The sequence below is a fragment of the Lysinibacillus parviboronicapiens genome (assembly GCF_003049575.1).
Classification (GTDB): Bacteria; Bacillota; Bacilli; order Bacillales_A; family Planococcaceae; genus Lysinibacillus; species Lysinibacillus parviboronicapiens.
Genome location: NZ_PYWI01000031.1, coordinates 1 through 41,102, shown reverse-complemented (window position 1 = coordinate 41,102; position 41,102 = coordinate 1). Strand labels below are relative to the sequence as shown.

At 38.8% G+C, this 41,102-nt stretch carries 39 protein-coding genes and 1 rRNA gene; 12 read left to right on the top strand and 28 right to left on the bottom strand.

Annotated features, from left to right (window positions below; translation table 11 throughout):
- Nucleotides 1–249: 249 nt before the first annotated feature.
- The 7 genes from C9J35_RS19430 to C9J35_RS19400 are packed head-to-tail and all read right to left on the bottom strand — an operon-like array spanning nucleotide 250 to nucleotide 6,016.
- The gene (locus C9J35_RS19430; RefSeq protein WP_054768509.1) at nucleotides 250–609 is read right to left on the bottom strand and encodes a Na+/H+ antiporter subunit G; all 360 of its coding nucleotides are present in this window, start codon (nucleotides 607–609) and stop codon (nucleotides 250–252) included.
- Nucleotides 587–871, bottom strand: a complete 285-nt coding sequence (locus C9J35_RS19425; RefSeq protein WP_054768510.1) for a Na(+)/H(+) antiporter subunit F1 — start codon at nucleotides 869–871, stop codon at nucleotides 587–589. Before C9J35_RS19425 ends, C9J35_RS19430 begins: the two co-directional genes overlap by 23 nt.
- A complete protein-coding gene (locus C9J35_RS19420; protein ID WP_107926073.1) occupies nucleotides 871–1,353 on the bottom strand; it encodes a Na+/H+ antiporter subunit E in 483 nt (160 codons plus the stop codon). Before C9J35_RS19420 ends, C9J35_RS19425 begins: the two co-directional genes overlap by 1 nt.
- A complete protein-coding gene (locus C9J35_RS19415; protein WP_107926071.1) occupies nucleotides 1,353–2,858 on the bottom strand; it encodes a Na+/H+ antiporter subunit D in 1,506 nt (501 codons plus the stop codon). Before C9J35_RS19415 ends, C9J35_RS19420 begins: the two co-directional genes overlap by 1 nt.
- Nucleotides 2,851–3,189 carry a Na(+)/H(+) antiporter subunit C gene (locus tag C9J35_RS19410; protein WP_107926069.1) on the bottom strand — a complete coding sequence of 113 codons (339 nt, stop codon included), beginning with the start codon at nucleotides 3,187–3,189 and terminating at the stop codon, nucleotides 2,851–2,853. Before C9J35_RS19410 ends, C9J35_RS19415 begins: the two co-directional genes overlap by 8 nt.
- Before the next feature lie 3 nt (nucleotides 3,190–3,192).
- The gene (locus C9J35_RS19405) at nucleotides 3,193–3,615 is read right to left on the bottom strand and encodes a Na(+)/H(+) antiporter subunit B (protein WP_107926067.1); all 423 of its coding nucleotides are present in this window, start codon (nucleotides 3,613–3,615) and stop codon (nucleotides 3,193–3,195) included.
- Nucleotides 3,602–6,016, bottom strand: a complete 2,415-nt coding sequence (locus tag C9J35_RS19400; RefSeq protein ID WP_201262090.1) for a Na+/H+ antiporter subunit A — start codon at nucleotides 6,014–6,016, stop codon at nucleotides 3,602–3,604. Before C9J35_RS19400 ends, C9J35_RS19405 begins: the two co-directional genes overlap by 14 nt.
- A gap of 487 nt (nucleotides 6,017–6,503) precedes the next feature.
- On the opposite strand from C9J35_RS19400, the gene C9J35_RS19395 reads away from it, so the two are divergent.
- Nucleotides 6,504–7,190 carry an adenine nucleotide alpha hydrolase family protein gene (locus tag C9J35_RS19395; protein WP_054768511.1) on the top strand — a complete coding sequence of 229 codons (687 nt, stop codon included), beginning with the start codon at nucleotides 6,504–6,506 and terminating at the stop codon, nucleotides 7,188–7,190.
- A 79-nt stretch (nucleotides 7,191–7,269) separates the two neighbouring features.
- Here the strand turns inward: C9J35_RS19395 and C9J35_RS19390 are convergent, their stop codons facing one another.
- Nucleotides 7,270–8,478, bottom strand: coding sequence for an MFS transporter (locus C9J35_RS19390; RefSeq protein ID WP_107926065.1), 1,209 nt, complete (start codon nucleotides 8,476–8,478; stop codon nucleotides 7,270–7,272).
- 108 nt (nucleotides 8,479–8,586) lie between these two features.
- On the opposite strand from C9J35_RS19390, the gene C9J35_RS19385 reads away from it, so the two are divergent.
- A complete protein-coding gene (locus tag C9J35_RS19385) occupies nucleotides 8,587–9,306 on the top strand; it encodes a YetF domain-containing protein (RefSeq protein WP_107926063.1) in 720 nt (239 codons plus the stop codon).
- A gap of 18 nt (nucleotides 9,307–9,324) precedes the next feature.
- On the opposite strand, the gene C9J35_RS19380 is transcribed toward C9J35_RS19385, so the two are convergent.
- The 6 genes from C9J35_RS19380 to C9J35_RS19350 form a co-directional block, all read right to left on the bottom strand.
- The gene (locus tag C9J35_RS19380) at nucleotides 9,325–10,038 is read right to left on the bottom strand and encodes a CBS domain-containing protein (protein WP_235616378.1); all 714 of its coding nucleotides are present in this window, start codon (nucleotides 10,036–10,038) and stop codon (nucleotides 9,325–9,327) included.
- Between the two features lie 652 nt (nucleotides 10,039–10,690).
- Nucleotides 10,691–11,473 carry an ABC transporter permease gene (locus tag C9J35_RS19370; RefSeq protein ID WP_054768513.1) on the bottom strand — a complete coding sequence of 261 codons (783 nt, stop codon included), beginning with the start codon at nucleotides 11,471–11,473 and terminating at the stop codon, nucleotides 10,691–10,693.
- Nucleotides 11,470–12,363 carry an ABC transporter ATP-binding protein gene (locus C9J35_RS19365; protein WP_107926057.1) on the bottom strand — a complete coding sequence of 298 codons (894 nt, stop codon included), beginning with the start codon at nucleotides 12,361–12,363 and terminating at the stop codon, nucleotides 11,470–11,472. Before C9J35_RS19365 ends, C9J35_RS19370 begins: the two co-directional genes overlap by 4 nt.
- Entirely contained in the window at nucleotides 12,360–12,563 is a 204-nt protein-coding gene (locus C9J35_RS19360) for a PLDc N-terminal domain-containing protein (protein WP_107926055.1), read from the bottom strand. Before C9J35_RS19360 ends, C9J35_RS19365 begins: the two co-directional genes overlap by 4 nt.
- Nucleotides 12,564–12,877: 314 nt before the next feature.
- Complete coding sequence (locus C9J35_RS19355; protein ID WP_235616377.1) at nucleotides 12,878–13,312, bottom strand: protein-tyrosine phosphatase family protein; 435 nt, start codon at nucleotides 13,310–13,312, stop codon at nucleotides 12,878–12,880.
- Nucleotides 13,313–13,329: 17 nt separating this feature from the next.
- Nucleotides 13,330–14,277, bottom strand: coding sequence for a carbohydrate kinase family protein (locus C9J35_RS19350; protein ID WP_054768516.1), 948 nt, complete (start codon nucleotides 14,275–14,277; stop codon nucleotides 13,330–13,332).
- Nucleotides 14,278–14,455: 178 nt separating this feature from the next.
- Here C9J35_RS19350 and C9J35_RS19345 point away from each other — a divergent pair, with 178 nt between their 5' ends.
- The 7 genes from C9J35_RS19345 (at nucleotide 14,456) to C9J35_RS19315 (ending at nucleotide 22,726) form a co-directional block, all read left to right on the top strand.
- Nucleotides 14,456–15,019 carry a GNAT family N-acetyltransferase gene (locus tag C9J35_RS19345; RefSeq protein ID WP_107926053.1) on the top strand — a complete coding sequence of 188 codons (564 nt, stop codon included), beginning with the start codon at nucleotides 14,456–14,458 and terminating at the stop codon, nucleotides 15,017–15,019.
- Between the two features lie 18 nt (nucleotides 15,020–15,037).
- Nucleotides 15,038–15,955 carry an EamA family transporter gene (locus C9J35_RS19340; RefSeq protein WP_107926051.1) on the top strand — a complete coding sequence of 306 codons (918 nt, stop codon included), beginning with the start codon at nucleotides 15,038–15,040 and terminating at the stop codon, nucleotides 15,953–15,955.
- A 306-nt stretch (nucleotides 15,956–16,261) separates the two neighbouring features.
- The gene (locus tag C9J35_RS19335) at nucleotides 16,262–17,347 is read left to right on the top strand and encodes an extracellular solute-binding protein (protein ID WP_107926049.1); all 1,086 of its coding nucleotides are present in this window, start codon (nucleotides 16,262–16,264) and stop codon (nucleotides 17,345–17,347) included.
- An 88-nt stretch (nucleotides 17,348–17,435) separates the two neighbouring features.
- Complete coding sequence (locus tag C9J35_RS19330; RefSeq protein ID WP_054768517.1) at nucleotides 17,436–18,506, top strand: ABC transporter ATP-binding protein; 1,071 nt, start codon at nucleotides 17,436–17,438, stop codon at nucleotides 18,504–18,506.
- A gap of 12 nt (nucleotides 18,507–18,518) precedes the next feature.
- Nucleotides 18,519–20,240 (top strand): ABC transporter permease, encoded by a 1,722-nt coding sequence (locus C9J35_RS19325; protein WP_054768518.1) that lies wholly within the window; start codon nucleotides 18,519–18,521, stop codon nucleotides 20,238–20,240.
- A gap of 27 nt (nucleotides 20,241–20,267) precedes the next feature.
- Nucleotides 20,268–21,782, top strand: coding sequence for an argininosuccinate lyase (argH, locus tag C9J35_RS19320; RefSeq protein ID WP_107926047.1), 1,515 nt, complete (start codon nucleotides 20,268–20,270; stop codon nucleotides 21,780–21,782).
- Nucleotides 21,779–22,726, top strand: a complete 948-nt coding sequence (locus C9J35_RS19315) for an N-acetylglucosamine kinase (protein ID WP_107926045.1) — start codon at nucleotides 21,779–21,781, stop codon at nucleotides 22,724–22,726. The genes argH and C9J35_RS19315 overlap by 4 nt, the downstream gene beginning before the upstream one ends.
- Nucleotides 22,727–22,779: 53 nt before the next feature.
- Here the strand turns inward: C9J35_RS19315 and C9J35_RS19310 are convergent, their stop codons facing one another.
- The 4 genes from C9J35_RS19310 to C9J35_RS19295 all read right to left on the bottom strand — a co-directional run bounded on the left by C9J35_RS19310 (nucleotide 22,780) and on the right by C9J35_RS19295 (nucleotide 26,720).
- Entirely contained in the window at nucleotides 22,780–24,087 is a 1,308-nt protein-coding gene (locus tag C9J35_RS19310; protein ID WP_235616379.1) for a transglutaminase domain-containing protein, read from the bottom strand.
- Nucleotides 24,088–24,226: 139 nt separating this feature from the next.
- The gene (locus C9J35_RS19305) at nucleotides 24,227–25,381 is read right to left on the bottom strand and encodes a transglutaminase domain-containing protein (RefSeq protein ID WP_054768519.1); all 1,155 of its coding nucleotides are present in this window, start codon (nucleotides 25,379–25,381) and stop codon (nucleotides 24,227–24,229) included.
- 279 nt (nucleotides 25,382–25,660) lie between these two features.
- Nucleotides 25,661–25,921: a metal-sensitive transcriptional regulator gene (locus tag C9J35_RS19300; protein ID WP_004233098.1), complete on the bottom strand. Its 261-nt coding sequence runs from the start codon at nucleotides 25,919–25,921 to the stop codon at nucleotides 25,661–25,663.
- Between the two features lie 91 nt (nucleotides 25,922–26,012).
- Complete coding sequence (locus C9J35_RS19295; protein WP_107926041.1) at nucleotides 26,013–26,720, bottom strand: glycosyltransferase family 2 protein; 708 nt, start codon at nucleotides 26,718–26,720, stop codon at nucleotides 26,013–26,015.
- A 132-nt stretch (nucleotides 26,721–26,852) separates the two neighbouring features.
- Between C9J35_RS19295 and C9J35_RS19290 the strand changes: the two genes are divergently transcribed.
- A complete protein-coding gene (locus C9J35_RS19290) occupies nucleotides 26,853–28,820 on the top strand; it encodes an SEL1-like repeat protein (protein ID WP_235616376.1) in 1,968 nt (655 codons plus the stop codon).
- 480 nt (nucleotides 28,821–29,300) lie between these two features.
- Here C9J35_RS19290 and C9J35_RS19280 read toward each other — a convergent pair whose 3' ends face one another.
- The 6 genes from C9J35_RS19280 to C9J35_RS19255 all read right to left on the bottom strand — a co-directional run bounded on the left by C9J35_RS19280 (nucleotide 29,301) and on the right by C9J35_RS19255 (nucleotide 34,444).
- Entirely contained in the window at nucleotides 29,301–29,705 is a 405-nt protein-coding gene (locus C9J35_RS19280) for a hypothetical protein (RefSeq protein WP_107926039.1), read from the bottom strand.
- A 77-nt stretch (nucleotides 29,706–29,782) separates the two neighbouring features.
- Nucleotides 29,783–31,156, bottom strand: coding sequence for a HAMP domain-containing sensor histidine kinase (locus C9J35_RS19275; RefSeq protein WP_438941215.1), 1,374 nt, complete (start codon nucleotides 31,154–31,156; stop codon nucleotides 29,783–29,785).
- Nucleotides 31,153–31,824, bottom strand: a complete 672-nt coding sequence (locus C9J35_RS19270; RefSeq protein ID WP_054768520.1) for a response regulator transcription factor — start codon at nucleotides 31,822–31,824, stop codon at nucleotides 31,153–31,155. Before C9J35_RS19270 ends, C9J35_RS19275 begins: the two co-directional genes overlap by 4 nt.
- 56 nt (nucleotides 31,825–31,880) lie before the next feature.
- Entirely contained in the window at nucleotides 31,881–32,978 is a 1,098-nt protein-coding gene (locus C9J35_RS19265) for a DUF1648 domain-containing protein (RefSeq protein WP_054768521.1), read from the bottom strand.
- Nucleotides 32,979–32,982: 4 nt separating this feature from the next.
- Complete coding sequence (locus C9J35_RS19260; protein ID WP_107926037.1) at nucleotides 32,983–33,378, bottom strand: GntR family transcriptional regulator; 396 nt, start codon at nucleotides 33,376–33,378, stop codon at nucleotides 32,983–32,985.
- 172 nt (nucleotides 33,379–33,550) lie between these two features.
- Nucleotides 33,551–34,444, bottom strand: coding sequence for a LysR family transcriptional regulator (locus tag C9J35_RS19255; RefSeq protein WP_107926035.1), 894 nt, complete (start codon nucleotides 34,442–34,444; stop codon nucleotides 33,551–33,553).
- Between the two features lie 120 nt (nucleotides 34,445–34,564).
- On the opposite strand from C9J35_RS19255, the gene C9J35_RS19250 reads away from it, so the two are divergent.
- Entirely contained in the window at nucleotides 34,565–35,227 is a 663-nt protein-coding gene (locus C9J35_RS19250) for an O-methyltransferase (RefSeq protein WP_107926033.1), read from the top strand.
- Nucleotides 35,228–35,337: 110 nt separating this feature from the next.
- Here C9J35_RS19250 and C9J35_RS19245 read toward each other — a convergent pair whose 3' ends face one another.
- The 3 genes from C9J35_RS19245 to aceA form a co-directional block, all read right to left on the bottom strand.
- Nucleotides 35,338–36,507, bottom strand: coding sequence for a pyridoxal-phosphate-dependent aminotransferase family protein (locus C9J35_RS19245; RefSeq protein WP_054768522.1), 1,170 nt, complete (start codon nucleotides 36,505–36,507; stop codon nucleotides 35,338–35,340).
- Between the two features lie 301 nt (nucleotides 36,508–36,808).
- Nucleotides 36,809–38,407, bottom strand: a complete 1,599-nt coding sequence (gene aceB / locus C9J35_RS19240; protein ID WP_107926031.1) for a malate synthase A — start codon at nucleotides 38,405–38,407, stop codon at nucleotides 36,809–36,811.
- 111 nt (nucleotides 38,408–38,518) lie between these two features.
- Nucleotides 38,519–39,802 carry an isocitrate lyase gene (gene aceA, locus C9J35_RS19235; RefSeq protein ID WP_107926029.1) on the bottom strand — a complete coding sequence of 428 codons (1,284 nt, stop codon included), beginning with the start codon at nucleotides 39,800–39,802 and terminating at the stop codon, nucleotides 38,519–38,521.
- Between the two features lie 214 nt (nucleotides 39,803–40,016).
- On the opposite strand from aceA, the gene C9J35_RS19230 reads away from it, so the two are divergent.
- Entirely contained in the window at nucleotides 40,017–40,688 is a 672-nt protein-coding gene (locus tag C9J35_RS19230; protein WP_054768523.1) for a LytR/AlgR family response regulator transcription factor, read from the top strand.
- Between the two features lie 103 nt (nucleotides 40,689–40,791).
- Here the strand turns inward: C9J35_RS19230 and rrf are convergent.
- Nucleotides 40,792–40,907 (bottom strand): 5S ribosomal RNA (gene rrf, locus C9J35_RS19225).
- Nucleotides 40,908–41,102 lie beyond the last annotated feature (195 nt).

Below are 41,102 nucleotides of genomic sequence, written 5' to 3'. Positions count from 1 at the left end.
AAGAGAGCATCTATGCTCGAAGAGTATGTTGGATACGGCAGTAATTTACCAAATATTAAAAATGAAAGAGAAAGAAAAATGACAAAAGCCATCGAGAGTGAACTTCTCGATGGCTTTTGTCTACAGTGTAAGAAACACGGACTTTACAAACGTTCACTTGTGTGAAAATTACAGAAAAAAGTTTCGGGATTGACCAGCATTCCCGAAACCTTTTGACTCCATTTTGAACAGACCCAAATAGGTCTGTGCTTATTTCTCATCTGAAAACAGTTTGGACTTCAGCTCATCCTCACCGGAGCCTTCTGCTAAAGGGACACGCGAGCGATAGGCAGCACGACAGATTAAATGTCCTGCTACAGGAGCCGTTACAAAGACAAACGTAATTCCTAAAATTAGGCGCACACTAACATAACCATCATGTACCCAAAAATATATAAATGTGCCCAAAAGACATGTTAAGACCGATAGTGTCGAACTTTTTGTTGCAGCATGTGAGCGCGTGTAAACATCTGGCAAACGAATCATCCCAAACGCACTAATAACACTAACAATTGAGCCTATCAGAATTAGGATGACCGCTGTCCATTCAATCATTTGATTTACGTTCAACAATCACACCTCTTTCTATATATTTCGTAAAGGCGATTGTGCCTATAAAGGCCAATATGCCTAAAATTAGTATTGCCTCTAAATAAGCCTTCGTTTGTAAGACAATCGAGACGATAGCGATTGACGAAAGAAGGTTGATACCAATCGTATCAAGTGCAATTGCACGGTCTGGCATCGATGGTCCTCGAATGACACGGTATAACGACAGTGCAATCGAAACACTAAATAATGCAAGTGCTAATAGTAAAACATTTTCAATCATTAGCGTGTCACCTCCATTATTGCTTGTTCAAACTTTCCTATTGAACGAATTACTGCGTCCTTAGATTGCTCAATATCCATTGCATGAATATAGAACAAATCACCCTCTTCGGAAACCTCCATTACGACAGATCCAGGTGTCAATGTTAGTAATAAGGCAAGTGCCGTTACTTCCCAGTCTCCTTTGAGCTCCGTTTTATACGTAAAAATACCCGGTGTAATATTCAACTTCGGTGTTGTAATTTGTCTTAACACACTGTAACTCGATAATAACAGCTCCCAATTAAAGAGCCATAATAATTTAATGGTTGAAAACACACGACGCAGATAAAACTGCGTACCATAAAAACGGTGCATCGCATATAAAATACCAATCCCCACAATAAAGCCCATTAAAAAAGTAGTAAATTGCGGTGTAATTTCATCCTGCAACAGCAACCAAAGTGTTGCAATGAACAAGTTCAATATAAATTGCATTGCCATTACTCATTCACCTCGCCTTGCCATTTTGCACCGTCTAGCACTGCATCTATATATATCGAAGGCGTATGTAGCGTTTCAGCTGCATCCGTAATATATGGTGATATCCACTCTGCCCCAATGCCTAAAGCAATTGTACAAAGCGCCAGCAATATAACTGGCAACTCTACTCGCCTCGGCAGTGGTTTTTCATCCTCTAGACTTATAATTGTTTCACCAAAGAATGAACTAAGGAAGATACGTAGTAGTGAATACAAGACAACTAAGCTCGATAAGAAACCAAGACCTAGCAGGACAAAGTTACCACCCTCAATAGCTCCTTGTCCAATTAATACCTTCCCTAAAAAACCACTTAATGGCGGAATTCCGGCTAGCGAACACATTACTATAAAGAACATCCAACCAAAGACGGGATAATTTCGAATGAGTCCACTCATTTTATCTATAACGGTCTCACCAGTAAGATATATCATCATGCCAACCGCTAAAAATAACATTGCCTTTGCCACCATATCGTGCATTAAATAGTACGTTACACCCTGTAATGCCGATTCCGTTCCAATGGCAAGTCCGGCTACTATAAAACCAACCCCAATAAGGACATTATAGGAAGCAATTGTTCGCACATCTCGACCAGCAAGTGCCCCCATACAACCCGCTATAATTGTTAATCCTGCCATAACACCGAGAACTGTATGTGTTACCTCTGTATTATTTGTGAATAACAATGTAAAAGTACGTACGAGTGCATAAATCCCAACTTTTGTTAAAAGGGCTGCAAATAATGCGGCAATAGCAGTTGGCGGTACACTATATGAACCTGGTAACCAGAAGAATAATAATAGACCTGCTTTCAAGCTAAAGACAATTAAGAAAATAAGTGCAACTGTCGTAATTAGTGGATCATTGCCCGTCTCCATAACACGTACTGAAATATGCGCCATATTTAACGTTCCAACCGTTCCATATAAAAACGCCAATGCTACTAGGAAAATCCATGATGCGACGATATTGATGAGCACATACTTCAACGCCTCACGTAGCTGAACTTTCTCACCGCCTAAAGCAATGAGCGCATAAGAAGCGAGTAGCATCACCTCGAAACATACAAACAAATTGAAAATATCACCCGTTAAAAATGAGCCATTGACCCCAGCTATCATCAGTAAGGCAAACGAATAAAAATACATTTTTTCATAACGTTCGCCTATCGTAAAGATTGCATATAGCAAACAAATTGCTGCAACAATATTGGCTACTAAAACCAATAGTACCGCAAAGGAGTCAGCCACAAATGAAATCCCAAATGGAGGGAGCCAGCCGCTGAAATCAATACGCATTACTCCCTGCACCTGAATCTCCATCAAAAGCACAATACTGATAATCGTTACAAAAACTAATGTTAATAAAGTGATGATGCGCTGTAATAAAACATTTTCACGCATAAATACGAGCAAGATGGCCGTAATGACCGGCACAATTAATGGTAAAACAATAATATTACTCATCCGGTGTACCTCTCAATTCATCAAAGTTTCCCGAACCATTTGTTTTATAGGCACGGTAGCCGAGAACGAGCACGAACGCCGTCACTGCAAAGCTAATAACTATCGCTGTTAAGATTAATGCCTGTGGAAGCGCATCTGTATACGGGCCCTCCGATTCACCAAGAAGTGGCACATCGCCTCTCTTCAGACCACCCATTGTTAAAATAAGTAAATGCGCTGCATGTGATAATACAGCCGTTCCTAAAATCACACGTAATAACTGCTTGGAGAGGATTAAGTATGTAGCCACAGCTACCAATACACCAACTAAAACTAGTATTAAAGACTCCATAGGCTACTCATCCTCACTTATACTTAAAATAATTGTTACAACTACGCCAACCACGGTTAATGCCACGCCAGCTTCAAATATAGTTACTGTCGAAAAGCCCATTTTCCCGAAAATCGGCACATCGATATAGGTATGGGTCTGCGTCAAAAATGGCACATCAAAAAATAATGAGCCAACTGCTGTTCCAGTCGCTAGCAATACCCCGAGCGCTGCTACTTTCTTAAAATCAAACGGCATCCCTTTGTGCACTGTTTCAATGTCATACGCCAAATAGAGCAGTACAATACCTGAAGCAAGTACAAGACCACCGATAAAACCACCACCTGGTGCATGGTGTCCCGCAAAGAATAAATACACACCTAGTGTCAAAATAATAAATACGACAGCCTTCGTAACAGTACGTAAAATAACATCATTGATTTTCATGATCTGCCTCCTCCTTTCGCGGCTTGAGTTTCGTCAGTGTATACACACCTAAGCCTGCAATAAGAAGAACTACAACTTCTAACATCGTATCAAATGCGCGGAAATCCCCTAAAATTGTATTAACAATATTCGAACCACCCGCTAACTCATAGGCATCATTAAAATACAATGACACTGGTTTGAATTTATCGTAATGCACAACCGCTAAGCCAACTAATGTCACTGTAGCGCCAACAAAAATGGAAAGGACTGCATTCGACCACTTCACTCTCTTACGGGCGATTTCAGGCATTACATCAGGTAAATATTTAAAGCTTAGGAGGAATAGTGCTGTTGTTACAGATTCAACGACTAATTGTGTCAATGCTAAATCAGGTGCGCGGAAAATCACAAAGAAGAACGCTATGGAATAACCAAGCACACCATTTAACAGCATGGCAGTTACACGACCTTTAGCGAAAAGCATCCAAACTGCCGCAAACATCATGACAAATACTAAAATTAACTCATACGACTCAACTGCTGAGTCCTGCGCAAAGTTAAATGCAAATGCTTCCGACCATATAAAGTACCCCGCTATAAGTGCCACAAAAAATACATAAATATAAACAAAATAATGTGTGAGATTGCCTGTCATATAACGCTTTGTAAGCTTTATTGAACTATTTTCGCCAAATTCAATCATACGATTATAATAGGTATTAAAGGCATATTTTTGAGAAAACACACGATATAGTGGTTTCCATTTATCGAATGTTTTAAATAAGATAACACCGACAATGACGACACCAAATGTCATCAGTAACTCAGCATTAAAGCCATGCCATGCATGGATATGTGGCGTTAATTCGCTTGCACTTGGGAATGTTGGGTAAATACTTGCCATGGCAGGCTCTAAAATATAATGTCCAAGTACGTTTGGAAAAAAGAAAATGCCAACAACAAACAGACATAGTACTATAGGTGAGATTAGCATCCCAACTGGCGCTTCATGCGGCTTCTTGTCTATCTTATCAGGCTTTAATTTTCCAAAAAATGTACGGCCAATTAAAATCATACTGTAAACAAAGGTGAATATACTTGCCACCCAAGCCAGTATTGGGAACAATAGCCCCATATCAGCAATTGAAAATGCTTCGACATCACGGATGGCTAGCACGGCAGTAAAAAACATCTCTTTACTAAGGAAACCATTAAATGGTGGTAGTCCAGCCATCGAAAAGCCGCCAATAACTGCAATTGTAAAGGTTACTGGCATCAATGCCATCAAACCACCTAGACGACGAACATCGCGTGTCCCAACTTCATGATCGACAATACCGACCATCATGAATAATGCCCCTTTAAACGTGGAGTGATTAATAAGATGGAACAGTGCCGCAAAACTTGCCTGTGTATAAAGAATTGAACTTTCTGCATATCCAAAATAATGTCCGACTGAGCCAAGCCCAAATAAACTCATAATTAACCCAAGCTGACTGACTGTCGAATAAGCCAGTAATGCCTTTAAATCTGTTTGTCGTACCGCATTGAATGAGCCCCAGAATAATGTTACAAGACCAACGCCACTTACTAACCAGAACCAGATTGCCTCTCCTCCAAACACAGGAGAAAAGCGAGCAACTATATAAATACCTGCCTTGACCATTGTCGCAGAGTGTAGATACGCACTAACAGGTGTTGGTGCCTCCATTGCGTCTGGCAACCAAATATGGAAGGGAAATTGTGCAGACTTCGTAAAAGCCCCCATTAAAATAAGTAATAATGCTGGAATAAACAATGTATGATCACGTATTACCTCTACGTTAGCCACAATTTCACGAATACTAAACGTTCCTGCTGAAACATAAAGCATCAGGAAACCTGCTAGCATTGCAAGTCCACCAAAAACAGTAATGGTCATAGCTTTTCGCGCACCAGCACGCGAAGCCTTACGATGATGCCAAAATGCAATTAGTAGGAACGACGATACACTCGTTAATTCCCAAAATGTATATAGCACCATTAAATTATCTGAAAAGACGACGCCAAGCATTGCGCCCATGAATAGTAATAAGTAGCAGTAAAAATGATGAAGTGATTCTTTCGTTGATAAATAAAAAATAGAGTATAAAATAACTAAACTACCTACACCTGTAATCAGCAAAGCGAAAATCATACTGAGTCCATCAAGGTATGTTGTGAAATTTATATCAAAAGAGGGAATCCACTCATATGTATGGATAAACACTTTACCCTCGGCAATTTGAGGAATATACCTAGCGAGTAAAAGAAACAATATGATTGGAACGGATAAAACAAACCAGCCAAGGTGTGCAACACGCCTTAGTCGCCTGTATAGCAGTGGAATAAGTGCAGCACAAACAAATGGGAAAAGTATCATAATGAGAACTGTAACCAAAGGAAGACCTCCTACTAACTGAACTAACATATCAGAATTTCTCTTAAAACGGGATTTATATCTCGTACTAATGGTGTTAAGATAATACTTCAAAACGAAGAGTAAGCGGGTGTTTAAACACCCGTAAGTACCCGATAAATTCAACTAATGATAATTTAAATGACGACAATCCCTATCGTTTAAAATTTCAATTTATCATGACACTTGACTATCTATTTAACTCACTGCATAATAATGTGGCATATAGAGGCAATTGGTTTACATGCACGTAATGCATATATCAAATAACTATAGAGCATGGAGATAAGCCTATTTCTTCAAGGGTTTTCCGATATATCGTAATTAACTTTTATACACTTTTAAGTATACATTATAAATGTGCATAATGCACTGTAACTGCATCGGTTTTAGCTGTTTTAGGATAATTTTTCGGAAATCGGCAGTACAAATAACAAAATAACAACAGGATAAGAGGTGTGATTTTTTTATGAAACATGTAAAAGGGAGATTAGACGAAAGTATTTTAGTTTGCGTTTATTACGGTCTCAATGGCGAGCGCCTAATTCGTCGCGGTCATAAAATGGCAACGATGCTCGATTGCCCACTCTATATTCTTTCAGTCGATTCACAACCCCTTGATGCATTTGACGTGGAGAAATCCAGTTACATTGATCAGTGGAAAGACCTATCGGAAGAACTTGAGGTTGAAAAATTCATTTTGTTAGACAATGAAAAACGTCCTATACAAAAGGTCATTGCTGAGGTGGCAAAGAATTATAGTATTTCACAAATTATCGTAGGTCAAAGTGCACAAAGTCGCTGGGAGGAAATTACAAAAGGCTCATTCCTGAACGTTCTTTTAAAAGAAGTACCTTTTGTTGACTTCCATATTGTTGCGGTTCAACGTCCTACTGAAGATGATGCCAATGATACATATGAAAAAGGTGTACGTGCTTACTTAATTAAAGAGAACGATGACTTTAAGGTGGCATTTACATGTCCTAAATATGTTTCAATCGAAGGTATTTTCTTCAAAGAAATCGGCACAGACTTTGACAACGGTATTTTCAAATTCACGTATAATGATAAAATGCATGAAGTTCATATTTCAGAGGGCTTCGTTATTGATAAGGGCAATCTTCCCGTAGAATTTTTATCACCGTTACGTCAATAAAGTAAAACAACACGCCCCTGTTATTGAGGGCGTGTTGTTTCGTCTATCCGTGACTTTTCTCATTCTATCCGTCTGAACCTTACAAAGGAGCTGAGGCTGGTTTATCCTTTGGTAAGAAAAACGCCACCAATAATAATAACGGCAATATCGAAACGACCATCATGGTAAAATCTATCCCCTTATGATCCATTAGCACACCAATTACCATCGCACCAATCGCTCCCATACCAAATGCAAAGCCTGTAGTTAAACCTGCCATAGTACCAATTTTAGAAGGTACTAGCTCTTGTGCATAGACAACCGTTACAGAGAAGCTAATCATAATAAGTGTCCCTATAATGACTAAGAATATCACCGCAGCCCATAATGGTACATAAGGCAGTGCTAAACAAAACGGCAGTGGTACCACAACGGATAATAGGATTACATTTTTTCTACCAATACGGTCTGATAAAGACCCCCCAAAAAATGTCCCAATGACCCCAAAAGCCATAAAAGTAAATATTAGAATTTGACCGAGACGTAAATTCACATCATAATGGTCCATCAAATAAAACACATAAAAGCTCGTAATATTTGTTGTATAAAATGATCGTGCAAAAATAATAGTAAATAATAATGTTAATGCAATGCCCACTTGTTTCTTTGTAAGTGGTGGTAAAGATGAAACTAGTGTTTTCTTTTTATTCGATGTCCGTTCTTGCTCTAGTTGCTTCTTATACCATTTGGCTATCTTACTTAATAAAAGTATACCGAACGTTGTTAATAGTAAAACAAACGCTGCTCCACGTTGCCCAAAAATGTCTAAAATATAAGCACTAATAAGCGGTGCAAGTGCTTGGCCAGAGTTTCCTCCAACTTGATAAATAGACTGTGCTAAACCTCTTTTAGAACCAGCAGCCATAAATGATACACGAGAGCCTTCTGGGTGAAAAATGGCTGAACCAAAGCCTAAAAATAATACAGCTATAATGATTACCCAGTATTGTGTTGTAAAGGCTAAAATGGCAATACCGATAAATGAACTAATCATACCGATTGGTAAAGCGTACGGCATCGGCTTTTTATCACTAACAAAACCAACAATCGGCTGTAAGGCAGATGCAAATATATTTAACACAAATGAAATGAGCCCGATTTGTGTAAAGGTTAAACCTAAATCACTCTTCAGAATCGGGAACATCGCCGGAATAACTGCCTGCATCGTATCATTGATAAGATGGGCAACACCAATAGCAATCATTATCGGATAGACAGGGTTGTTAAAATTCCCTATTTGTCTGTTCATAACCGTCATCACACTTTCTAAACTTTCTTATTGTTAGTGATTGTCGCATACAATCTCTCCTTTTGCACAAGCTATGCAACGACAGCTGTAAAAGGAGTTGATTAATGTATGGATAGTTTCTTTCATGCGAACTTTTGGGAAATGATTCTTCGTACTACACTTTCATTCTTTGCGTTACTTATTTTGGCCCGTATACTTGGTAAAAAGCAACTTGGGCAATTGACATTTTTCCATTACATCACAGGGATTACATTTGGATCGATTGCATCAGAAATAGCCTCACAGCACGAAACCCCTTTTTTAGATGGTATCATCTCTCTTATTTGGTGGAGTGTTTTAACTTATTTAATGACTATCATTACCATTAAATCGAAAAAAGCCCGTGTACTCGTTGATGACAAACCAACTATTGTTGTCCAAAATGGTCTTATTTTAGAATCAGGATTGAAGAAAAATCGGTTGCATATGGATGAGCTAACAATGATGCTACGGGAACAATCCATTTTTTCTGTTCAAGATGTGCAATATGCACTGCTTGAAACAAACGGTAAACTTAGCGTGCTACAAAGAACTTCTGAACAACCGGCTACGAAACAAGATGTTAAAGCCGATATTTCACCACCTACTTATTTGCCAACAGAAGTGGTATCAGATGGTCAGCTCATTTATGAAAATTTAGTTGAACTTGAATTAACCGAAGAATGGCTCATGAAAAAGCTAAAGAAACAAAATGTCCAATCGGTGGAAGATGTCTTTTTTGCTCAGGTTCAAACAACGGGCTCCTTATATATCAGCCTAAAAGACAAAGCGAGACAAGCAAGCCCTTAATAGCTTGTCCCGTTTTGCTTAATCTACTTTCATAATGTCTAAAGGTGTCACAATACCCATTAATTTTTGTTGTGCTTTTCCATGCTCCGTTATTAAAAGTGCCTCAAAACGGCGCCCCCGTTCGACCCCCTGCTTAAAAATCTCCTCAGCTTCATATATCGTTATGTATCGACTCACAAATTTGTAATTCACTCTATTTTTTTCATGCAATAATATGTCATGTAAGGTAGGTACCTGCTTTGGTATTTGATTTCCTCCCATCATCGTGGCAAGCCAGTTTGCAATCCCTACCGTTGTGATAAGACCTTTGAATTGATCTTTATGATACACCGGAAACTGTGTAAATTTACGAGTACGAATGACTTTTAATACATGCTTTAATGAGTCCCTTTCTTGAAAAACATGTACTTTTTTCCGAAACATTTGACCGACAAGTGTCGGCTTGGCAAGCGTAGCATCCATATATTCAATTCGTTCTACCACATCTACATGAGGTTCAGCGATTACATATTCCATGGACGTACGATGATGGACAATGGCATTGCGTAAATCTGCATAGGAACGTAAATCATCTTCATATTTACGGACTAATACATCCTTCTTCTTTGCTTGATCTATAAGACGGTAAAAAGGCATAAAATCCTTCGCACCAACGATATCCCGTAGCCTATGATCAATGCGATTAAAGGCTGTAAGAAACCGATCGGAATTTTGTGTAACCAATCTTGTCACCTATCTTCCTATTAAAATCTTATATTTTTGAGTTATTTGACAAATATCGAGTTATAGCTACATTATATTCCTAAGTTATGGATATTCCAAGAGGAGTAGTTAGCGTACGTCACACAAATCACGTTATTAGCTTTGACAGAACATTTATCTGTGCTGGAAGCATTGACAAAACTCGCTACAGACAATGTTGCAGATGGTGGAAAGCCGTACAGCGCCATTATCCTAAAAGATGGTGTACAGATTGCTAGCCCAGTGAATCTTTCGCATAAAATAAGACACCAAACTTATCAGATTGTATCTTATATGCAAGTGCACAGTCTTGCCTTATGTGCCACACAGCAGCAAAATGGGCAAAAATGTAACAAATTTATTATATTGTACAGCGGGAAAACATTCCTCAATCGATGCAGGCTTTATGGATGACTTCGCCATTGCCGGTAGACTCTCTATCCGACTCTCCTGTCAATCGATTATTCTCTCTGTCGGATAATGATTAACCATAACAGCAAAACCGAATGCAATAAGCGCACTCGGTTTTGTTTTCTAGAACAATCTACAATTCTGTAAACTCAGCGTGATAATAGAATCTGAATCGCAGTAATTAGTCTCTTCATTTCTATCTGCTTGTGCTCCGCCATTTAAAAAGCTTAGGTTAAATTTTTGTCATTGCTACATTTTTCTTCATTGTCAAAACGCCAATGTTCATACAAACTATCGTAATTACCAATGTAACAGCTAAACTCCACCAGTAATCAGACATCTCCATTGTGCCACGAATCAACTGTACGCCATATGTCGGAAGTTTCCATGGTGTTACTGTCCAAAATACGCCAACAAATGCAACCATAATTTGCCCAACAAAAATAATGACAAATGCACCTGCTGTTGCAACTACGGATGTAAATGTAGCACTCATCATCAACGTTACTGCAAATACAAATAATAGCCATACAAAATACGTGCCAATACTTGCTATCAAAGTAGCTCCTTCAAATGTTCCATATAACACAGCTATATAGTAAACACTTGCCGAATAACCAGCAACGATGCTAATGAAACCAACAGTGCTCATGACAACAAATTTACTCATAAAGTATGCGCGAAACGAAATTGGTCGCACATACATTAAGGTAGCCATTCCATTCGCTCGCTCTTTACTAATAGTACCGACAAACGAAGCCATCAGTACAAGGAGCCCAATCGTCTGAAACTGTCCAATTGACGCCTGCAATAAATCAGCGGGTCCCAATTCTGGCATTAACATTTCAAAACCTTCAGGTACATTACCGACAGCCGATAAAATATCCATCATGTAGTAGTTTGTCAAAGGATCAGTCATACCCAGCAGCGCGAAAACCAGTGGTATCCATAAAAACTTCCAACTACGCCAAGCCTCCCTAAATTCCTTTTGAAGAAGTACGCTAAAGCCATTCATACCCTTTTCGCCACCTTCATAAAAATTTCCTCCAGTGATGCCGTTTGCCGTGCTACTTTTCGTACGTTATAGGGACAAGCACTAAGTTGTTGCAGTAACTGCTGCATAGTCGGTTCTTCCTCCTGAATATCTACAAATACATAGCATCCTTGTGCTTTACCAAAAAGCTCTGAATGACTAGCAAAAAGTCGCGCCTCTTCTTCAGTACTAAATTCTACTACATAACGAGGCTCATCAAAACGTTGCCTCACCTCGCGCAATGTTCCTTGCTCCACAAGCTTTCCATCACGTAAAAATAATAATTGGTCTGTCATTTCTTCAGCATCATTTAAAATGTGCGTTGAATATAAAATTGTTGTCTCTTGTTGTAAACCTTTCAACAAATCTAAAACTTCTCTACGCCCAACTGGGTCTAATGCAGATACGGGTTCATCCAGTAAAAGTAATTTAGGCTTATGCACAATTGCCTGGGAAATACCAAGGCGTTGCTTCATACCACCTGAAAAAGTCGCGATTTTTTTATTTAAAGCGTTCTCTAGACCCACAAACTCTAGTGTTTTTTGAGCATCTACTTTTGCTTTTTTACTAGGCACACCATTTAGCCTCGCAGCCATTTCTGTAAACTCTAGTGCACTTAACCAAGGATGAAACTGCGGGTATTGTGGCAAAAAACCAATGTTTGCACGCAAATCTACACCTGATAGCTCTACGTTACCGATTGTTGGCTTTAATAAGCCCGTTAACATCGATAAAGTCGTTGTCTTACCTGCACCATTCGGTCCAATCAATGCTGTTGAGGTATATTCCTCTAACGTAAAACTGATTGCATCTACAACTGTTTTCTCTGCAAAGCGCTTTGTCAGCCCTGTTACCTGTAGTATTGTCGTCATGATTGCTTTCTCCCAACTATAAAGTAAGCAATTGGGCCAAGTAGATTGACAAACAGAATAATAAAAACCCATAAAATTTTCGGGCCATTCGTTTCATGAATTTTACGTAAATCGATAAGTGCTACTATCATTAAAATAATTTGAACCAGAATCAATGGCGCAATTACGGCCCAAGGAATTTTAGCTAACTCCTCCAACATACAAACCACCTCATTCTTTGTTATAATATAACTATAACAAACTTTGTTCTAATATGTATAGAACAAAAAAACTTCATGATAAAATCACTTGAGCATAGAATTTCTGTAAGTTTAAAGAAAAATACTTGCATCAACACCTACCACAAAAATTAGTTGGAGCCGTGCCTGCGTAAAGGGCGCTTGAAGCAGAAATCAACGGTTTCTTACTATTTTATTCAAAAAGAAAAAGACTGTAGGCCAACTCAAATTTCTTCGAAAGTTAGTCTACAGTCTGAAAAGATATACCAAAGCTAAGGTTGGTACCTCTTTTTGTTTTATTTATACAATTTCGTTAAAGCCTTCGCCATATTTGGTCGAATTGTTACTTGTGAACGGGCATTTTTCACAGCTTGCTCCGCTTCCTCTAAAGTACTCGCCAAGCCTAGCTCCATTAATACAGCCGTTGCTGCTACACCCGCTCGTCCGCCGCCACTACCGCAATGGAAGTATACCTTCTGACCGGCTTCATAGGTTGTAACAATTTCTTGTGCAACCTTTTCAATGGATGATGCCACTTCTTCTTCTTCATCTGCAATCGGTAAATGCTTGTACGTATAGTTCACTTTTACTTGTTCCTCAGTAGATAATCCATTAACCCGAACATCAATTACGACATCAACTGATTCATTTGCAAATGCCGCCTCTGCATCCTTTGCGCCACCAAAATAAAGCCGATCTTTTACTAACACATCATAGTTTTTTTCCATCATCTGCACGCTCCAAACTACTACTTTAACAAATGCTTTATATCATCATAGTATGGCAGAGCTGTTAATGCGCCTGCCTTTGTTGCTGCTAAGGCACCTAACTTATTGCCAAAACTAACACAGCGCACAAGCTCATCCTCAGTCGTTGGTAAGCCATTGTAATGTACATCTCGTAATACTCCCGCCATAAAGGCGTCACCTGCACCTGTTGTATCTACTGGCACAACCTTTTCTGTTGGTACATGGATAACCTCGCCGTTCAATACTGCGTATGTGCCCTCTTCACCTACTGTTACTAAAACGATGGGTACTAAATAACTGTCTAATTGCTGAATCCCTTCATCTATTGAAGTTGTTTCAGTTAAGAAAAACAGCTCATCATCCGTTACTTTTAAAATATCGACATTTTCGAAAAATGAAGTAATGGTCTCGCGGCAAATTTCTTCGCTGCTCCAACGTAATGGACGAATATTGGCGTCCATTGCGATTATTGCTCCTCTATCCTTCGCCATATCGACTGCAGAGCGAGTTGTTGTCAAGGCAGTAGGATGAAACATAGTACCTGAACACACAATTAATGCTGAAGCGTGTTTAAAAGCTGCTTCATTTAATTGGCTTGCCTCTACTTGTAAATCTGGTGTCTCATCAACATAGTCCTTGAAAATGCGCTCACATGCTTCTGTTAAATGTACATAAACCCCACTGACACGCTTCGCTGGGTCAAATACCGCATAATCTAGGCTTACCCCTTCTTTTACAAGGCCGTCTCGGACGAATTGCGAAGTTTCGTCATCTCCCGTTATTGTAATCAGTGCAGAGGGTGCACCGATACGGCTAATGCCAGCAGCTACGTTTACTGTCGCACCACCCATATATTTAGTAAAAGATGTGTTCGTTACATCATCTGCAATATAGTCAATAAAAGCGTCACCATAGACTAAAATAAAATCCTTATCTTCCTTTGTCATTGTTGTCCTCCCGAAAGTCTGTTCATTTTAGATTAACACGAAACTTGATTTCATATAAAGTTTTAAACTTTCGGAAAAATACTGAAAGATTCCTTCCATAAAGTAGTGAATATTTCAAAAGTTTGTGACATCCTCTATCTTTGTTATACTTGCCTATAGAAAGGTAGGGATTTTGAAGATGAGTATTTCAATTCGACAAGCGCAACCACAGGATGCCCATGCGGTTGTACCATTAATTATTGATGCTATTGGTGATATCGCAAACCGTTTAACTGGTGAACAAACACCAGAGGCTGTTGAGCAAGCACTTATAGTACTTTTCAAACGAGAAGATAACCGCCATTCCTATTTAAATACTTTTGTTGCTGTAGAACATGAACAGGTCTTAGGCATTCTTGTTTATTATAACGGTGCACAAGCCATTGACATGGACGTAAATCTTGTAAAGTGGCTTGAAGCAAAAAATGCGCCAAGTATTGTCATCGATAAAGAGGCTCATGAAGATGAATACTATATAGATACAGTTTGTGTGGCACCTGAGGCTCGTGGAAAAGGAATCGGCACATTATTATTACAATTTGCTGAAGAACAGACGAAAAAATATAATTTTAAAAAGTTATCATTAAATGTTGAAACGCAAAAAGAAGACGCTCGTCGTTTATATGAACGTATGGGATTTGTTATTACAGAGCCATGGTCTATAATCGACGAACCCTTTCATCATATGGTGAAACAGATTTAGGATGTGACATAAAATAGCATGAAAACTAATTTACTCTATCCTCTCTTGATAGTCATCGCATCAAGTAGCTACGGAATTCTATCAACAATCGTTAAAGTAGCAATGTTGCATGGCTTTACGTCAGCAGAGGCGGTATCTAGTCAATATATTATTGGCTTTATGTTGGTTGCGACTATCTTTATAGTTACGCAAAGACAGGTACCAAAGATTTCGAAAAAAGGCTTATTGATTATGGTTAGTGCCGGGATATTTACCGGTATTACAGGTATTGTGTATGGTGAATCATTGAAATATTTACCTGCATCTCTTGCAGTTGTAATGCTCTTCCAATTTACGTGGATTGGCTTATTGTTGGATTGTGCACTTCATAAACGTTGGCCAAGTCGACCTGAAGTGATTTCCCTCATTGTCCTATTTGCTGGGACAATTTTAGCTGCTGGTATATTGAATGTAGATTTAAGCGGTATTGCGATTCAAGGTTGGATATTCGGCTTTGCTGCTGCATTTACTTTTGCTTGCTTTATTCAGTTTAACTCTCGCCCTGTTGAAGGTGTGACAACCACAGCGCGTGTATTGATTGTTTCCTTCGTTGCACTCATCATGATTAGTATTTTCTTAAGTCCTGAAATTGCATGGAACGGAAAATTATTTACTGAAGGTTTATGGAAGTTTGGACTAGCTCTCGGACTTTTCGGTATTATTTTACCGATTTATTTATTTTCTATTGCTGTGCCAAAAGTTGGTGGGGGCCTTGCCTCCATTTTAAGTGCAATCGAATTACCTGTTGCTGTGACAGTTTCCGTAATTGTTTTACATGAACCGCTCACCTTTTTACAAGTAATCGGTATTGTTCTTGTCATTTTAGGTATGATGCTTCCGACAATACTTGCTCAGCTACGTCACAAGAAAAGTACTTTTGAGCCTGGAAGCGCCTGATTAACATTAAAGTTCAAAAAGTGATTGTAAATCAGGCAGTGACTTTCGTAGGAAGATTAAAATAAACTTGGGTGTGGGGTTTCATATCCCTTTCATTGTCAGAAATACAAAACTCCTTAAAAGTGGAAATTCCCATTTTTAAGGAGTTTTTTGACATTTTTTTAAATTCCATTGATAACCATTATTTACTTAGTTTAAGATGATTATAATGTTAGAATTTTTTTAATTATTCTAACATTAATGTTCTTTGTAAGTATTATACTGCAATATGTAAGCTACTCACTACGTAGAAAGGGGAAGATGATTATGAAAAAAATGCGTTTTTTCAGTTACTTATTTGTATTGATGGTCATTATGTTAGCGGCTTGTAGTAACGACGACAAAAAGGCGACAACAAACGATGCAACAAATGGCGACAAAGCAGATGTAGAAACATCTCCGTCAGGTAAGCTTGTGATCTACACAGGGCGTGATGAGGAAATGGTGCAAGACGTAATCGATCAGTTTAATGAGAAGTACCCGGATATTGAAGTGGAGTTTTTAACAATGGGCGCGCAGCAAATCTTAGAGCGACTACGAGGCGAAAAAGCCAACCCTCAGGCAGATTTTTGGTGGGGAGGCACACAGTCAGCACTAATTGTTGGTGCAAATGAAGATTTACTACACGCCTGGAAACCAAGCTTTAACGATGCAATTGATGCTAATCATACAGACGCAGAAGGTCGTTGGTTCGGTGAAATGTTATTACCAGAAGTAATTATGATTAATAGTGATTTACTAACTCAAGAAACCGGCCCACAGGATTGGGACGATTTACTGGATCAAAAGTGGAAAGATCAAATCTTAATTCGAGGTGTATTAGCCTCTGGGACGATGCGTACAATCTATTCTTCCATGATTGTACGACAAGGTGCGGAGTCACCTGAGAAAGGCTATGATTGGTTACTAAAATTAGATGCCAATACGAAAGAATATACACAAGATCCAAATGCACTTTACTTAAAGCTAACGCGCCAAGAAGGTAGCATTTCCTTATGGAATTTGCAAGATATTTTGCTAAAGAAATATACGACCGACTATCCATTTGATTATATTTATCCAAAGAGTGGCGCTCCTATTTTAGTAGATGGTGTTGCTGTCGTAAAAAATGCGAAAAATGTGGAAAACGCTCAACTATTCGTAGAGTTTTTATTTGAAAAAGAAATGGTAACGAAATTAGCCAATGATTACTACCAAATCCCAACGCGCTCAGATATCGACAAAGCAACAATGCCTGAATGGTATCAGGACTTAGATTTAAAAACATTTGATATTGATTGGCAACTTATGTCTGATAAAGAAGTTGAGTGGATGGAGCATTGGGATACGAATATTAAAGGCCGTGGGAAATAGTAAATAAATGACGTTTTTAGAGCCTCGAGTAATTTTTTGCTCGAGGTTTCCTGTACAACTAGTTGTTAGTGAGAGAGGAGCATTGCATATGAAAAGTGTCAAAATCGAAAATGTCTCGAAGCAATTTGGCCAAGTGCATGGTGTAAAGGATTTAAACCTTACTATTAAAGCCGGTGAATTTTTCACTTTCCTCGGCCCTAGCGGTTGTGGAAAAACGACAACACTACGCATGATTGCTGGCTTTTATTACCCAACTGAAGGAAAAGTTCTTTTCGATGATCGAGACGTGACATTACTTCAGCCAAATAAACGCAATATCGGTATGGTGTTTCAAAACTATGCTCTCTTTCCACATATGACCGTAGATGAAAATATTGCTTTTGGTTTACAAGTACGAAAACTTTCGAAAACTGAGATAACGCAAAAAGTTGATCGAATTCGCGGACTTGTACATTTAGAACAATATGGTAGACGTAAAATCAATGAGTTATCTGGCGGTCAACAGCAACGTGTTGCGTTAGCACGAGCACTTGTTATTGAACCAGACATTCTATTACTCGACGAACCTTTGTCCAATTTAGATGCTAAATTACGTGAGGAAACACGTATTGAAATAAAGCGTATTCAAACGGAACTCGGTGTCACAACAATTTATGTCACGCATGACCAAATGGAAGCGATGGCCATGTCTGATCGCATTATGGTGATGGAACAGGGCATTATTAAACAAATTGGTACACCGCAGGAAATTTATAATCGTCCATTGAACCGCTTCGTTGCTGACTTTATTGGCGAAACAAATCTAATTGAAGCTACAATAGAATCCATTAATGGCGATGACATACAGGCAAAAACGGTGAATGGACTAAATTTTATTGGGCGAAAGCAACACAGCTCCCCTACTTTAACGCATATGATTGGAGACAAAGTGTTTATATCTATTCGTCCTGAATCCGTTAACCTAGGTCCTGGTGAAAACAAACTTATTGGTAAAATCTCTTTTGTCGAATTTACGGGTATTAGTGTAAATTACATTGTCGATTTTACGGAATTTTCACTGAAAGTCATGATTATCAATACGAACGGCCAGTTAAAACAAATTGGCGAAGACATCACCTTGCACATTGCGCAAGATTCACTGTACTTCTTAGGGGAATAGGAGGGGACCACTATGGAAAAACCGCCTGTCGATTCTTATCAAGATAATGCATGGGTAAGACTAACCCAATCTAAATGGTTTGTGTATATTTTAATTTCACCATTATTTTTAGTGTTGTTCGCCTATGTGGTGTATCCCTTCTATCAAACTTTTATTCAAAGCTTTACTGGCGACGATGCGCTCTCTCATTATAAAAAGTTTTTCAGTCTAGCAAGTCCTGCTAACCTCGAGGCACTGTGGACTAGTTTATATATATCTATCATCAGTGTTATTTGTTGTGCAATTGTCGGCGTGACCATGGCCTTTTTGTTGGAACGCTATGATTTTCCAGGTAGACGTTTGCTCGCTATTTTAGTACTGGTGCCCATGGCGCTTCCCCCACTTGTAGGTGTACTTTCTTTTACATTCTTGTACGGGGATAGTGGTATCTTCCCTCGAGCACTCCAGCATCTTTTTGGTCTAGATCAAGTCCCTTTTTCGTTAAATGGTATCATGGGCGTTATCGTTGTGCATACATTCACCATGTACACATACTTCTACTTAACCGCTTCCGCCGCCATAAAAGGATTAGATCCTTCGCTAGAGGAAGCAGCTACTAGCTTAGGTGCTGGGCGTATCCGTGTATGGACAAAGGTTATTTTACCTATGTTAACACCTTCAATTGTTGCCTCTGCGCTACTTGTCTTTATGATCTCTATGGCATCCTATACAGCACCTCTAATGTTTGGCGTAGAACGCACGATGACCATGCAAATATACTTATCACGCACGAATGGTAATTTGGAGATGGCAGCTACTCAGTCCATGATTTTATCTTTCGTGTCTATCACATTTTTAATCATTATGCGTTGGTATCAAAACCGCCGCAATTATCAAAACTTGAGCAAAGGCATTAGCGTACATCGTTCTGAAGTATCCTCTAAAGGCATGAAAATCTTAGCAACTATTGCATCTTTTGTAGGCACGCTAATTTTAATCTTGCCGATTTTAGTCCTGATTTTAATTTCTTTCTCGGTCGATGGTGCTTGGAAAACACAAATCTTACCGACAGACTATACCATTGATCATTATATTGCACTCTTTACGGATGAACGGACATGGCGACCAATTTGGAATTCTATTCAAATGGGGGTTGTTGCAACGCTCGGCAATATACTATTTGGAGTCGCGGCCGCCTACGCAATGGTGCGTTTGAATTTCAAAGGAAAAACATTGCTCGATATTTTGATTATGGTTCCTTGGGCATTACCCGGAACAGTTGTAGCTGTCAATTTAATCGCTGCCTTTAGTACAGAAAATATTTTCGCCTTTAATCAGGTGCTTATTGGGACATTTTGGATTTTACCTTTAGCATACTTTATTAGACATTTACCGCTAGTTTTCAGGTCGACCTCAGCGTCTCTTGTACAATTAGATCAATCTATCGAAGAGGCAGCACGGAGCCTAGGTGCTACTTGGCTATATACATTTAGGCGCATCGTTATACCGCTAACGTTTACGGGTATTTTAGCAGGAACATTGTTAGCACTTGTCCAAAGTTTAGGTGAATTCGTAGCATCTATTCTTATATACAGTTCTTCCACAATTCCGCTGTCAGTCGCGATATTTCAAAAGTTATATGCGTTTAAGTTTGGAACAGCCTGTGCCTATGGCGTCTTACAAATTTGCTTAATTTTAATTGTTCTTATTATTTCTGAAAAGCTATCAAAAGGCAGTGCTGGCTCAGCTATTTAACTGTCAATCTATTAGGAGGAAATGGATATGTTTGAAGATTTCCGTAACAAAACCCAGCAAGAAGATGGGATGATTTTCCCGTCTAATATTTATCGTAAAATTGTATTGCAACCAGCATATGACGAAGCAAAGAAAAACTTTTTAATAATTATGCTTCAGATTAATATTGCACATTTAAAAATGTTAGAAGAACAAGGACTCGTAAAAGCTGAAGAAGCTAAACAGATCGGCCTCGCACTAAAGAAACTAGATTTGAACTATTATCGTATAGAGGATTACAGCCCGAACTATGAAGATTTATTTTTCCGCATTGAAAATAAGCTAATCGAATTTGCTGGCGATGTTGCTGGAAATCTTCACATTGGTAGAAGTCGTAATGATATGGGTATCGCCATCTATCGTATGACATTGCGTAAGAAATTATTAGAGCTTATGCGGGCGCTACTGACATTACGAGATGATTTAGTAGCTGCAGCAGAGGAGCATATCGATACCATAATGATTGGTTATACACATACACAACAGGCACAGCCAACAACCTTTGCTCATTATTTAAAAGCTGTGATTGACCAACTGAACCGTGACTTTGAACGCCTGCAAAATGTCTACAAAACAGTCAATCGTAGCAGTATGGGGGCGGCAGCATTAACGACTACTGGCTTTAATATTAGTCGTGAACGAATGCGAGATTTACTGGCATTTGATGAAATAATCGAAAATGCTTGGGATGCAGTCGCAGGGGCTGATTATATAGCTGAAGCTGCAAGTACCGTCCAGCTCGCTGCACTCAATCTTGGCCGCACATCACAAGATTTCTTATTATGGGCGACGCAGGAATTCAATGCATTTACACTTGCCAGCCCATACGTACAAATTAGCTCTATTATGCCTCAAAAGCGCAACCCTGTATCGATTGAGCATACACGTTCATTGCTATCAGCGGTCGTTGGTGATGCAAGTACGGTACTGCAAATGGTACATAATACACCGTTTGGTGATATCGTTGACACAGAGGATGATATGCAACCTTATTTATGGCGTGCCATTGATCGTTTAGTAGGGATTTACGAATTATTTGGTTCCCTCGTTGTGACGATGGATGTAAACAAGAAAAAGCTACGAGATCGTGCAGAAAATAGCTTTGCGAATGTAACAGAGCTTGCCGATACTTTAGTACGCTCTGAGGGTATTTCCTTCCGCCAAGCACACAGTATTGTAAGTAAATGCATCAAAGTATTGCTTGCTCATAATGAAGAATCACTTGCTAGCCTGACATGGGGGCTCGCAAATACACAATCCAAACTAGTAACAGGTAAACCTTTAGTCATTTCTGAGGAAGATTTCTACCATACTTTAAAACCGGAGTTTTTCGTAGGTATCCGAACATTGCTAGGCGGTCCCGCGCCCGAAACGATGCGAGCATCACTTGAGCAATGCAAGGCTTCTGCTCACAAACTATATGAATGGATTCAACTAAAAGAAACAGCTATTGCTGAAGCAGAAAAACAATTAGGTATGTTTTTGGAGGAATGGAATCAATGAAGGATTGGTTACTGATTATTGATGGTGGTGCAACAAAAACGGCATGTGCAGTTGTGCATGCCGAATCCGGTGAGATTATATACACGAAAACGGCTGGCGGATCCAACTATCAAGCAATTGGTGTTGACTCCGCCACTGAGATTTTACAAGCACTATTAGCATATGTACATGCATTTTTGCAACAGCAAAGTCATTCAAAAATTGCTGTAGCTACTTTTGCTATGGCAGGAATTGACTCTTCGAAGGATCATGCCATCGTAAAAGCCATTGTACATGCAGCCATTACCAAATCACAGTTAGACATAGAAACACTTATTATTGAAAATGATGCAGAGGCAACATTATTAGGTGTCACCGCTGGACAAACAGGGGCCTTGCTTATTGCTGGAACTGGGGCCATTGCCTACGCTTTTGATGGCAAGCGTATTGAACGCGCTGGTGGTTGGGGACATCGTGCAGGAGATGAAGGCAGCGGCTACTGGTTAGGGCAAGAGGTCGTACGCGCTATTTTTCGTATGGAAGACGGACGCGGTGAACCGACAATATTAAAAAATGACGTCTATAGTTATTTACGTATTCAGGATGTTACAGATCTTGCTGCGTGGATATTCCGCCCATCTTATACAAATGCTCAGCTTGCAAAAATGGGGGCATTTTTAGCCGATGCCGTTACCAAAAATGATTCTTGTGCCATTCAAATCTCAATGAGAGCTGCCCATGAATTGGTGCTTTTAGCCTGTGCAGTGTTAAAAAAAATTAACTACCAAGGAGAAGCCATTAACCTATATTGTAATGGTGGGGCCATAAAGCATAACCCATTGATTTTAAAGGCCTTTTCACAAGACATGACGTCAATGTACCCACAAATCCAGATATCTTTATGTCAGCATCAGCCCATTCATTACATTATTGAACGCACTAAAAGGGCATATAACAATTTATAATGTCATATGCCCCTTATCACGACCATTTAGCCTAAGTTGTATGTGGAATAAAGTTATAGTGCCATTTTCTTCAGTTCATCTGTCATGAAGTATAGATAGCCATCCTTCACATATAAATCCTTTGTTTCTTCACGATTCAATACTTGTTCACCACTACCATCAGGGCGGATTTTCGATAAATATGCGCCGTGTGAATAATTACTATAGTATAGCCAGCCATCAGCATACACAATATACTGTGCTCGTGAGCTTGAAACGCGCTTCGATTTACCTGTGGAGATATCAAGTACATACAATTTATTATCATCAGAGACACTGCTATAAAATAATTGTTGTCCCACCTGTGCAGGAAAGTCGATATCATGGTAGTAACTATAAATGGTACTTGTTGCTTTCGGATAATCAGCTGCAACCCATGTATGATCACGTGCCATTGTACGATCATCAACTAAAAAATATTGGTATCGTATAGCGCCCTTACGATCTGGCACAGGATCATTCCATGTTGTATCGAGATGATACCATTGACCGTTGAGTTTCACTAAATTCCAAGCATGTCCTTCCTGCCCAACATAGCCGACAATGTACTGTGTTTCGATACCAAGTTTTTGTAACATTGAATGTGCTAGTAAAGCGTAGCCTTGGCAAACACCCCCATGCTCAGCTAACACTGTATATGCGCTATGTGGACTTGCTTTTGTATTATCCGTATAAGCGGTGTTTGATACAATATAGTCATTGACCGCCTTCACTTTTTCTACATCGCTCTTAGCGCTCTTATTAAGAGTAGTCACGATTTCTTGAACATTCATCTCCACATAAGCTGCTTGCTCAGGTGTCATCAAATAACTTTGCTCACCGTAAATTGTCGCCACCTTTTTCCCGTATTCATAACGAATAGAGTGTTTACTAATATGGCCATACACATAATCATCTCGTTTAATGGCTCTGTCATAGGCTTCCTCTACTAGCTGCTCTATGCGTTGCGTACTGCCCTTATATTGAATTTCGAAAGTTGGTGAAAAACTACTGTAATAAGCATACATTGCATCTGCCATTTCTTTAGCATTCGTTACAACGAGCTTGGCTTCAGGTTTCAGGGCCAGTGCAGTCGTTGCCACTAACTCAGCTTCATCATGCTTTGCTTCTGTTGGGGTGGCTGTTTCGATTGAGGCATCTTCTGAAAGTTTTGCTGTGACATCAACGATTTTGTCTTTTGTTTCTAGCAGCATCGTTTGAATTTCATCATTAGTTGCCCATGTGATGATTTGTTGTACTGTTGCTTTACCGACCGTATATATAGGATCAATAAAAATAATCAAAATCACAATAATGGCTAGTTTTTTCCACAAAATCCTCACCTCCAACCGTATTACTAGTTACATTATATACAAAAAAAGCACAAAGAACTCACTTGGAAGCCCTTTTGTGCTTAGAAATTATGAACAGCTGGTAAATGAAGTATAGAAGTCTTTACTCAGCAACTTATTAGAAACTTCATTAATTAATTTTCAATTTTTGTTCTTTTGCATTAACCTTGTAAACTAAATTATTGTCTTTAATCATTAGATCTGATACGGATTGCTTCACAAGCACACCAGTCTTTAATGTCTTTAAACTCATCTTTGTTAAGTACCCACCATTGCTATAGTCGCTATAATAAAGGTCATCACCTACACCTGTAATATACAACGCACGACTATCCATCACCTTTGTTTTCTTACCATTCGTTAAGTCGAGTTTATACAATTTGTCATTGTCAGCTGTATTACTAAAGTACAGCATGTTATTGATTTGATATGCAAAATGTACATTTTGCATATAGTTATATGCTGTGCTCGTTGCTACAGGATAATCTGAAGCAATCCAAGAATGATCTTTCTTTAGTTGTGCATCTGTTACTAAGAAGTAATCATAGGAAGATGCCCCTACTCGGTTAGGTAATGGGTCATTCCATGTTGTATCTAAATGATACCACTTGCCATCAAGTTTCACCATATTCCAGGCGTGGCCTTCACTGCCGTTGACATAACCTACTACATACTGTGTTTCAATACCAGCTTGTTGTAACATTTTATATGCTAGTAATGCATAGCCTTGACACACTGCTTGTCCTTCCATTAATAATGCGTATGCACTGTGGGGGCTTGCTTTCGTTTTATTGCCATATGTTGCATTCGAAACAATGTAATCATTAACGGCCTTTACTTTTTGAAATTGTGTCATAGAAGGCTTTATAATTGTTTTTAATACTTGATCAACCTTCTTTTGTACCGCAGCTTCTTGTGTTTGATTCGTAAAGTATTTCACTTTAAACGTGATATTACCCTCAGAATCCGAGGTAATAGAAACACCTTCCAAATGCCCACTCGCATAGATTGCCTGTTTCTGAGCACTTTCTAATACCTGCATGATATTTTTATTAAAATCAGCCATTGGCCCACTATATGCAACTTTAATTTCGGTAGAAAAATTATTCATTTGTTGTGCTACTTCATTTATGAGTTTATCCCAAGTAGTGATCTTTGAGCTGGACATACCATTGAAAGCACTCTTAGGGGAAGTCTCGACTGTATGAGTTTCTGCATTTTGTGCATATGCAGCAGTTGGGCTTAGCATTAATACCGCTACACCGCTTAGTAACCATTTTTTCATAATAAATTCTCCTTCCCATTTATAAATTATTCTCATAATAATTATAAAAGAAAAAGGTACTATAAATCTATCGTACAAGTTCACTACATATGACTTTTTTCTATAATTATATTTTCATTAATATAGGTTTTTAATCTCACGGATACAGTATAGATACTATAGTACAACACTTTTCTGCACAAAATAAAAAACTCACCCATTACAGTGAGTCTTGTCTTTTATGTTTATGGTAGCTGGCAATTATACTTACGATACCGCCCATACAATAATGTTGCACCTTTAACGGCTTTTTACAACTAAATTTACAGCCTCTTGAATCGCTTCATTCATTTTTTCGCCGTCCCCTTCAGCATTTTGTACACATTCTAGGAGATTTGTACTCACTATTACACCAACTGTACGATCTACAGCTGAGCGTACCGCCGATAATTGCGTAATAACCGCCTTACAATCCTTTTCTTCTTCCATCATTTTTAAAATACCACGTAGCTGACCTTCCATCCGCTTTACGCGATTTTTCACTTGATCTGAATATTCCACATGCATTACTCCTTCTTCTTATACTCGCTACGTTCTATTGAGTAATTATTATTTTTATCCTAGCCTAATATGTTAAAAATACACCAGTAAGTTACTTTCTTCTTGGTTTTAAATAATTCATAAGCATTTTTGCAATAACTGTACTTGCATTGCTAACTTCATCATACTGAATTACTGAATTTTTCTTCAAGCGTAGCTGACCAATTTCTACTTCAAAAATTGGACATTTTCTTTTAAGCGCAGTTATCAGCATATTAGTATCGTACTCAAAGCGATCACCTTTCACTTCCATTAGCCACGGCAACTCTTTTATCGATATATAGCGTAAACCTGTTTGTGTATCCATGAGCTTTCGGTGAAAAAGCAAATCAAAAAACAAGCTTGTCGCACGATTACCCCAATATGACAAAAACGTACTATCGGTCGACTGAAAATTACGTACTCCTAGTACTATTCCTTCAGAAAACACTTTAGTCATCGTTAACACTAGCTTCACATCCTGCAATGTATGCTGACCATGAGCACCAATTGTTATAACACCTTGTAACCGGCCCTTTTGCGCCCAAGCATAAGCAAATGCTGTTTTTAAAGCGCCACCTTTCCCAATATTCAAGTCATGTTGCAAAACTCGACAATTATCAATAGTTTTCAATTCTTCAAAAATACCTGCATATTTTAAATCACTGCCATCATTTACAATAATAATTTGTGTGATTGAAGTGGCCAATAATTGATGTACATATGTTACAAATGACTGTTGCGGATTATATGCTGGAATAATAGCTGCAATCTCTTTCATCAATCAATCCCCCAAATGGCTATAAACTAACCCTTATATCAAATAGTATCATGTAACGTAGACAATTCAACTGGGGAATCCATTTGAAAATATCAATAACTCCATTTATTTCCCGATAAATGAGAAAAGAGAGTGTTTTCGTCATTTATAGAAGTAGAGGTGAGTACTATCGTCATACAATATGAAATTCTACGAGAACAATGTAAAAAATTATCTGCATTGTCCCTCACAAATTTAGCCAAAAATTTACAAGATGCTAGTAAATTCACTGTAACAAAACCGGATATTTCCTTGCAAAGGTCACGCCTTGTACTCGAGGAGATTTTATACGAGAGTTATAAGTTGGAAATGCATACTGAGCCTAAACTAAAAAGTATTCGTACACTCATGAATAATCGCAGTTTTATCGCCAAAATCCATCCACGTCGTATTTATTTACTCATGAATCTTGTTCGGAAAATGACGATTAGTAGTAGTGGCATTATTGAGGCGAAGGCAGCAAAAATTGTTCTCGATTACATCAGTGATATTGTTGAGTGGTTTATCAATCGTTATGATCGTAGCTTTATAGCTTCTTTATCCGTACGGAAAGGTTCCTTATTAGAAGATGTTCTGCCCCCATTCGACATGAATATCTTACATCAGGAAGACCAGCCAACAGATGACTACGAATATGCCGCCAATTGGTTTGAATTAGCAGCGAACGAGGGCAATGCCAGTGCACAATATAATTTAGGCGTCCTTTATAATCATGGACGGGGTGTCAAGAGAGACTATAAAATTGCAAGAATGTGGTATGAAAAAGCTGCGGCTCAACAGGATGCGAACGCCCTCTATAGCTTAGGTGTTCTATATCATTTAGGACAAGGTATAGCCCAAAATTACGAGGAAGCTGCTCGCCTTTATAAAGCATCGGCTGATTTAAGCAATGCCGATGCACAGTACAACCTTGGTGTCCTTCACAATCAAGGGCTCGGCATGCCTATCAATTTTTCTGAGGCCGCTAAGTGGTATGTTTTAGCAGCTAACCAAGGGAATACAAGTGCACAAAACAATCTCGGCTTTCTCTATCATAACGGCAGTGGTGTACCACAAAACTTCGAAGAAGCTATAGCCTGCTTTGAAATGGCAGCATTGGCTGGTGACGCAAGTGCACAGTACAATCTTGGCTATATGTATATTAAAGGACGTGGGATTGCACAAAATTTTCAGGAAGCCGCGAGATGGTTTCATTTAGCTGCATTACAAGATCATACAAATGCAGAATTTCAATTGGCTATGCTCTACAATACAGGGCAAGGATTACAACAGGATACGGTCGAAGCATTAAAATGGTTTAAACTTGCGGCACATAAAGGACATATTAATGCACAGTATTGCCTTGGTGTTCTTTACGAAAGCGAAAAAAACAGCACAGGCGCTGAAAAATGGTGGCAACTTGCTGCTAATAATGGTCATATTCGTGCAGGCTATGAACTTGGTCGCCTTTATGTAAATCAACTTCAGCAACCTGAAAAAGCGCTACACTACTTTAAAGTTGCAGCAGAAAAAGGTTACCCTGATGCTCAATTTGAGCTTGGGTTGTTATACGCAACTGGCATTGGAATCACTCTAGACTATCCCGAGGCTGTTAAATGGTGGCGTGCGGCTACCGACCAATCACATATAAGCGCTGAATATCAGCTAGGATTGTTATATGAGCAAGGACTGGGCGTCACATGGGATTTAGATGAGGCACGACGTTGCTACCGCCTAGCTGCCACACAAGGACATGCTGGGGCACAATATCAACTTGGTAATTTATATGACAAAGGGAAAGGTGTCGAGCAAGACTATACGGAAGCAGCAAGATGGATCGGGCAGGCTGTAACAAAGGGCCATGCTAAAGCTCAATTTCAACTAGCTCAAATGCATAGTCACGGACAAGGTGTACCAAAGGATTTTGCAAAGGCTGCTCAGTTGTATCGACTGGCTGCCAATCAGGGCCACCAAAAAGCACAATTTCAGCTAGGTATGCTCTACAAAAAAGGCCAGGGCGTTGCACAGGACTATAACGAGGCGACACGTTGGCTCAAAAAATCGCTTGAAATATTACATTGATTAATGAGCCATACTTGTGCCCAGATGTAGAATTGTGACAGCATAATTCTACATCTGGGCTATTTGGGGTGAATATTAATTTAGTTAAAACTTTTCTATCATCAATTTTATAAAAACTTGTGCTGCTTTACTTAAATATCTATCATTGCGGTAAACGATATCAAGTTCACGTATTGGCGCGTTTTCAATTGGAATAGAAACGATGCCAAGACAGGAACGATTTACTGCAAAAAAATAAATAAGACAGTATAAGATAGTTTGTTACAATCAAGCGGCGATCAGATGACTTGGGTAAGCTGAATAAGCTGCCGAAGTCATATTTTTTAAACATTCATCACCTTGTTGAACAAGCCTCTATTTATCCTCTTTGATGTCGACCACCTATTCAAAGTTTGAACTGCCCCCTATCAACTAGACAAAGGGCAGTTGGGTTTCCACTTTTCAGGTATCATGCTCTTCTAAATTAGCAAGAGTGTTTCCTTAATGTTTCATTTCTTCTTTTTGATTAATCATAAATGTCACAACAATAAATAATGCAAAGCTAATTAATAAAGTTGTCCCACCAACAATAAAGAAAACCATTGTAAATGTACTGCTAAAATTAAACGGGTTAATATTGTAGAACCACATGCCCAATGTTAAACCAAAGACTCCCAAAATTGCGCTCCAACCTTGTGCCGCTACTAATTTTTTAGATTTCACGTTGAAAGCACGGTAAAAAATTCCCCAAGCAAACATACTTAACCATCCAACAAGTAAAATGTGTGCATGTATTGGTCGATACTCATAGCTACCTGATCCTGACATATGTGAACCTAAGTACGTACCTAACAATGCAAAAATAGCCGCCAGTCGTATAAGGCGTAAACTCCATTTTTGTTCCATATGATAATTCCTCCTAAGCTTTCTTCAACTTACTTAGAAGTCTACCGAGTGAATATGAACTTTACATGAACTCCTCATTACAATTTTGGTAAACGAATACGGACCTTAGTGCCCGAAGTAAGCGTACTCTCCATCTGCACCTCGCCCCCGTGCAACTCAGCAATTTGCTTAACAATGGCTAAACCAAGGCCGGTCCCCTGTTTTGTACGTGATTCGTCAGCCCGATAAAAACGATCATAGACCTTTTCTAATTGCTCTTTTGTCATGCCAATACCACTGTCTTGTACTAGGACCTCGACAAAAGGTGCATGTTGTTGCAAATGAATATGAATTTCTCCACCTTCAACATTATATTTAATGGCATTTGTTAATAAATTATCCCATACATTCTGCAATAACCCAGCATCACCATCATACATAACAGCATCTAACTGATACGTTAACTGTACACTCGCTTCCTCTAGCTGCCAACGATACTTACGTACTGTATCCTTCAACTGCTCGTCCACACGATAAGGTTCACGCTTTAATAACCTTGTCGATTGGTCGAGAGATGTCAGCAATAGCAATTGCTTCGTCAATGTCGAAAGCCGCTTCGTTTCTAACTCTATAATCGTCGCGTACTCCTGTCTTTGCTTCTCTGTAAGTAGTGGATTTTTCAGCAAATCCACATAACCACGGATATTTAATAATGGTGATTGGAAATCATGGGATACATTGCTAATAAATTCCTTACGAATTCGATCATTTTCCTGTAATTTTTCTGTCATCACATTAAAGCTATCAGCCAATTGGCCAATCTCATCCGCACGTTCTATTTCTAACAGCGTATCAAACTTCTCATGTGCGAGTTGGTGTGTCGCCTCTGTTAATTGTGTAATAGGGCGAATTAATGCCTTGGCAAATAGTAGCATGGCGAGCAAGCTCAATACTGCCATGACAAGAATTAATCCACCTAGAATGGTATGCACCTCTGAAAATAACAGACGTATATCCGGTCGAATGAACAATGCATATTGCTGATTGTCATATGAAAAAGGCACGCCAATGGTATTAATCAGTTCATTGGCAAAAAAACCTGTCACAAAAGTCTCTTTCGGAAAATCACGCATACCGTGATAAATTCCTCCGTCTAATACACGCTGAATAACACTAGGTGACAATGTTTTTTCTCGATATTCACCACCAAAAAAACGACCTTCCTCGCCGGTTGTGACATAAATTTGATAGCCAATCTCTCCGAGTGTCGTTAAATAATTATCTAAATCTACAGGGTTAGCGGACTCGATATATTCTGCAATATTTGTCGCAATATCAACATTTTTTGTATCGTTTTGTTCCTTAGTTACTTGATGATAGTAAGTATTTGTCATTAAAAAGCCGATACACAAACTGCCTATCATGATGAGCATGGTTGTAACAACAAACTTGCTATATAATGTTTTCATCATGCTATGACCTCTAGTTTATAGCCTACGCCACGTACAGTTGTAATTTCTACATCTGTATCATACCGATATAATCGCTCACGAACCCGTTTCACATGTGTATTTAATGTCTGTTCATCTCCATCATAATCATATCCCCAAACTTGTTCCATTATCATACTACGTGCAAAAACTTGGTTTGGGCGTGACGCTAGTAATGCTAATAGTTCAAATTCCTTTAATGGCAAAATAAGTGTGTTTTCACCAATGCCAACCTCGAAGCTTCTGCGGTCAATTATCAGCTTTCCAACCTGCACAGTCACTTGATTCTTCTTATCAAATCTACGCAAAATTGCTGCTATGCGAAATAATAGCTCTTTTGGTTCAAACGGTTTGACAACATAGTCATCTGAGCCCGCTAAAAACCCACGTTCCTTGTCTTCCAGTTCGCCTTTTGCCGTTAATAACAACACTGGAACATCATAATCCTGACTTAGTGTTTCCGTTAGTGTAAAACCATCCATACCTGGCATCATTACATCAACTACAGCCAAATCAGGTAAATCGTGCTCAAGCAATTGTAATGCCTGCTCACCATTTTCTGCCTGTAATACCTGATAGCCTTCACGTGTTAAATAAATATTAATTAAATGCAGAATATGCACATCGTCATCCACCACTAAAATCTTCATTCATACTTACCTCCATTCAAAAAGGGGCCACTACTTAGTGTAGTAACCCCTTTATTTTATAATGAAAATATAGAAATCAACAGCAATATAACGAATGGCAATACGATGACGATATAGGCACGTGGATTCGCCAAATTCATTGTCCAACCGACACCGAAGCGTTTCTCTACAAAAACAGATGGGTCTTGGGCATTCATATAAATCAATCCACCCTTCCAATAACGATCCTCGTCAACATCCATTACTTCTGATACTACATTATCTACATAACTTAACCTCAACTGACGTTTCTTCCATACATAGAAAAGTAATGAACCAAGCACTAGCACTAAAAATACAATAAACATTGGCAATAAATTTCCTCCTTCAGCCAACGAAGGATAGATATTACTTAGCTGCAATACCGACAATAATACAGTGAGGGCATAGCTTATTAGCATCATGTGCCAGCTCATATATTTTCTTGTTTTTAACTGATCTTCTAAAGACTCTTCTTGGCGATTAACTGATAATCTTATGGCTGAACGCTTAACAGAATCCACAATGCCCCACATCATACACTGCATCATCAGCATAACAAGCGGTAAAGAGATCGCTGTAAAATATGATTTTTCTTGCCAAGCGTCAGCCTCTCCATTAGGACCCCAGTGCACGGCAACATTATTTGGTATTTGCTCATAATGTAGTACAGTGAATATCATTAAAAATACAGTCACTCCTATAGGGACCACATAGAATGGCCAAGGAAGTATTTCATCGCGACTCCGTGCAGTTAAATCCACCGCACGCACTTGCTTTATATTAATTCCCCATTGCTCTTTCTTTTTCAATTTAGTAATTTTCTGATGATTCAACCAATATAGCACCAAACTCACTGCTAGCATCCCATATAATACACTAAGCAAAAGAATACCTTGAGTAATTTCAGAGGGCTTAGCTATCCAATTGATAACGAGAAGAATGACTAACAATACTACACCAGAAATTCCCACAATTTGAGCATAGCGCTTTTTCATTAACCCTAAAATAGGATGCTTTATATTTTGTTCAGGCACCGTTACACCGAAGACAATTGTCTCTCGCACTAGATATGGGACAAATACTTGCATAACCAATGTCACGATATACGAAATTGTAAAAATAGCTAGTAGCATCCTGCTACACTCCTTCTACTGGCATTTGTAAATCAGCAAAGACCTTTTTCATCATAAGCTCAATCTGGTCTACACTGGCGCCAAGGACCATTCCTTCCGCCACAAGAGGCTTTAAGTTTTTTTCAATTTGTTGTAATTGCTCTGAAGTTAATGCTCGCTCCTCTACTGAACGAATAATTGCCCCTGATTTAGCACGAATCGTTAATATACCTTTTGCCTCTAATTCATGATAGCTTTTATTAACTGTATGCATATTGACACATAAGTCCGCTGCTAAATTACGGACAGATGGCAATGTATCGCCTGGCTTCATATCTCCCCTCGCAATCCCTTCAATTATTTGCCGTGATACCTGTTCATAAATTGGTACATCCGACTGTGGTTCTATTTGAATTATCATTATTATCAGCTCCATGTTTGTTATATAATCAATATAACAAACAAACTACTTAATTGCATTGTTAAAAACTGCAGATTCACATGGATCTTACTGCGAATTTAAAGCAATAGCACAAGAACACGGTGTATTACATTACTTCTTTCAGTTTAATATGCAGACTGTTTTCTTAGCATTAGAAAGGTAGCGAATTTTTAATAATCTCTATAAATTTTCGTACAAGTAAACTCTGTTTTTCGTCTTTTCTTGTACAAATCGCAATTTTATGTTTAATATCTACATTTTCGACATAAACTCTTGCCAATTGACCACTATTTACATACTCACGCACTGCAAGCGATGAAATAAAATTTGCACCATAGCCAGCCATTACGGAACGAATAGTTTCATTAATTCCATTAAATTGCAGGGCGATTTTCGGAGGTTTTACTTGATATGTTTGGCATAAGGAAAAAAGGTGCTCTCTCATTGAACTTCCTTCTTCACGCATGATAAAGGGCTCTCTAACCATCTCAGCTAACGAAATATCCTGATTGGCATAAGGATGATCTGGTGCTACAACAAACCAAAGTTCATCTTCAAATAGTTCTTCCCATGTTACTTCTTCTGGCCTTTCTGATATCCCGCCCCCATAAATAGCAATATCAGCTTTATAATGCATGAGTTGTTCAAAAGCGTCCTTGGTATTCGTCGTCGTAATGATTAAATTAACGTCCTCATTTGTACCTTTAAATGTAGCTGCCCATTTAGGAATTAAAAAATTTGCCGGTAAATAAGTCGCGACAAGATGAATGGTTCCTGCCTTAGCGAGTCGATAATCCTCAATAAAAGATTCAATATGTTTTTCAAGCGTAACAAGGCTTTGTGCTTTTTCTGCTAAAGCTTCCCCGAATTCAGTTAAGACAATGCCACGCCCTTGTTGCTTAAATAATGGAACCCCAATTTCATGTTCAAATTTTTTAATTTGGCTCGAAACTGCAGGCTGACTAATACAAAGCAATTCAGCTGCTCTAGTAAAACTTCCAGTTTCCGCTACTTGATAAAACAATTTTAAGCCATGTATATTCATAAGTTCACCTCTACCCATAACTAATAGTTATGAATGAATAATAATAATATATTTTTATTATGATTCATTCTATCATACACTTTTGTTGCAAGAACAAAAACAGTAGAAAAGAGGAGCGTTATGTTAAACACTATTTGGAAAGATGTAGATGATTATTTGGTTGATAAACTAATACCGTCTGATGAAATACTTGAAGGAGTACTACAAACGAATAAAGAAGCTGGCATTCCTGAAATTGATGTGTCCCCAACACAAGGGAAACTTCTATATTTATTGGCTAAAATTAAGGGAGCTAAAAATATTTTAGAAATTGGCACTCTTGGTGGATATAGTAGCATATGGTTGGCACGCGCTCTCCCTGAAACAGGTAAAGTATATACACTTGAAGTTGAACCACAGTATGCAAAAATAGCTAAACAAAATATTCAAAATGCGGGTTGTGCAAGTAAAGTAGAAGTAATCGTTGGTAAAGCATTAGATACCTTGCCTACCCTCAAAGATAATGACCTACTGTTTGATTTAATTTTTATTGATGCAGATAAGCCCAATAATCCTCATTACTTGAAGTGGGCATTAGAATTAGCTAATAATGGGGCACTTATTATCGGTGATAATGTCATTCGAAACGGAGAAGTGATTGACAAAAAAAGCGAAGATGAACGCGTACAAGGTGTACGTCAATTTATGGATTTGTTAGAAAAAGAACCTCGGCTCGAGTCTACAGCTATACAAACTGTTGGTAGTAAGGGCTACGATGGCTTTGTGATAAGCTTTGTTAAATAGCTTACTACGCGAAAATAACGTTGTAACTTACCTCTATACTTTACGTTTGAGGAAACTAATTTTTCATCAAAAAGAAGCTGTGTCATAATTAATTGGACACAGCTTTCTGTTTATTTTGTAGTTACAGCTAAAACCTCTTTCAACCGTAAAATAGCTGCTTCTATATCTACTGACTTTCCTAGTTCGTTTAACGATTCACCAATAATTTTTACTGCTTCTTCAAGCATCACCGGTGTTGTATTACCCATATGTCCGATGCGGAATGCCTTGCCAGCTAAATGTGCCAATGAGCCTGCTACTATCACACCTTTTTCTGCTAACTTTGCACGAAATTCTCCATCCTCTATCTCTGCCGGATATAGCAAACAGCTCAGTGTGGGGGCAGCAACTGCTTCTTCTGCAAGAGCGACCATGCCATACGTAAATAATGCCGCCCGTATTGCGCGGCCATATGCAATATGACGAGCCGCACGCTTCGTAATACCTTCATCTAACACAATGTTCATCGCCACCTCATATGCATAAATTAAATTAACCGGCGGTGTTGCAAAGTATTTTCCTGGGTCATTCATTACCGGAATCCAATTTGTAATATCACTATAATACGCAGGAATTGTACCTAATGCCTTTCTTGCTTTTAAAGCCGATTGATTGAAAGCAATTATTGCTAGTCCTGGTGGAACACCTATGGCCTTTTGTGAACCGGTTAACACGACATCTAATTTGTAGTCAGGATGATTGTATTCTTTGCTCATATTTTCATCAAGCGCAGCCGTTGCGACAACACCATCTAATATAACAAGTGCGCCAGCCTTCTTTATAACTGGTACTAATGCATCTAAATCTGATACTACACCTGTAGACGTATCTGCATGTGTAATCGTCACTGCCTTAAAATTGCCCTCTGCTAATTTTGCCTTAACTGCTGATACCTCAATTTGCTTCCCCCACTCAGCTTGAAGCACCTCAACATGAATACCATAAGCTGTTGCAAGCGGTATAAAACGATCCCCAAAATAGCCATGACTAATTACAAGAAGATTTTCGCCTTTCCCCACTGTATTAACAATTGCCATCTCCATAGCTAATGTTCCGGATCCAGCTATTACAAAAACCTCGCCATCTGTTTGAAACAGTTTCTTCGTTTGTTCTATTGCATTTTTATAAATGTTAACGAACCGTGGATCTGTATGCCCTCTAGTTTCGCTTGCTAATGCATCGTAAATTTCATCTACTACTGGTGTTGGTCCAGGTACTAGTAACATTTCTTTATTACGCATTTCTTTTCCCCCTTGAGTTATACTTGCCCATCCTATATGTATTCTTTCATACAAAATATAATCCCCCAGTTATACAAAAAATGCCCTGCAAGCTCCCCATCTAAGCTTACAAGACATCTTTCACCCCTTGTTAAATCTCTTTACTTATAAGTAGACCCCTTTAATTGAAACTATGCTCATTTTCTTTCGGTAAGGAACGAGGGAACAGACCCCGCTCATTACATCACTGACAAAGTGGACTGCATTCGAGTTCAGTCCACTGTATTAAAATTGGACATGTTCGTTAGTAGATTTACCTCAATTAAGTTAATCGTTCATAGCCTGGAAGCGTCAAGAATTCCACGAATTCATCTTGCTCAATTAAAGATTTAAACAGTTCAGCAGCTTCATCAAAGCGACCACTGTTATAAGCCTGCTCCCCAACAGCCTCTTTAATTTTCACAAGCTCCTCTTCCAAGATCTCTAGCACAAATGCTAATGTAATGCCACGACCATCATCTAAAATTCCTTTTGGATGACGAATCCATTGCCATACTTGCGTACGAGAAATTTCTGCTGTCGCAGCATCCTCCATCAGGTTATTAATTGGTGCAGCACCGTTGCCTCGTAACCAAGAAGCAATATATTGAACTCCAACACTGCAGTTTATACGAAGTCCTTCAATAGTAATAGTACCTTCGGGAACGGAGACTAAATCTTCAGCAGTCACACTTACATCCTCACGCTTTTTATCGATTTGGTTTGGTGTTTTCATAATCGCATCAAATTGCTCCATTGCTGTTGCAACCATGCCTGGATGGGCAACCCAAGTGCCATCATGACCATCTGTTGCTTCACGACGCTTATCTTCAGCAACCTTTGCAAATGCAACAGCATTCGCCTCGTCATCACCTTTAACCGGTATTTGCGCTGCCATACCACCCATAGCAGGTGCATTGCGTTTGTGGCACGTTTGAATACATAAAGAAGTATATGCTTTCATGAAAGGTACCGTCATCGTTACTTGGCCGCGATCAGGTAAAATTACATCAGGTTGATTGCGCAGACGTTTGATATAGCTGAAAATATAATCCCATCGTCCACAGTTCAGACCGGCTGAATGCTCACGTAGCTCATATAAAATTTCATCCATTTCAAATGCAGCTAAAATTGTTTCGATTAAAACAGTTGCCTTAATCGTACCTTGCGGAATACCGATGTATTGTTGTGCAAAGAGGAATACATCATTCCATAAGCGCGCCTCTAAATGACTTTCAAGCTTCGGAAGGTAGAAGTAAGGACCTGTATTTTTTTCCAGTGCGTTTTTTGCATTATGGAATAGATATAGACCAAAGTCAAAGAAGCTACCAGAAATCGGTTCACCGTCTACTTGCACATTTTTTTCAAGTAAATGAAGCCCACGTGGACGGACTAACAATACGGCTGTTTCTTTGTTTAATTTATATGTTTTACCATTTGACTCTTGTGTAAATTCAATTGTCTTATTAATAGCATCACGCATATTAATTTGCCCGTTGATCATGTTTTCCCATGTCGGAGCAGATGCATCTTCAAAGCAAGCCATGAACATTCTTGCACCAGAATTTAATGCATTAATAACCATTTTACGATCAACTGGCCCTGTTATTTCTACGCGGCGATCCTGTAAATCTGCTGGAAGTGGTGCAATTGTCCAATCTCCGTCACGAATTGCCTTTGTCTCTGATAAGAAATCAAGCTTTTCACCAGCATCAAGACGTTTTTGACGGTCTTGGCGTGCCTCTAAAAGTTCTTTACGACGCGCATCAAATTTTTCATGCAGGGCAAGAACAAACTCAAGGGCTTCCGGTGTCAAGATTTCTTTTGTTTGCTCATTTTGTTCCCCAACAATTTTAAGCTTACCTGTAGTTGCTTGTTCCATCAGTAATTTCCCCCACCTTTTGCGATTTTAATTACAGTCCTCCCCCGCTTAGGAGGGGCGGAGGAGACTGAGCTATGATTATGAATTTAGGATTCGATGTACTTTTCTATCTTATACGAATTGCTCTGTTTCTGTAGAACCGGCCATTGCTGTTGTTGAAGATGTACCTCCAGAGATAACTTGTGATACATCATCAAAGTAACCAGTACCCACTTCACGTTGATGACGAGTAGCTGTATAACCTTTTGATTCTGAAGCAAACTCAGCTTGTTGTAGCTTAGAATATGCAGCCATTCCGTTATCTTTATAATCATGTGCAAGTTCAAACATAGAGTGGTTTAATGCATGGAAGCCAGCTAATGTTACAAATTGGAATTTGTATCCTAACTTTCCAAGTTCGCGTTGGTATTCAGCGATTTCTTCTTCTGAAAGGTTTGCCTTCCAGTTGAATGAAGGTGAGCAGTTGTAAGCAAGCATTTTGCCTGGGAATTCGGCATGAATTGCTGTTGCAAATTCACGTGCTTCCTCAAGTGATGGCTTAGAAGTTTCACACCAGATTAAGTCTGCATATGGCGCATAAGCTAAGCCGCGAGCAATCGCTTGCTTAATACCCGGTTTCGTGCGGAAGAATCCTTCTGGTGTACGCTCGCCAGTGATAAATTCAGCATCGCGTGGGTCAATATCAGATGTTACCATATCCGCAGCATCCGCATCTGTACGTGCGATTAAAATTGTATCAACGCCCATTACGTCTGTTGCAAGACGAGCAGCGATTAAGTTACGAACAGCATTTTGTGTCGGTAGTAATACTTTACCACCTAAGTGACCACATTTTTTCTCAGAAGCTAATTGGTCTTCTAAGTGAACGCCAGCAGCTCCTGCTTCAATCATTCCTTTTACAAGCTCGAATACATTAAGAGGACCACCGAAACCAGCTTCTGCATCTGCTACGATTGGCGCGAACCAATCAAAGTTATCTACACGACCTTCCGCATGGTCAATTTGATCAGCACGTTGTAACGCTTGATTAATGCGTTTAACTACAGCTGGTACAGAGTTTGCTGGATATAATGATTGGTCAGGGTACATTTGACCAGAAAGGTTAGCGTCAGCAGCCACTTGCCAACCTGATAAGTAGATTGCTTTTAATCCTGCTTTTACTTGTTGAACCGCTTGATTACCAGTTAAGGCACCTAACGCATTAATGAATGGCTCTTCATGTAAAGAGTTCCAAAGTCGTGCAGCACCTTTAGATGCTAGAGTTTGTTCAATTACAACAGAACCTTGTAATTTAATTACTTCTTCTGCTGTATATGGGCGTTCAATCCCTGCCCAACGTGGGTTTTCTGCCCATTGTTTTTCTAAAGTTTGGATTTTTTCTTGACGTGTTGACATATCGAAATTCCACCTTCCCCTTTGTGTACAATATACTCTGTTAAAAAACTTTCAAGCAACTGTTCCATAACAGGTTTATTTGTTGTAAATTAATATATAACAGAGCATCTGAATTTTCACTATTTTTAGATAAAAGACCGAATTTTTATGATGAAACCATCTTTTTCAGCGACGAAATTTGGTAAACTGTTTACAAACAAGGGGGATATTCACAATGAATAATGAGTATAATTTATCAGCAAAAGAAATTTCACAACAGTATATTACGATGTTAACAGACTGGCTTCCATCTAATTCATCAATCGCCATTGCTGTTCAAGACACTTATATCTATTTTCATTCTGGTCATCAAAGTCTTCATTTGGAGGTAGGACAGCAGGTTCAATCTGGGAGCATAGCAGAAAAGGTACTAAACACCAAGAGACGGACAGATGCCATTTTGGATAACTCTCTTTTTGATATGCCTTATTATGGAATTGGTTATCCCATTTATTTACAAGGTGTTCCAGCAGCACTTGTAGTAGTGTTACCTTCAACCTTCACCATTCAAAAGGTAGAACCTTATCAATTTTTAACGGGCAAACAAGATGAAGATTGGAACCCTGTTGCAATTGAAAAGATTTCCCACATCGAAAGTCTTCAGAAAAAGACGTGGTTCTATGTAGAGGGGGAGCAGTTTAAAACAAGTATTACGCTGAAAGAATTACAGATGCGACTACCTTCATCCTTTATTCGCATTCATAGATCCTATATCGTTAATATTCATTTTATAAAAAAAATGTCCCGGGACCTCACTTCAAACTTTATTGTCACACTTAAAGATGGAAGTGAATTACCAGTCAGTCAATCCTATACCAATAATCTTCGTAGTGCCCTTGAATTTTAAAAATTTATATATAAAAACAGCTGCTTCATGAACTTCCATTCATCAGAGCAGCTGTTATCCATAATATAAAAAAGCCTGAGAATAAATCTCAGGCTTTTTATTTGCCTAGCGACGTCCTACTCTCACAGGGGGAAGCCCCCAACTACCATCGGCGCTAAAGAGCTTAACTTCCGTGTTCGGTATGGGAACGGGTGTGACCTCTTTGCCATCATCACTAGACTATTATTTAAAAGACAAATTTGATTATAACATATCTTGTTATAAATGCAAGTTTTTTTGAAAACTTTTTGTTCTTTCAAAACTGGATAAACGGTGCATTGAATGTTTCAAACATTTTGGTTAAGTCCTCGATCGATTAGTATTCGTCAGCTCCATGTGTCACCACACTTCCACCTCGAACCTATCTACCTCATC

What these genes read in the sequence shown, in the direction of transcription:
- C9J35_RS19425 (WP_054768510.1), bottom strand. Translation starts at nt 871, where the DNA reads ATGATTGAAAATGTTTTACTATTAGCACTTGCATTATTTAGTGTTTCG.
- C9J35_RS19420 (WP_107926073.1), bottom strand. Translation starts at nt 1,353, where the DNA reads ATGGCAATGCAATTTATATTGAACTTGTTCATTGCAACACTTTGGTTG.
- C9J35_RS19415 (WP_107926071.1), bottom strand. Translation starts at nt 2,858, where the DNA reads ATGAGTAATATTATTGTTTTACCATTAATTGTGCCGGTCATTACGGCC.
- C9J35_RS19410 (WP_107926069.1), bottom strand. Translation starts at nt 3,189, where the DNA reads ATGGAGTCTTTAATACTAGTTTTAGTTGGTGTATTGGTAGCTGTGGCT.
- C9J35_RS19405 (WP_107926067.1), bottom strand. Translation starts at nt 3,615, where the DNA reads ATGAAAATCAATGATGTTATTTTACGTACTGTTACGAAGGCTGTCGTA.
- C9J35_RS19395 (WP_054768511.1), top strand. Translation starts at nt 6,504, where the DNA reads ATGAAACATGTAAAAGGGAGATTAGACGAAAGTATTTTAGTTTGCGTT.
- C9J35_RS19390 (WP_107926065.1), bottom strand. Translation starts at nt 8,478, where the DNA reads ATGAACAGACAAATAGGGAATTTTAACAACCCTGTCTATCCGATAATG.
- C9J35_RS19385 (WP_107926063.1), top strand. Translation starts at nt 8,587, where the DNA reads ATGGATAGTTTCTTTCATGCGAACTTTTGGGAAATGATTCTTCGTACT.
- C9J35_RS19370 (WP_054768513.1), bottom strand. Translation starts at nt 11,473, where the DNA reads ATGAATGGCTTTAGCGTACTTCTTCAAAAGGAATTTAGGGAGGCTTGG.
- C9J35_RS19365 (WP_107926057.1), bottom strand. Translation starts at nt 12,363, where the DNA reads ATGACGACAATACTACAGGTAACAGGGCTGACAAAGCGCTTTGCAGAG.
- C9J35_RS19360 (WP_107926055.1), bottom strand. Translation starts at nt 12,563, where the DNA reads ATGTTGGAGGAGTTAGCTAAAATTCCTTGGGCCGTAATTGCGCCATTG.
- C9J35_RS19355 (WP_235616377.1), bottom strand. Translation starts at nt 13,312, where the DNA reads ATGATGGAAAAAAACTATGATGTGTTAGTAAAAGATCGGCTTTATTTT.
- C9J35_RS19350 (WP_054768516.1), bottom strand. Translation starts at nt 14,277, where the DNA reads ATGACAAAGGAAGATAAGGATTTTATTTTAGTCTATGGTGACGCTTTT.
- C9J35_RS19345 (WP_107926053.1), top strand. Translation starts at nt 14,456, where the DNA reads ATGAGTATTTCAATTCGACAAGCGCAACCACAGGATGCCCATGCGGTT.
- C9J35_RS19340 (WP_107926051.1), top strand. Translation starts at nt 15,038, where the DNA reads ATGAAAACTAATTTACTCTATCCTCTCTTGATAGTCATCGCATCAAGT.
- C9J35_RS19335 (WP_107926049.1), top strand. Translation starts at nt 16,262, where the DNA reads ATGAAAAAAATGCGTTTTTTCAGTTACTTATTTGTATTGATGGTCATT.
- C9J35_RS19330 (WP_054768517.1), top strand. Translation starts at nt 17,436, where the DNA reads ATGAAAAGTGTCAAAATCGAAAATGTCTCGAAGCAATTTGGCCAAGTG.
- C9J35_RS19325 (WP_054768518.1), top strand. Translation starts at nt 18,519, where the DNA reads ATGGAAAAACCGCCTGTCGATTCTTATCAAGATAATGCATGGGTAAGA.
- argH (WP_107926047.1), top strand. Translation starts at nt 20,268, where the DNA reads ATGTTTGAAGATTTCCGTAACAAAACCCAGCAAGAAGATGGGATGATT.
- C9J35_RS19315 (WP_107926045.1), top strand. Translation starts at nt 21,779, where the DNA reads ATGAAGGATTGGTTACTGATTATTGATGGTGGTGCAACAAAAACGGCA.
- C9J35_RS19305 (WP_054768519.1), bottom strand. Translation starts at nt 25,381, where the DNA reads ATGAAAAAATGGTTACTAAGCGGTGTAGCGGTATTAATGCTAAGCCCA.
- C9J35_RS19295 (WP_107926041.1), bottom strand. Translation starts at nt 26,720, where the DNA reads ATGAAAGAGATTGCAGCTATTATTCCAGCATATAATCCGCAACAGTCA.
- C9J35_RS19280 (WP_107926039.1), bottom strand. Translation starts at nt 29,705, where the DNA reads ATGGAACAAAAATGGAGTTTACGCCTTATACGACTGGCGGCTATTTTT.
- C9J35_RS19275 (WP_438941215.1), bottom strand. Translation starts at nt 31,156, where the DNA reads ATGATGAAAACATTATATAGCAAGTTTGTTGTTACAACCATGCTCATC.
- C9J35_RS19270 (WP_054768520.1), bottom strand. Translation starts at nt 31,824, where the DNA reads ATGAAGATTTTAGTGGTGGATGACGATGTGCATATTCTGCATTTAATT.
- C9J35_RS19265 (WP_054768521.1), bottom strand. Translation starts at nt 32,978, where the DNA reads ATGCTACTAGCTATTTTTACAATTTCGTATATCGTGACATTGGTTATG.
- C9J35_RS19260 (WP_107926037.1), bottom strand. Translation starts at nt 33,378, where the DNA reads ATGATAATTCAAATAGAACCACAGTCGGATGTACCAATTTATGAACAG.
- C9J35_RS19255 (WP_107926035.1), bottom strand. Translation starts at nt 34,444, where the DNA reads ATGAATATACATGGCTTAAAATTGTTTTATCAAGTAGCGGAAACTGGA.
- C9J35_RS19250 (WP_107926033.1), top strand. Translation starts at nt 34,565, where the DNA reads ATGTTAAACACTATTTGGAAAGATGTAGATGATTATTTGGTTGATAAA.
- C9J35_RS19245 (WP_054768522.1), bottom strand. Translation starts at nt 36,507, where the DNA reads ATGCGTAATAAAGAAATGTTACTAGTACCTGGACCAACACCAGTAGTA.
- aceB (WP_107926031.1), bottom strand. Translation starts at nt 38,407, where the DNA reads ATGGAACAAGCAACTACAGGTAAGCTTAAAATTGTTGGGGAACAAAAT.
- aceA (WP_107926029.1), bottom strand. Translation starts at nt 39,802, where the DNA reads ATGTCAACACGTCAAGAAAAAATCCAAACTTTAGAAAAACAATGGGCA.
- C9J35_RS19230 (WP_054768523.1), top strand. Translation starts at nt 40,017, where the DNA reads ATGAATAATGAGTATAATTTATCAGCAAAAGAAATTTCACAACAGTAT.